Genomic DNA, 57,671 nt, shown 5'->3' on the forward strand with positions numbered 1-57,671 from the left:
AGTTGATACGACTCCAACCGATACCAGTGAACCGACGATCATTCAAGCTAAATTTGTTTCACCGAATACTCCACCGAGTTTGGATGGTGAAGGAGGCAGTCAAGATTTAACTGGATTTCCTAATATAAAACTGCTGGCGAATGCGGAAGACCTAACTCCCCAGCCCCCTTCCCTACGAGGGAATGGGGAGCTGGAAAGTCCCTTTATGCAAGAGGGAGTATTGGAAAGCCTATCTCTACGAGGGAAGGAGGAGACGGAAAGTCCTTTTCTAAAAGGGAAGAGGGAGTCAGAAAGTCCCTCTTCTAAAATAAGAGGGGTTGGGGAGGGGTCACAGTTAATCGATCGCCAAGAGATTCCCATTGTTTATCTTCACAGTAAACAAGCTGAGGAGGTAAATTCTCAAATGAGTTACTCAACAACAAATGCGATCGCAGCTATCCGGTCATCGACAATCTTATCAACAATTTCATCGATAAGTCGATCGCAGCCACTGCCAAAAGTCTTTGCGATTCCAGCAACGCTTAACCCTTCGTCAGAATTGCAAGAACCGCTGGTGTTTACCCAACCACCAGTCACACCGCAATCCGCAGCCAAACCCGCAATACAAACAGATGAATCGAGTCATCCCTCAAATTCTGCTTTTGGAGAGAGCAATAGTCAAATATCTAATTCCCAAGTTCCCAATTCAAATTCAAATTTTCCACCTTCAATGCACCAGGAAACTAACTCGGCTCAGCCAGTTAATATTAATGTGTTAGCCGATAAAATAGAGCGGAAACTGATGCGAAAGCTAATGGTTGAAAATGAGCGAAGAGGACGAAAATCATGGAGTTAGCCAAACTCAAAATTTATGTCGAGCAAAAATATCCTGAATTCGATAAGCCCAATCCTATTGAAGCACTTTTCAATCCGAATCGTATTGAAATTAGTAAAATGGGATGGCAACAAGGGATTGGAGGAAATTTAGTACCGACAAATAGATCGGCAACACTAAGCCTGGAGTTATTTTTTGATACCAGTTTACCCGCACCAAAATCGACGGGGTTTAGTTTGCTGCAACCTTCGCTAAAAGATATCGGCTTATCCTTATTACCAGGTTTACCAAAACTCACAATTCCGAGAGATGTTCGAGACTATACAAAACGCATTTATCAACTCACACAGAAGAGAGGCGACTTAGACCAACGACCGCCAATTTGTCAATTAGTTTGGGGTAAACATACCGTTTTATTTCAAGGTGTTCTCACGCAATTAACGAAAACTTTTACGAAGTTTTTGGCTGATGGAACTCCCGTCAGAGCGACATTACGCTGTTCGTTTGAAGAGTGGGAACCGCCAGCAACCACACAGAAAAAAATTAATCCAATTGATGACCCGGTTCGCGTGGTAAAGCGAGGTGAAACGTTAAGTAGTATTGCTGCTGAAGAATATAACGACCCAAATTTGTGGCGAATTATTGCAGTGATTAACAAAATTGATAAACCCCGACAACTGATTCCAGGACAGCGGTTGACAGTTCCGCCACTTCCATTTAATCGATAGCTGTTATCTATCACTTTCTCGCTTTTCAAGATTGCAATTATAGATCGGATATTTTGGCTTATGGTTGGACTCAGAAATGCTCAGGAACTTGCGCCTAAACTTGATATCATTGTCAATGGCTCTCAATTAGCTTTAGACGAGAAATTTGCCATTCAGAAAGTTGAAATTTCTGAAGAGATCGGCACATTGGGGATGTTCGAGATCGAGATGGTGATCTGGGACTTGGCTAAGAATAAGGTGAGTGGGATCGATAACGATGTATTCGATATGGGGACTCGGGTAGAACTGCAATTGGGATATGGCAATCAATTAGAGACAGTAATAGTTGGAGAAATTACCGGATTAGAGGCTGAATTCGCCCAAAATTCTGTTCCGACAATGGTTGTTAGAGGTCACGATTTGGGACATCGGTTGATGCGGGGAAGCAAAACGCGATCGTTCATGAAAATGAAAGATAGTGCCATTATCGAACAAATTGCGAGGGATGCTGGATTATCGGTTCAAGCTGAAGATACTAAAGTAAAGCTTGACTATGTTTTACAACACAATCAAACCGATCTAGAATTTATTCAAGGTCGAGCAAAACGACTGGGATATGAAATTTTTTTTGATAAAAAAGTCCTGAAATTTAGAGCAACAAAAAATGAGGCAGGAAAAATATTTACCCTTAAATATCCCGACGATGTTGTAGAATTATCTGCGAGGCTCAGTACGCTAGGACAAGCTGGAAAAGTTGAAATTCGGGCTTGGGATATGCAGGATAAAAAGCAAATCCGCGATAATGTGATCGTCGATAACCAACGCAGTGGAATGGGAAAGATAATTGGTTCGATGGCAGTTACACGGGAATTCGGTCGGGTAACGCAAGGCATCGTGACCCAACCCATTCGGAATAAGGAAGAAGCGAAACAAATTGCTGTAGGGCAATTTAATGAAATGGCATTGAGCTATATTACAGGTGAAGGAACCTGTAGGGGTCGAACGGACTTGCGGATGGGAAAAACAATCGAAATTACGAATATCGGTCAGCGATTTAGCGGGCTGTATTACGTAACAGCCACAACTCATACTTATTCGCGTGAAGGAGGGTATCAAACGAAGTTTATAGTTAAGAGAAATGCGAATAATTTGTAATGTAAGAAATGGAGCAAAAACAATGTTAGGAATGAGTTTGCTGTCTAATGCGTTGAGTGAAATGGATCGAGAGGACCGCTTTTATGGCGTGACGATCGCCGAAGTGACAAATAATAAAGATGAAGGAAAATTGGGGCGAGTGAAAGTTAAATTTCCTTGGCTTTCCGATACAGATGAAAGCTTTTGGGCACGGGTTCTAACGCCCATGGCTGGGGGCGATCGCGGAATTTATTTTTTACCCGAAGTTGGCGATGAAGTGCTGGTCGCATTCGAGCATGGGAATATCGAATTTCCCTACATTTTGGGTGCGCTGTGGAATGGCAAAGATAAACCACCTGAGACAAATGAAGATGGCAAGAATAATAAAAGAACGATTAAATCTCGCAGTGGTCATACCATTACGTTAGATGATACAGATGGAGAAGAAAAAATTGAGATTTTTGACAAGTCTAAAAAGAATAGTATTGTCGTGAACACAAAGGAGAATACCATTACTATTTCAGCCGAGGCCGATATCACTATTCAGTCTAGTAACGGAAAACTGATTTTGAGTGGAAAAGAGATTCAGCTTGATTCTAAGGGAGATGTAAAAATTAAGGCGAGTCAAAATATGAATATTGAAGCGGGGCCACAATTAGATATCAAAGGAAAGATGGTGAACATTAATTAATGCAGTAGGGCGAGCCTCTCGCTCGCGTCTAAATCAAATTAGAGCGATAAATTAACCAGGAGAAAGAACAATGGGAAAACCTGTAGCTAGACAAGGAGATATGGTCACAACCTCTTGCCTTCATAAAGTAAAAGGTCAACCTCCAGGCGCACCGCCACCGCCTCAAGTTATGGCACCTTTACCGCATCCATTTAACGCAAATATCGAGCAAAATCTCAGTACAACGGTGAAGATTGGTGGGAAATTTGTAGCGCTGCAGGGCAGTCAAGGAAAAGCGAGCGCACACCCTCCTTTACCCATACCGGGAACAGCGCCATTGGGATATGTCAGTCCGCCCAATAATCAAGCAGAAATTACGCAAGGTAGTACCTCGGTTAAGATTCAAGGAAAACCCGTCGCTCGCATTGGCGATCCCGTTAAAACTTGTAGCGAAGGGCCTCCCCCTCATGGTGTTATTTTACCAGGTCCCGGTTCTCCCGCTCGGGTTTTTATTGGAGGATAGTTTATAGTTAATAGTTGAGAAATCTACAGTGATAAACACTAATTACTGATTACCTATTACTAATTAGAAAATTATGAGCGGTGATTTTTTAGGAGTGGGATGGACATTCCCAGTTACGTTAGATAAAAACAGCCATCACGTCGTCATGGCAAAGTATGATGAATGCGTTCGTCAGTCGATTTGGATGATTCTCGGTACTGCCAAAGGAGAACGGGTAATGCGTCCGGATTTTGGGTGTGGCATTCATGATTTGGTGTTTGCCGATAATAGTGCAGCCGCGATCGGACAAATTGTCAGCGATGTGCGTCAATCTTTATTGGAATGGGAGCCGCGAATTGATGTCTTAGAGGTGGATGTCAATTCCGAGCCTAATCAGCCAAATCAACTGTTAATTCAGATCAATTACCAAGTCCGAACCACAAATAATCGATTTAATTTGGTTTATCCCTTTTATGTTAGCTAAGGATTAGAGAGAGTAAATTATGTCTGTGCCGCCCAAAATTGACAATCGGACGTATAACGATATTGTCGAGCAAACGGTGAAGCTTGCTGCTGAGAAGTGCGCGTGGCAGCAAGGGGATTCTCCACCGGATGCAGGTAAGGCGCTGATTCGGATTTTTGGTCGGATGGCCACCTTGGTGATCGATCGCCTCAATCGTGTTCCCGAGAAAAATTTTCTCGCCTTCCTCGACTTAATCGGTACGCAAATTCAACCGCCACAACCGGCACGAGTACCGCTGACATTTTTTCTGGCCCAGGGGAGCCCGGGCGATACCTTTGTCCCCGCCGGAACGCAGGTAGCAGCAACGACGGCAGAAGGACAGATGGAAGAAGTCGTATTCGAGACGGAACGGGATTTAGTGGTGACGACGGCGCAATTGAAAGTGGCGATCGTCCGACAGCCGAATAAGCTGGATAACAATCAAAATAAACGAGATTACTATAGTGACTATACTTTGCAAGCCACAGGGGGAGTCGCAGGCGAACAAAACCCGGTATTTCCCGCCTTTGAAGCAACAACTGAGATCGAGCATTTCCTCTATCTCGCGTATGACAACCTAACTTCCCTCCCCGGTAAGAAAGCTGTCACCTTAACGTTTAATGCTGCTAATGCTACCGAAACCGCCAAACTGCAAAAACTGTTTTCCCAGTGGAGTTACTGGGATGGGGAAACCTGGCAACTTCTGAACCCGCTACTGTCTGAAACCATCGGTCCAACGACGGTAAAAGCGAAGATTTCCTCATTACCAGCAATCCAACCGCAGACTGTGAATGCGATTGAGGCGCGATGGTTGCGCGTATCGTTGGATGGCAGCCAGCAGGAGATGACTGCGTTACCTAACATCGATCACATCCAAGTCAGCGAAACCCAGCTTGCGCCTGACTCCTGCCTGTTTAACGTTAGCCCGATCGATCTGAGCAAAGACTTTTACCCTTTCGGCGAACAACCCCGCTTTAACGATACCTTCTATATCGCCCACGACGAGGCATTCTCGCAGCCGAAAGCAACGGTAACGCTCTCCGTGAAGCTCAGCGACGGAATCCTCCCCAGAACCGATGGTGGCGTGCAATTGGTGTGGGAAACCTGGGACGGTAGTAGCTGGTATGATCTTCTTGACACCAGCAAGAGCAACTCGGATCCTGCTAGCAGATTCCTTGCTGGCGGCGACGTGAAACTCACCCTCCCCACCACCGTCGCACCCGCTGAAATCAATGGAGAAAGCCATTACTGGCTGCGCGTTCGTATCCTCAACGGCAACTACGGAACCTCAGCAGCGGCGAATCAATCGGCTGTATTTGCCACTCTCAGCGAAGACGCAAAGGCGAATCAAAAGTGCTTAAAAGTCAACAGCGTTCGCGGTTTCATACCTGGAGATTCGATTCAAATTCTCAGTGCGACTCCCATTGATGCTAGCGTCAGCAGCATTGACTCTGCCACCACTCTCATCCTGGAAAAAAGCCTTGAAACCGCGCATCCTGCCGGAACACTAATTTCCGTTACCTCGACCAGTTCGGGAATTCAGCCACCTTCGGTGAAGTCGCTGACCCTTGAGTATACCTACTCCAGTACGCCGCCACTCGCCCATTGCCTGACGTATAACAATTTTAAGTACAACGATTTCACGAAATACACCCTCGATGGAGTTCAGAACGAACCCAAGAGCTTTACCCCATTTGTCCACAATCCAGATCCCCATCCTGCCCTGTATTTAGGCTTCGATCGCCCTTTTGCCAATCGCCCGATCGCCCTTTACTTCCAAGTTGAACCGCCTCAGCCGGAAGAAGTTGGGATTGGAACAAACTCCAGCGATCGCAAACCCGTACAGCTCGTTTGGGAATACGGCAGCAGCAACACCTCAGATTGGGTGCGTCTGGGGGTAGAAGATGAAACCCAAGCCTTTGCCGATCGCGGATTGATTCGATTTATCGCGCCCCCAGATTGGGCAAAACGGGCTGAATTTGGAGTCGAATTTTACTGGCTGCGGGTACGTTGGGAAGCGGGCGAGTTTCGCGCTAAACCCCGCCTGCGCCGAGTGTTGACGAATACCATCTGGGCAAGTCAGACCAACACGATCGCGGGCGAACTCCTCGGTTCGGGCAATGGCAATCCCCAGCAGGTCGTCCGCACCGCGCAAGTTCCCATTCTCCTAGGTCAACGCCTGGAGGTGCGGGAACGGGAAATGCCCTCACTGGAAGAACAGGCGGCGATCGAACGAGAGGAAGGCAAGGATGCACTGACCGTTGTCCGGACGGGGGAAGGAGAAACCCAGGATATAGAAGCGGTCTGGGTGCGCTGGCATGAAGTGACGGATTTCTACGAGTCAAGACCGCGCGATCGCCATTACACGGTAGATCGGCTGACGGGTGCAATCTACTTTGGCAACGGGCAAAACGGCGCAATGCCGCCCCAAGGACGCAACAACATCCGCCTCTCTTACCGCACCGGAGGCGGGCAGCAAGGCAATCTCCCCGCCCAAACAGTCACGCAACTCAAAACCACCGTACCCTATGTCGATGGAGTGACGAACTTAGAAGCGGCAGGCGGTGGAGGCGATCGAGAGTCGATGGCGCAGGTACAAGAACGCGGACCGAAAATTCTGCGCCACGGGGGGAAAGCCGTCACCGTCCAAGATTTCGAGGATTTGGTCTATGAAGCCTCTACCGAAGTGGCGCGGGTGAAGGCGATCGTTCCGGAATTCGACCCTCTCGATCCCAACTTGTGGTTAAACCCGCAGGATAAGAATTTTATTAATTTGAACAAACACCAAGAGGTCAACGTGCGCGATCGCGGGAAAGTCACACTTCTGATCTTGCCGTACAGTACCGCCGCCCAGCCAACCCCCACTCTTGCCCTGATCGATCGCGTCCGGGACTACATTCAGGCGCGGTGTTCCCCCACCGTCGATCTGCTCGTCGCCGCCCCCCAATGGCGAAAAATCTCGGTCACAGCCGAACTTGTCTCCACCTCGCTCGATGTGACGGATGCCGTCCGGATAGCTGCTCAAAGCCACATAGAGCGCTTCCTGCACCCCCTAACCGGAGGCACACAAGGAGGGGGATGGGCGTTCGGTCGAGAACCGCACCTCTCCGATATTTATGCCTTACTCGAATCGATCGCGGGAGTCGATCACATTCGTTCCCTTGCCCTAGTCGAATCGATCCTGGGAGTCGATCGCATTCTTCCTCTACAAATTGGGGACGGAGAATCGGACACACAAAACACACTCTCAAAAGATCGGTTTTTAATCTACTCGGGGAAGCATCAAATCACTGTGAAATAAATGCCCAAAGCCCAATTCCCAAAACCCAATTCCCAAAACCCAATAAAAAAATGCTCCCCTTACCTAATTTAGATGACCGTTCCTATGACGACCTGGTAGAACAGGCGCGATCGCTCATTTCTGTCGAGTGTCCAGAGTGGACTGACCACAATCCCAGCGATACGGGCATTATCCTCATCGAGTTACTGGCTTGGTTGACGGAGATGACGCTGTATCAGGTCGATCAAGTTACGGATAAAAATATCGAAACGTTTCTCGGTTTGCTAAATCCCCTAGAAAACGGCAAACCTTGGACTTTAAAAGAGAGTGCAACGCACGAATCGGCGGCACGAGAAGCGGCACAGAAAATGGCAACTCGCCAAACCATTGTCGAGTTGCGGCAACGCTACCGTGCGGTGACGATCGAGGATTTCGAGCAATTGTTGCTGGAGGACTGGAATCGATCGCATCCCGATCGAATCGTCAAACGGGCGCGATGTTTACCTCAGCGCAACCTGGAAGCTACCAGTCTTAACGATCGATACTCACCCGGACACGTCAGCGTCGTCGTCATCCCCCATACACCCTTAGCAACGCAACCCAAGCTACGAGAGGATTTATGGGCATTTATCGACAAACGGCGCTTACTGACAACGCAACATCACATCGTCGATCCGAAATATATCCCACTGAAAATTAGGGCGCGGCTGTATTTAGAAGATGGGGCGCAACCGAAGAATATTCGCAAAAAAGCGATCGGCGAGGTGGAAGATTTCTTCAATCCGCTATCTTCTGGATCGTACTGGGAGGGTAAGGGTTTGCCATTCGGTCAGAATATTTATATTTCGGATTTGTATCACTTATTCGATCGAATTCCGGGTGTGGATTTTGTCGAAGGAGTGACATTAGTTGTATCGGGTGAGGGTTCCGTTTTGACAGGATTGACTCAGAAAATTGACCCCAAAGGTGCGCTGCGAAATCGTCTTTCGGTGGAAAACACGCAAGGTTTTGCTGTCGGCGCTCCCATTTGGCTTGACCCTAGCAGCTGCGATCGAGAAGAAGCCACAATTCAAGCGACCGATGCAACCGCAAAAACAGTGACTTGCGATCGATCGTTCAATAAATATCACGAAGTTGGAACGTTGGTAGCAAGGTTGAGTCAGCAACATACGGATCGGCAAGAATTGGCTATAGATAATAGTTTAATTGGCCTCAATCTGGATGACCATGAGTTAGTAGCGATCGAAGTTGACGAAACAAGTTTTACAATCATGGAGCGTTTGGGCAATGACGAATGGCGATTGATCGACTTGAGGAGCGAATCATGAACAGTAGTTATCAACAGTATCTTCCCGCAATCCTGCAAAGGGATGACTTTTTGGGTGAGTTTCTGCTGGCATTCGAGCGAATTCTCAGCGGCTTACCGAACGATCAAGATGCTGGATTGCCACGAGTTATCAATCAGGACGATCCGCACCCCCCCGGATTAGAAGAAATCATCGAGCAAGTTTACAGCTACTTTGACCCGCAGCAAACCCCAGAAGAATTTTTGCCGTGGCTGGCCAGTTGGGTTGCTCTCAGTTTGCGAGCCGATTGGACGACCGACACAAAGCGGCAACTGATTCAAGAAATCGTCCCGCTGTATCGCCAGCGCGGCACGAAACAAGCCTTAGAAACTATCCTGAAAATTTATCTCAAAAGTTCCGGTTTGTTTCCAGAGCCCGATCGAAAAGTAAAGATTTACGATAACTTCCCTCAAGTACCTAACTATTTTCAAGTCGAACTGACATTACCGAATAAAGATCAAGACTTGTATTGGCGGCAAGTTCGGATTGCCAAAGCCATTATCGACCTAGAAAAACCCGCTCATACCTACTATGCACTAAATATTCTCACCCCAACCATGCGGTTGACGGGGACTTCCATTCCGTTCGCTTGGGAGTTGCCCGTTCTTACAGATGTGAATGGAGTGATTGAAGTTCGAGTCAATAACCCACAAAATAGCCGCTTGAGAGTGAGCCTGAAAACTATTTCATCCCGGACAGAACCGCTAACTGTGATCGTCGGAACGAATCCTGAGTTAAGTATTGTGTACGAAGTGGGATCGGAGCAACTAAACTCAAACAAAAACTGGTATATTTTAGTTGAAAACTTGAGCAATAACCCAATTGCGGTCAGCGGTCGTGTTACCTGCAAATATCAAGCCCGTCAATTAGAAAACCCACCCGAAATACCCTTTAATATTACGGCGCTAGAACCAGGCTTGAGAATTGGGAGAGGCGACAACGGAACGCGCTTGGGAACAGTCAGAAGTGGCAGTGCATAGTTGATAGTGGATCGTGAATAGTTGAAAGTTTATAAAGGTCGATCATAGGATAATTATCATGACAATTAAAGAACTGAAAAATATTAATCAACGCCCCCGATACTTCGCTGGTCAATACCTCTTAGAAGACGACTTTGAGTTGGAGCAAGATTATTCTCGCGATCGCCTGCAACGCTACACCAGATCGCTCCATGTTTCCGGAATAGCCGACGGGTTGATTGTCACTAAACCGAATGAGAGTTCCTTAAAATTAATAGTGGATGTCTCTGCTGGAACGGCAATCGATCCTCAAGGACGGCAGGTTGTTTTGCACGAGTCTCGGCAAGTCAATCTGAGCGAAAATCTAGTTGAAACAGTCACGCTAAATAATGGTGACTACATCCTATATATCGGTTACGATGAACAAGAAGCCGAGCCTCAAGATAAGAATCCCAGCACCAATCGGCGCATATTAGAAAACCCCATATTCAAGTTAATAAAGTTCAGTACATCGCCTCCGAGTGAAGACTCGATTGCGATCGCCAAACTCACAATTAAAGATGGAATTGTTGCGATTTCTAGTGATAGCAGCGTGCGGAAGTATACAGGTTTGCGCCTTCCCGCACTAGAAAATGCACCGACTTTGCGATCGAAAGGCGGTAATTTAGCCGTATTCAGCGGCTCCCTAGAGATTGCGGGAACTCAAATAGTCGGTTCTACTACGTTGGAAAACCATCTCTATTTATCCGGTGGGACGGGACCGTTTGCTCAATTTTACCGAGATGCGATCGACGGAAAAGATTACTTGGGCATAGAAGCATTCAAACAGGATGATTTTACGATAAAAACAGGGATCGTACTTCAAGAATTTGGTGGCAATGTTGGTATTGGGGGTGCTCCAGCCTCCGGCGCGAACGGAGAGAAGTTAAAGGTGGCTGGAAACACTACGATCGCAGGCACTCTCTCCATCACTGGTGCCAACAATAGTCTTACTGTTGAGGGTACCAGCACGTTAACAAACAATGTTGGGATTGGAGGTGCTCCAAGCACAGGTACAGAGAAGCTGAAAGTCACTGGGAATACCACGATCGCAGGCAACCTCTCCGTCACAGGCACGGATAAGAAGCTTACTGTTGAAGGAAACCTCAGGCTAGGTACTAATGCGGGTGGCTCAAAGCTATTGTTGACTCACGCAGACTACACACACTACATTCAAGCAAACAATTATTGGACTGAGTTTGTTTCTCACCCAAATGAAGGTTGGAGATTTATTGCTCGTAATGACGAGAAGGACGCTACGTCAGTAGAAAGGTTAACAGTAACAGGTTCTGGGAAAGTTGCGATCGCAGGCACTCTCTCTGTTACAAGTACCAGCACGTTAACAGGCAAGGTTGGTATTGGAGGTGATCCAAGCGCAGGTTCAGAGAAACTGAAGGTTACTGGAAACACTACGATCGCAGGCAATCTTACTGTTTCGGGTAAGTATGTAGTTCAAAACCAGCAGAATGGGGGGAATACTCAAGGAATCTTTATGTGGAGTGCCGAGGATTCTAACTGGGGCATTTACATGGGAGAATCAGGAGCTTCAAAATCTCTTTCAGCAGGAATAGCAGTTGCAGGAAAGGATTTTACTAATCATGCAATACGACTGCGAACATATTCAGCGGCGGGAAATGGTTTGATCTATGAGAACTCTAATGAACAGCTAAACTTTAGTGTGCGAGCTAGTGATGGGCGTACATATATAAGAGGTAATGCTGGCGTTGGTACTGACGCAACTGAAGCACAGATGCTAACGGTAGGAGGAAATACCGCGATCGCAGGCAATCTCTCCGTCACGGGTGCTAACAATAATCTGGCTGTTGATGGCACCAGCACCTTAACAGGTAAAGTTGGTATTGGGGGTGCTCCAGCCACAGGTACAGAGAAGCTGGCGGTAACTGGGAATGCTGCGATCGCAGGCAACCTCTCCGTCACAGGCACGGATAAGAAGCTTACTGTTGAAGGAAACCTCAGGCTAGGTACTAATGCGGGTGGCTCAAAGCTATTGTTGACTCACGCAGACTACACACACTACATTCAAGCAAACAATTATTGGACTGAGTTTGTTTCTCACCCAAATGAAGGTTGGAGATTTATTGCTCGTAATGACGAGAAGGACGCTACGTCAGTAGAAAGGTTAACAGTAACAGGTTCTGGGAAAGTTGCGATCGCAGGCACTCTCTCTGTTACAAGTACCAGCACGTTAACAGGCAAGGTTGGTATTGGAGGTGATCCAAGCGCAGGTTCAGAGAAACTGAAGGTTACTGGAAACACTACGATCGCAGGCAATCTTACTGTTTCGGGTAAGTATGTAGTTCAAAACCAGCAGAATGGGGGGAATACTCAAGGAATCTTTATGTGGAGTGCCGAGGATTCTAACTGGGGCATTTACATGGGAGAATCAGGAGCTTCAAAATCTCTTTCAGCAGGAATAGCAGTTGCAGGAAAGGATTTTACTAATCATGCAATACGACTGCGAACATATTCAGCGGCGGGAAATGGTTTGATCTATGAGAACTCTAATGAAGAGCTAAATTTTAGTGTGCGAGCTAGTGATGGGCGTACATATATAAGAGGTAATGTTGGCATTGGTACTACTGAGGCCCCATCAAAGGCTAAACTGGTAGTAGAAGGAAGTGGCGGTAATTATAGTATTCCGAGTCATAGGAGTTACACTAGCGACGGGCCCAGTGAGCGGAGTCCTTCACCAATCAATATTAGTAACGTGTCCATTTATGCGAGCGATCGGATCGTTTGTTCTGTTATTAGTGCGTTTTCGGACAAGCGGATCAAAAATATTCAAGGCCGCTCAGAAAGCGCCTCAGATCTCCATACATTGCTCGGGATCGAAATAACCGACTTCCGTTACAAAGATATAAGCGGCAAAGGCAACGCCCTGCATAAGAAAGTCATTGGCCAGCAGGTCGAGAAAGTCTTTCCTCAATCCGTCAGCAAGCATATTGACGTAGTACCTGATATCTATCAACTTGCACCGATCACGGATGGCTGGGTGGCGTTGGCGACAGACTTGAAACCAGGCGATCGTGTGAAGTTGATTGCAGAGGAGGGAGAAGAAGGTATCTACGAGGTAATGGAAGTAGCCGAAGAGAAGTTCCGTACCGCTTTTAAGCCAAAGGGGGAGAAAGTCTTCGTTTTTGGTCGCGAGGTGAACGACTTTCGTATCGTGGACTATGATGCCATTGCCATGCTCAATGTTTCGGCAACGCAGGAACTATACAAACGGCTTGACAGACTACAACTGGAGGTAGAGCAGCTCCAAGCCAGTCTCTATCAAGTTAAGCCCGAAACGCTGGCTGATCAGGCAAGCAATGGTCAACATACCACCGCAATTCTTTCTGATCTTCCCTAGCATTCGGGCGAGAATACTAAATGCTATAACAACTACCTCATTAAGCTCGTCAACCATGCAAGAAAAACTGCAACAGCGCCTCCAATCCCTTAAAACCGAGTACGAGGCAGGTCAAAAGATGCTAGCGGATTTGGAAGCGAAGCAAGCCAACCTGCGAGACACGCTCCTCCGCATCAGCGGGGCGATTCAGGTTTTAGAAGAAGCCCTCAGCGACACAAACGAATCAGATTTGGCTGAAAATGAAGCGGTTCCAGTACAGGCTGTCAATGCAAAAGCAGAAGTAGTCTAGCCAGCTTGGTAAGCTTGATGCGTGATGCCCTTTGTTCGGTTTTTCAAAGGAACGAGCAAACATGAAATACTCTCCTACCAAATTTTTCGGGGCATGGCTCACTAACCTGCAACATCACATTTTTCGAGACTGGTCTGCCGCTAAAACCGAACGTAACCGGCGTGCGCTTAATCAAGGCATTACCAGAGCCGAAAATGAGCGTTGTCAGGCACGTATGCGAGTCATATCATGTCCGGTCGATTGACCGCGATACGGTGGACAGTTATAGCAACCGCCAAGGCGGTTATGGCATAAAGTGTAAGTAGTTCCAATGGCCGTGCGCTCGCAAAACCCATGTCCAAACCCTACAGCTATGACCTCCGTCAGAAGGTAATCCAAGCCATCAAGCTTGATGGCTTGAAGATTAGTGAAGCAAGTGTTCTATTCAGTATTAGTCGCAACACTATTAGCTTATGGTTGAAGCGGCAAGCCGAAACAGGGGACTTTCAAGCCTTACCGAACGAGCCTCCCGGTAATGGTCATAAAATCACCGACTGGGAAAAATTTCGCGAGTTCGCCAAAACTCATGGGGATAAAACCCAAGTGGAGATGGCCTCACTTTGGGAGGGGGAAATTAGCGACCGCACAATTTCACGGGCTTTAAAGAAAATTGGCTTTACTCGAAAAAAAAGACTTATGGCTACCGTGAACGGGATGAGGTCAAACGCAAGGCGTTTATAGCTCATTTGTCCAATGTAGCAACAGATCTGATTGTTTACCTAGATGAGTCTGGGATGGATAGCCGAGATCAGTACGATTATGGTTGGAATGAAAGAGGACAGCGTTTCCATGCACTCAAATCGGGGCGGCGTGAGGGTAGAGTAAATATGATTGCAGCGCTTTGTAACCAAAACTTGATAGCTCCCTTTACCGTGGAAGGAGCCTGCAATCGAACGGTATTTGAGACATGGCTGGAAAATTGTTTGCTTCCCACTCTCCAAGCTGGACAGGTTTTAGTCATGGATAATGCCACGTTCCATAAAGGAGGACGTATCTCTCAACTGATTGAGGATGCAGGCTGTCAATTACTGTACTTACCCCCCTATTCCCCAGACCTTAACAAAATAGAGCAATGCTGGTCTTGGTTAAAAAGTCGCATCCGCAAACAACTAGATCAGTTTGATTGTTTACGAGATGCGATCGAGAATGTCTTACGCTTTGCCTCCTAACCGCCTTGGCGGTTGCTATAATTAACATCAATGCTCGAATCAGAGGGCTGATTGTCACGCTCCTGCTCCTGCCTTGACTCGCTAGCGATCGATCGATAGTCGTGGGTCAAAACAATCGAGTAGGCGATCGTGGTCTTACATTCAGGTAAGCCCATGATTCCCTCCCGCTATAGCAAGTCCCAGATTTACAGTGTACAACTTTATTTTCTCAACTTTGACTCATTCACTACACTAATTCTCCGCTAGTGTACAACTTTAATTTCTAAAAGTCCGTACTAACTTACGCCATAGCAGTCATTTGCTCGATTTTCAGTGTACAACTTTATTTCTCATTTACATCAGTAGTCAGTAGTCAGTAGTCAGTAGTCATTAGTCATTAGTGGGTTGTTGGTTGTTGGTTGTTCGTTCTAATAACCAATAACCAATAACCGATGCCCGATGCTCGATGCCCGATGCCTTATTCCCGATCGCCTATTCCCTCTGGCTGACTCCGCAAATTGCGGCTAACAGCAACCAGCTTGTAGTATTGACTCGGAAATCAAACAGCGTCACATCTACAGTGTTAAAAAGCGTACAGGCGGCGAAGGCTAATAAATAACTGAAAAAAATTAGGCGATCGGTTGCTCTTACATCTTGACAAACTATCTGATTTTGGCTAATAATTATAGACTGTTGATTAATCACTAAAGCAGTTTCCACTTGTTCCTGTGTTGCTATTTGCTCGTGTTTGATATCCCCAGAAAAAAGTGGCCAATTCGCCAGCAGCACAACACCTCTAGCCAAAACCCAACCAACTAAACCAAACAAAAAAAGCGTTGCGGGTATTCCCGTTTCCGCAGTCAACATCAGTATCAAACTGTGAGGATGACCGAGCCATTCTTGCATCTGAGTTTGATAGAGAGGCGTAAAATTTCGCAATCCCCAACCAGTCCAAGGACGCTGCTGAGTCATCGACCAAGCAAATTCCCACTGAGTTTTTCTTAAAGTAGCTGTCGGTCGATTTGGGAACATCTCGTCGGTGAGTCTCGCCCAGAAAAAAGCCGGGATAATTCTTCGCAAATACTGCCGTAAAGGTTCCGGGCCAAAGGCAGACAAAAAAACTGTACTAGCCACACTCAAAACCGCAGCTAATAATTTTTTATAACCCGCATAAATTGCAAAAGCCAAAACTGCCAAAACTGCCAGTCCCCAAGCATTGCGAGAATTAGTATAAATCAAAGCAACAGCATTTCCGATCACTGCAAAACTTAAAAATAGGAATTGGGAATTGGGAATTGGGCATTGCGCATTGGGCATTGGTAAGTGGTGACGACTGACAACTGACAACTGAGAACTGACTTCTGCCATCCACAGTCCCAGTGCTAAAATAAAAGCAATTGTCAGATAGCAAGCTAAAATATTAGCGTACATAAATACAGAAGCCATACGGCCGGGGGGATTGCCTTGGGATGCGAGTACCCAGCCAAAAACAGGCTGCAATTGATCGATGCCGCTCCAGCCTAAAAATTGCTGTCCCAGACCTAAAATTATCACTGGAATTGAACTAATTACAATCATCCAAGACAATTGCCATAATTGAGCCGAAGTTTGAATTAAACTGCTGAAAGCGGCAAACAATATAAAGAACGGCAAGAAATTGTACAACCCTATAAAAGCCTCGATGCGGTTGTGGGCAAAAACGGCTGTGATGACTAGCAGCACGCTCAGAATTGCGAATCCTCGATTCAACGGGCGGCGACTAATTTGACGGAACTTTTGTTTACAAGGGCCGGCCAATCCCAGGAATAAACCTAAAGCTCCCAAAATCGGAATTAAGGGAAAAATCAGCATCCCCACTTGGGCGAAATTCCAAGGGATTTGCAGGCGGGGATCTGGATGTTTTTGGAGACGAGACTTGAGATTTTCGGCTGTCTGTTTGGCAGCCAATTTCAAGCGATTTTTGATATTCACCCACACTCCCAATCTCAAATCTAAAATCTACAATTTACCATCGTTAAGCTAGTTCCCAAACGCATTCCGATCGCGTTAATCGAATTTGAGCTAAGGCAAAAATGGTCGGGATAATGCGGCCGTAGTTCGTGGAAATCGATCGCCAACCCAAATCCGCTAAAAACCAAGTCCACATCACCGGGCCTATCAACGAAAATACGCTCCGCGTCGCACCGTAACGAGCTGCACTCACCGCCATACCACGCCGCGCCGTCTGAAGTGCGACATAATTTTGAAACTGGGTTGCTGCAGTTGCAGTGCCTGCAAGCACTCCTTGTTTTGCCATTTGATAGGTGGCAAAATGCAGCGCAAATTGATTAGCCATTAGTTTGAGCAGCATTGGTTTTAAGATGGAACTAACAGCTAAAGCGCTGCCGCCTTTGAACAGTAAACCCAGCGGGTCTTTTTCAGCAGAAATTGGCAGGGGTTCTGAGAGTTTAGAATCAACGATCGCTCGCTGTACGCGCAGTGTCAGCGCTTGCTGTTCGTCTGCAGGTAAACGCTTCCACGCGCGACCCATTAAGTGCAGAAATACTTCTGCCTCTAAGTCGGTGGTTGACAACTGTCTGGGATAAGGGATTTTGAGATAGCGACAAACTTGAATTAGTGCTTGTCTGTAAGTTACTTGTTGGCTTCGCCCTCGGAGTACCGTCAACCCGTCCGCTGCAAGGTAGCGAAACCGCTGTTCTACGGCGTCGAGCCATGCTTCGCGATCGCGACTTTGTACATCTATCGGTGCGGGGGTTTGCACATAATCTAAAGGGTTAAACTTGCGGCTGAACAGAAGTTCTGTTAGTTGCTGCAATTCTTCTTCTGTTGTCAATTCGAGTGCTGCTCTGAGTTCGTCCAAAATTTTGCCCTCCCGTATTCGATTTTAGATTTTAGATTTTAGATTGCTGCTGATTGACAACCAGCGGGATTTAGTATTTACCTACAGTGGCTTTTTTTATTTTGTCTTAATCATGGATTCGTGCTGTCCCTTATTCTACTACCTGGCGCAGGACGATCGGCAGGATTGGCACAGAAGATCCGACTGCTAGAAGCTATAACCTCAGCAGCTACATTGATCGGCGGACGCGCATCTAAATTTTACAGTCAATTTTGGTGTCCCGCCGATCCTAAAAATACAATTTAGAGGCCCAACAGCAAACCCGGAAGCCCTCGGTACGTCTGCAACCCCGCAGCTTGAGGAGTCAAACCGTCGCCCTGAACCCCCACTATTTTATTCGCTATAAACAAAGGAAAAATAATTTAGTGTACTTCTGTTCAAAAATGTCAGTTAATCCTATAATGAGTTTGGTTTTTTTAGAACAAAGTAAATGATGTATTCTTCTGTCGCACCGTCTTTTTTGCAGGGATATTGGCAAGATACTTTCAATCTCAAGCAGCATCTACAGGATTTTTTAAACTTAGATTTAGAAACAATTGAACAAGAGCTGGCACTCGGTCAACAATCCCTAAAAGAAATAGGGCATCGGGATTTTGATTGGGAAAAAGCTAGCGAGTTTTATCGCGATCGAGTCGGACAAGCTTACCTATTTGACCTCGGAGCTTGGCATATGTCCAATCAGGATTACATAGGAGGCACTTTAACCTTAATATCAGATATGGCTGTCGGTCGAGTTTTAGATTTTGGCGGCGGTATTGGCACTCATGCTATTGCAGCAGCTCTTTGTCCTCACGTAGAACAAGTAGTCTATTGTGATCTTAACCCCATAAATTGCAATTTTGTTCAAAGCCGAGCTGCTAAGTTAGGATTGAGTGAGAAGATTTTGTGTAGTCTAGAAGTATCTCCTACAGAGGCTTTTGATACGATTATTTGTTTAGATGTGATGGAACATTTACTCAATCCCAGTCAGCAACTGATGGATTTTCACAAAATGCTAGCTCCGTCAGGGAAGATTATCCTTAACTGGTATTTCTTTAAAGGTTTTAATCAAGAATTTCCTTTTCATTTAGAAGATAAGCAAGAGATGAACACATTTTTTACTAAACTTCAGTCTAATTTTATGGAGGTTTTTCACCCTCATTTAATCACCGCTCGTTGCTATCGCAAATTAACTGCAAGTTAAGAAATCAGCTTAAGGCTTATTTCCTAGAAAAAGTCCGGTAAGTAATGTATCTGAAAGTCCAATTATGTTCGATGTTGCGGTGATTGGTGCGGGTATGGCGGGGCTCAGTTGCGCTCAACGGTTGCGTCAAGCTGGTTATTCTGTGGCGGTTGTTGAGAAATCTCGCGGCGCGGGGGGACGTGTTGCTACCCGCCGCGTACAGGGTACGAGGGCCGATCACGGGGCGCGGTATCTGGAACCGCAGGGGGATGCGGTGCAGGGGTTAATTGAGGTTTTGGTCGATCGCCACATCCTCAAACTCTGGACTGATAGTGTCTGGGAATTCAGACAGGGGAAACTTTCTGCTATTCCTAATTCTTGTTATGTCGCAGCTGCGGGTATGAATGCTGTGGGTAAGTATCTAGCGGAGGGTTTAGAAATTTGGTTTGGGCGCCGCGTACAAGCTATTTCTACTACAGATAACCAAATGTGGCATCTTTCCCTTGAAGTCACTGATGACAATTTACAGAGGCCTCAAGAATTGATTGCTAAGGCTGTGGTTGTGGCAATTCCTGCACCTCAAGCTTTAATTTTTTTGGATGAAAAAATCGGTTTGTCGCCTGATTTTACGGACAAATTGCGTTCGGTCGAGTACGACCCTTGCATTAGCGTTATGGCTGGCTATCCTCCGTCAAAACAGCACGATTTGAGCAATCTAAATCCGCAGTGGAAATCTGTTTCTTTTTCCGATAATTCTGATTTAGCTTGGGTTGGTTTGGACAGCAGCAAGCGGCTCGATCCGCAGCAACCAGTGTTTGTGGTTCACAGCAGCGCAAATTTTGCAGAACGCCATCTAGAATCAATTGATTTGCCAACAGTCGGTCAAGAATTGCTCGATCGCACTTCTGGATATTTAATCCCTTGGCTGAAAGATCCGGAATGGTTGCAGGTTCACCGCTGGCGCTATGCTTTTTGTCGAAATCCTTTGCCTGTTTCTTGTTTGGCTGCGGAGGAGACTTTGCCGCTGGTTTGTGCAGGAGATTTGTGCGGGGAAGGTCAAATAGAGGGGGCTTTGCGATCGGGTTTGGCGGCGGCTATTTGGGTGAATTCTCAGTTGCAAAATTTGCAGTTAGATTCAAGCCTAAATTGGTAATATGGCTAAAATGAATGTATCGATTTGGCCTCTAATGCTATGATTGCCATCCCGTCTGGGTTTAGCCCGGAAGATTACCTTGCCCTAGAACGTGATAATACCGTCCGGCATGAATATCGGCGCGGTTTGGTGTACGCGATGGCGGGAGGTAGCGATGACCACAGCCGTCTCTGTATTAATTTTATAACTGCGATTAACCTTCACCTGCGCGATAGAGTTATAAAAAATCCATCTAACGACTTACGAAAAAATGGAAAAATGGTGTAAATTCCCACTTTTCCAAATTGTTACTTTTGTGCTGTTTCCTGTTGTTGTAAGTCTTGTTCTTGCATCTGCAATAATTCGGGAACTGTTACGAAACTGTACCCTTCATTTCTCAATCGAGCAATAATATCAGGCAAAGCTTTTACAGTTCTTGCTCGATTGCCGCCGCCGTCGTGCATCAGCACAATGCCACCGGAATTTGCCTGCCTCATCACGTTGTCTATCAAAGATTCCGTAAGGGTGCGCCAATCAAAAGAATCAGCAGACCACATCACAACTGCATAATTTTTCTTTTGAGCATAAGCTGTCAATCCATTGTTTAAAATGCCTCCTGGCGGGCGGAACATCGATGTTTGGATGCCGGTCAAGTCCTCAATTAAGGATGAAGTGCGATCGATCTCGCGAGCGGCACCGTCTTCGTTATACTGAAGGTATTGATGGTTCCAAGTGTGATTGCCGATCGCGTGACCGGCTTCTGCGACCTGTTTGCCAATTTCGGGAGAATTTTGCAGGTATTTTCCTACCCAGAAGAATGTAGCCTTAATATTATTTTCCTTGAGAATATCTAGGATTTGTGTAGTTGTTTTTGGCCAGGGGCCGTCGTCAAATGTCAGGGCGATCGCCTTGTGCTGGGAGTCGAGTTTCGCGTGACGAATGGTTGTACCTTGAAACTGCGACGGTACGGCTGATTGAAATCGGATTGCCTGCAATTGGGTTAGAGCATTTTGGGAAAAGTCAACTCGATGGGCGATCGCCTCGGAGAACTTATTAATATTGGACATCGGCGGTTGTTCTTGCGACTGGGATACGGCCAAGACTTGCGCCTGAATCGGTTGCAATGGCTGACTGGCCCGCAAGTTAATCGGCCATGTCACACCCAGCAAAAAACTTCCTGTTGCTGCCATAAAAGCAACGATTAAAGTTTTTCGCCGCCTCCACAGCAGTTTCAATTTTGTCACGTCATTCTCTCCTTCACACCTTGCACAGTTAATTTGAGATTTTATGTTGATATCAAGTTAATCCACTTAAGAGGATAATCTTAAATTGGACAGTCCGTAAAAATGCTACTGGAAATAACCGATCGCGGGGAAGTCCGCCCGGATAAAAAAATTTAAGATTTGTGTGCCACAAATCCCCTAACCCATAAAAACGTGGGATGGGTGAACTTTTTCCCTAGCCAGGGGACGGCCCTCAAGTCGGATTCATGGCACGATATTCTTAGGGACTCAGCCCGCATCAGCCCGCGTCCCTACCGGACACTGCAAGTTGATTTAACCTGAGATGTTGCACCATTCTCAATAAGCTTTTTATGAACAGGCTTTTCGGCCTGTTCCACAAGAAAATTTACTCTTTGTGGAACAGCCATCTTGCCTGTTCTTGAGAATGGTGCAAGATGTGAGGTTAACCAGATTTGATATGAGGGCGATCTCGCGCCCCCAGCGTCGTAAAATTAACTTTTAGGGCCGATTCTCTCTTTGTACAAGCCGACAATCCGATCGATAACTTCAGCAACAGTCAGATTGTCTGTTTGAATTTCCACAGCATCGGCCGCTTTACGCAAAGGTGCAACCTCGCGGGTGCTGTCTTTTTCGTCCCGCAGGGCGATGTCTTGTTCCAATTGGGCCAAGCTAGTATTAGCCCGATCGGTATCTTTAAGTTCTAACAGCCGCCTGCGCGATCGCTCTTGTACCGAAGCCGTCAAAAAAATCTTTAGTTCCGCATCGGGAAAGACGTTAGTGCCGATATCGCGGCCTTCTGCTATAATTCCGCCTTTTGTGCCGCAGCGCCGCTGTTCCTCCACCAGAAACTGCCGCACGGCGGGAAGCGCCGCCATTTCCGACACGCGGGATGTCACTTCCAAACTGCGAATTGCCTCGGTTACGTCTTCGCCGTTAATCTTCAACATCTTTGATGCGGGATCGAGGTTGTATTCCAAATAACTGGCACTGATTAATTCGGCGATCGCACATTCGTCGGAAATTGGCGTGTCTGTTTTCAATGCCAGCCAAGTCAGCGCCCGATACATCGCACCGGTATCCAGATAAAATAAGTTCAAAGCAGTTGCGGCAAGGCGAGTTACGGTAGATTTGCCAGCTCCCGCCGGGCCGTCGATCGCCACAATGGGCCGGCGATTCCTGAGAATTATATTGTCAATCAAACGAGTAGAGCCAACTCTGGCGGCCACGGCTAAAAGTCCCGCTGTTTCCACAACCTGCAACGGCGTCAAAGTGTCGGGATGGACGAGTTCGGCGTATTCGAGCTTGACTGCGGGTTCTCCTGCGACTGCTGCGTGGGCGGCCGCGAGTGCGGCTGCTCCGGTGCGGTCGCCTGAAGAAAAAGTTTTCGAGGCTTGTTGCAGCGCGCGGTAGAGTACGGAGGCTTGCTGTTTTTGCTCTGCTGTTAAATACTGATTGCGAGAACTCATTGCCAGTCCCGACTCTTCGCGGACGATCGGACAAGCGACAATCTCTACAGGCAAGTTAAAATCCAAGACCAGCTTCCGAATAATTGCTAGCTGCTGGGCGTCTTTTTGACCGAAATAAGCTTTTGTCGGCTGCACCAAACTCAAAAGTTTAGTAACAATTGCCGCGACGCCCTGAAAATGACCGGGCCTTGCTTTGCCGCACAAAACCGATGTCATCGCCGATGGCGGCACTACTTGAGTTAAGGATGAAAGGTGAATCTCTATCTGTTTTTGGGCGGTTTGCTCTGTTTCTGTACGCGCGGCGAAGCTATCCCGTAGGGAATCGAGCGCTTGGTTGCCGAACATTTCCGTTGCTGAGGGAGCAAATATGGCATCAACCCCAACTTGTTCGCACAACAGCCGGTCTTGCTCGATATTCCGAGGATAATCTTGAAAATCTTCTGTCGGCCCAAATTGCAGCGGGTTGACAAAAATGCTGACCAGGGCGATCGCATTTTCTTGCCTTGCCCGCTGGATCAAGCTGAGATGCCCTGCGTGCAAAGCTCCCATCGTCGGCACCAAACCGACTGTCAAATGAGGTGCAGTAGATTTTTGTGAATTTAAGTAGCAGCGAAGTGCTGCAATGGTAGTAAACAGGGGCACCGGTAGAATCTCCTGAAGGCATTCTGCAGAAGGCAGAATTTGTTTGTCGGAATTTGTTCGACTTGACATCTTGCATCATCCTCAAGAACAGGTAAGATGCCTCTTCTACAAATAATGGTGCAAGATGTCAGTTTTATTCTACTTTCTGCCTTCTACACTTCGGATAACTTTTGTATTCGGCCTTAGACTACCGTTCAGCGTCCAACAGTTGTTTGCTGCGGCGGTTCGATCACTTCGATTTCCACTCTGGCTACGCCACTGCTGATCATTCCTAGCACGTTGGCGGCGCCGGCGGACAAGTCAATGAGCCGATCGCCCACATAGGGGCCGCGGTCATTAATACGGACGACTACGGTGCGGCCGTTGTCGAGATTTCTCACCATGACTCTAGTTCCAAAAGGCAAATTTGGGTGGGCTGCGGTCAAATCATTTTGGTTGAAACGCTCGCCGCTGGCGCTGAGGTTGCCGTCAAATCCCGGGCCGTACCAGGAAGCCCAGCCGCTGAGGCGCACTTGAATTGGGCCCAGAGACAGCACAGCGGGTTCTGGTTGGGGTTTGCCTGCGACTTCTTCCAGGGGTGGGGCGTTGCCCAGAAGCCGGCGGAGGCGATTGGTTGCTTGCAGGGCGTCTCGGCTAAAGTTGCTGGTGGTGTCGGGGAGGATTGTTTCGGCGTTGATGTTTACCAAGTCCTCGCCGTTTGCCTGGATAATGTAGCGATCGCCTTTTTCCCACTTAACGGTAATGCTGTTGGGATCGATGTTGTTGCGGGCTAGCTGATTGAGTCTTGCTGCTAAGCTTGATGCCCGCCAAACTGAATCAGGTTCTTGGTTGCTGTCGTTGCTGGCAATGTTTCCGACTTTGGGATTTTCTCTCGCGCCCGCTACTTTTGACGGACTGCTAGCACTGGGTTGGCTGTTGCCAGTTTCTCCCAAAGGCGTGTTTGTTTCCGGATTCGCGTTCAGAAAGGTGATGACTGGAATGTTTCGCACGTAGACTGTCGCTGCTTGTCGCCCGCCTAAGTCGTGGGGCTGAATTTTGGCGATCGAGTCTCGGGCAATTTCAGCTCTTGCTTGATACTGATACTGTCCGACTTTTTGCGCTTCGACCCGAGTAGCGTTTAACTGTCGGGACGGTTGGGTGGCAATTACTTGCTCGGAAACCTGAGAGTTTTGGTTGTCGGCACCTGTTGCTTGTGCGTGACAAGAGGATGCCGTTCCTACCATAGGAACTAACAGGACAGCTAGTAGACCACCAACAAATTTTTCCTTCATACGTCCATTTTTGTGAATAGCCATTGCCAACCGAGATTGGAGGATTGGCCATTTGGCGGCGGGCGTCAAGGATTTCTCTCTTGCCCGTCGCCATTCCCCCGTGAGTCAAAGCAAAGTATCCGGGTGCGTTTTTGCTTTAATGCTTCTACCCCAAAAAAAATTGGCGGAAACTTCCCTGACACTTGACAACTCATACTCGATTCGCAATTTGTGTTTTGTTCACGAACTGCAACAGACTACCACAAACTTTTGTGCTTGGGGATCGCTGGGATCGCGATTTTCACCCAATCTTCATCAAATTTTCTCAAAACCCTCTATCATAAAATCCTTTAGTGCCAGGGGTTACAGCCGTTTCAGCCATTACGGAAAACTTTACAAAACTTTACAAAACTTTAGTGTATTTTGTGAGCTACGGAATGGCTAGTCTTAAAAAAGCTGTTTGTCAACTGTTATGGGAATAAACTAAAAATTAGAAGAAATCGATTTGGCGGACTTATGGATTATCGAGAAGCAGGTGTGGATGTTGAGGCGGGCAGAGCTTTTGTCTCGCGCATCGGGAGTATGGTTAAGAGCACGCACCGATCGGGAGTTTTGGGCGGATTCGGCGGGTTTAGCGGTTTTTTCAGCGTCCCGGAGGGTTTAAAAGAGCCGATTATGGTTTCGGGTACTGACGGTGTTGGGACTAAGTTGAAATTGGCCCACAATCTCGATCGGCACGACACGGTAGGTATCGACTTGGTGGCGATGTGCGTCAACGACGTGCTGACATCCGGGGCCGAACCCCTCTTTTTTCTCGATTATTTAGCCACGGGAAAGTTAAATCCCGAACAATTAGCTGCGGTGGTGGCCGGGATTGCTGACGGTTGCAAGCAAGCGGGCTGTGCTTTACTCGGAGGGGAAACGGCAGAAATGCCCGGTTTTTACCAAGCGGGTGAGTACGATTTGGCGGGGTTTTGTGTGGGAATTGTCGAAAAGAGCAAATTGTTGGACGGTTCCCAGGTGCGGGTGGGAGATGTGGCTGTGGGGCTGGCGAGTTCGGGCGTGCACAGCAACGGTTTTAGTTTGGTGAGAAAAATTGCGGGCGATTGCGGTTTTGACTGGCATTCCCAACCCGAAAAGTTAGGTGGCAAAACTTTAGGAGAAGTGCTGCTAACTCCGACTACAATTTATGTTAAACCAGTCCTCGAAGCAATTAAGAGCGGTCTAGAAATTCACGGCATGGCTCACATTACGGGCGGCGGTTTGCCGGAAAATTTGCCCCGCTGTTTGGGGGTTAATCAATCTGTGAAAATTGACAGCAATAGCTGGCCAAATTTGCCAATTTTCCAGTGGATTGCTGAAGCCGGCCAAGTTGCCACAGGAGATATGTTCAATACTTTTAATATGGGGATTGGCTTTGTGCTGTTGCTCGATTCCAGGGAAGTAGAACAGGCTGTTAAATGGTTTGAATCTCAGGGAATTGGTGCTTGGGCGATCGGGGAAGTGATTGAGGGGAAAGGAGAATTGATCATGGATAACGGTTAATGGGTAATTAATAAGAAGCAATCGCATGGGGTGAAGATTGCTTTGCTTTGTTTTATGCGTTAACAGACAATCTCAATCTGCATTCATCTGTGTATATCTGCGGTTAAATTTATACTTTTCAAAGTAACCGCAGAGGACGCAGAGGAGACAGAGGAAGAAAGAGAAAAAGGAATTCACAACAGATGACTCGTTGCTTTAATTTTAAAGGAAATTGAAATCAGCTATTGTGCCTTTAAGTACGGTATAATTCCAGATTATTTCCGTCAATGAGTGCAAAACTAGCCTTTCAAAAGTCTCGGAATCCCAAACAAATATAGCAACTGCAATAAGCATTAAAATAAAAAAAAGGATATAATAGAGTAAAAATTATGATTTTGTTATTGCTAAATAACCGAAATAATCAAAAATTGGTGATTTTTTTGGTTATATCGTAAATAATGTGTTTCATTGGTGTATTCAGGGATATCCATAGAATCTAGACACTTACTACTATTTTCTGTCCGAAGAGAACCTAGTGAAGCAATCTCAAACCCTTGATTACGTAAGTCCTGAATATATTGCTAATGGACTGTTTAAAGTAATTGAAGAGCTAGAATATTTATTACATCGCCTTTCAGCGAACACGCTGATTATTGCGCTCGCACTTCTTCTCCTCTCTTGTTTGCAGCATTCTGTGAATTATAATTATAGCGATCGAGTTTTTGAAATCCTATTTCATTCAATCCAGGAACATCCTCATACTAAACAGAGATTGGACAGTGAAAATTCATACTAGCCAACTATACACATTCCCCCTCGCCGCAGCAAGAAAAAACCCAACGTTCGGTCACATCCCGACGGTAGCAATCCACATTTATCATTGGGTGACTGATGAATACATATTTTTGTATAGTTGAGAGCGATCGATAATCCGCAAATTTATCTCCTCTGTCAAACGCCTCAGTAGTCGGAGATAAGACTTCCACTTTATATGATGTTATTTTAATTACCAATAAAACAGGTTTGGAGTAAGGACTTTAGCCATCATTGAGTAATAGTTTCGCTATTCAGGACAGAATTACTCACTACCAAATTGATTGTTTTACGGGCATAAGTGAGCGCTACAAACTTGATGATTTTGAGGACAGAAGTCCTGACTTATTAATAGGCGATCGCCAATCATTAGACTTTTTGCAAAAATAGATGATATCTGCGTTTATTTGCGTTTATCTGCGGTTAAAAACAGAAAATCCAGAACTCTTGCAAAAAGTCTAACCACTAATCTTACTTAGTCTTGTCCAAACTCCGCGCTTCCAACCAAATAGGAATTGCAATCCAAGCAATTGCTAACAGCAAAGCAAATACCGCAAATTGAGCAGCCCAAGCTACCAATTTCTCTAAAGACACAACTTGTCCCAAGAAGTAGGATAAACTCACCATTACAGATGCCCAACTGGCAGCACCCAGAACATTGAACAGCGAAAATTTCCAAAAAGGCATTTCTGCAATACCTGCTAGGGGGCTAGCAAAAATTCGCAGCAATGCGATGAAACGGCCCAAAAATACGGCTTTAGCTGCATTTTTGCTAAACTGTTCTTTTAAGTCAAACAGTTGTTCTTCTCGAAAGCGGAAAAATTGTCCCAGCTTCAGCAGCAGCGGCCAGCCGCCGTACCTGCCGATCGCATAACCAAAATTTCCCCCCAATGTAGCACCGGCGATCGCACTGCCGAGCACAAACCAGTAATTCAGTTCCCCGCTGCCAGCTAAAAACCCGCCAGCAATCGTAATTGTCTCCCCTGGAAGAGGAACTCCCAGATTTTCCAGCAAAATTCCCAGAAATACTGCCCAGTAGCCGTAATCACGCGCAAACTGCTGAATAGTCTCTAACGATAAAAACTCAAAAGACATTCGATACTGCCTTCGTAAACTTTTGCAAAGCTCAATACATTTATATATTGGCTCGATTCAGCCAATAGTGCAATCTTTCGCTGTGATGAAGAACACACTGTTGTCGCGATCGCTGGCCCAACTAAAAATTAAGCTTTCAGGCATACTAGATGATATAGAGAATTGTTGCGGTTGCGTTCCGCGCGATCGCTAGCCAGTTTTCCTACTAAAATTTATCACAACGGCTCTCCCCACCAATTCCCACAAGGGCGATCGCCAATCCTAAAACATACGCTGAAATTCCCTGAGTCTCTCAACAGAGTCAGCAACTAAACTAACTTATTTATACTTTACGCTCGTAGGATAACTGCTATGGAATTTCCCAACTTCAACCAACCCATCGTCCTTCAACCTCACAACTGCCTCGACTCCCAAGCCGGCAGCCTCCTCCAGCAACAGCTAGCCGAGATTGTTCCCGATCGCCACAAACTCTGGGTAATAGACATGGCCGCCGTAGATTTCATCGACAGTTCCGGGATCTGCGCCTTAGTCGGCGGACTCAACGCCGCCCGCCACCGGGGATGCCGCCTCGTCATCTGCAACCTCTCAGCCACAGTCAAGCTAATTTTTGAAATTACTCAACTCGACCAACTCTTTGAAATCTTCGACAGTTTCGACCAAATAGTCTCCCCTGAAACTCCCGCTTTAGTTGCTTGATTAAAATGAGATCCCCAGTTTAAATCTCAAGTTTGCAAGAGACTTCAAGCAACCCCAGAGTTAATTTGTATATCATAAATAGGTTTATTTGTCAAGCAATACCAATGACAAACAAATAAATCCGGCACTTGAACGCCGACAGAAGCGATCGCAGGTGCAGCCGGAAAAGGCCAAAGTCGATCGAAACAAATCCTTTCCCCCACAAACCCGAACTGCATCAAATAAGTCGCCGGCGGCGCATTTAAAAGATTCAGCAAGCGGTAAGCCAACTCATACAACTGCTGTCGCCAAACATCCGACAAATGCACCGGTTGAGAGTAACTCAACTCGCCAGACTGCTTATCAGGTTCGCCACCGATCACCTCAGCATACAGTGGGCCCTTTGCAGTCAACACCACAGGCAGCCAAAAATTGCCACCCCCGACGGGACAAAGCAACTCCTGAGCCACTCGATCGCGCGCCCCCGAAACATTGGCACAAAATCGAAACACATCTTGAGCCGGAAAAACCAGATTTTCTGGTACATCCAGCGTCAAAGGACAAACGATCGCCCCACCCGGAGCGATCACGCCCGAATCGAGTTCAGAAACCCCACAAATATTGACTTCAGTTAAAGGATGAGATTGAGCGATCGCCGCCTTGAGACTTGCCGCCGGACTTTGCTCACCACCCGCCACAATCAAAACCTTAGACATTGCCAAAGCTCGGCATTTGAATTCCCCGATCGTCCGTTTCATCGACGCTCGGCAGATCCAAGCCCTTAGCCTTGCGGCTCCGCACAGCGAGACGGTAAGTGACGCTTTGCAACTCAGTGTGCAACTGGCGGTTTTCTTTTTGCAGTTGATCCAATTTTTCCTTAATTGGCTCGATCCGCTCGGCAAACTTCTGGCGGTAAACCCCCGGCAATTCCTGAACCACCTGTTCCAGCATCCGAGAGCGATCTGTCAATTCTTGCACCGATTGCCGCAGTTGGTAAACCTCAGCATCCCGCTCGGCGATTTGTTCCTGATAAAAACCCACCTGTTCTTCAACAGCTTGGAGTTGTTCCCGCATTGCCTGCATTTGAGCTTGGTGGCGATCGGAAACTTCCGGCGCCGGCACAAAACTAGAATTGCCCTTCACCAGCCTGAAAAGTTCTTGAGACAACTGCTGCACCAATTGGTCACGCATTTGCAGCTCTTCGGTGAGACGAGATACCTCTGATTGCAATTCTTTTGAGCTTACAAGTTTAGTTTGATTCACGATGACTCTCAGCTTTTGTTATATAATCTGTTTCTATTTAAAAATATCTTTCCCTTACCGCAGAGGCAAGAGGTACTTCAAAAGTTTTGAACCCATTAGGCTAAATCGAGCCAGCGGCCCGAGGTCAAGGGTAAAACTCAGTCTAACTCAAATCAGGCATCCACGTCATCACCTTAGTTTCTTGTCACTGAGATGTTGCACCATTTTCTCTTAACAGGCTTTCCGGCCTGTTCCACAAAGAATTAATTTGTTGTGGGGAGTAGGGGTTGAGCAGGAGAACCCGCCCAAAAAAGGATTAAGGACTATTGATATTGGTGCAACATCTCAGTTCCCATAGACACAGGTAAAATCCTAGGTTTTTTGTCAATAAACCAAGTTTATTAGCTTTTTTTGAGAATAGTTCAATATCTCATGTGTAACCAATTACAGCAGAAAGCACTTTGCCAGCTTCGTCCACTGTGCTGCCAAAACAGATAATCCCGTCCTCGTGACCGGCCATGGCCAGAATTTTGCGCTCGGCCAACTTCTCCTCCTCAAAAAGTCTAAACATTTCTAAGGCCATCTGGGGAGTGCCGTAAGGTATTTCTTTTCTAGTAGTAGGAATCTTAAACAGCAGTTGCTGCCATAGTTTAGGATTGTGGACATGAATTATCGCGCCCACATCCTGTCTCTGAAAGTACAGGGCCCCGTGAGTCAGGGACTCCGACGAAGCTTGTACGGGGCCCCGGCAGCCGAGGTAATTTTTTTCTAAGTTAAATTCGGTAACAGTACAGTAGAATTCTGGTCCCAGAGTCTTCAAGTGTGCAGTCTGGGTTCCCGAAATCACGAATTGGCCGGAATTGCCGAGTCTGACGCTGGCGTTGCCAAACCCTATGCCATTTTCGTAGACGCCAATTAATCCCCAAGAGTGGAGCCGATCGCGCCAGTCCATCAAATCTGCTATGTTCCGGGCAGCTACAGGGTCTGCTTTTTCCCAGTCACAGCGGTACTTAACGACTCCTTCATCCATTTTTTTGTTTGATCAGACACGACTCTGACACGACAGACCTTGCCGAAGCTGAGACTTAATCGAAGTTGTCAAGAAGTTGTCAAACAACTTTTTTTGCCTGCTGCCTTCTGTCTCCGTGCATCAGTGCCTTAACTAATCTACATTCCAGTGTCGCCGTAATTAGCGACCGACATTAGCAAAAAGTAAGCTAGGAAAGAAGAACCAATTATTCCAAAAATCATGATTTAGCCTCTAGGTGATTACAAAAGTTCAATATGAATATGTACGCTTTCCGTCGGGGAGTTTGATTTCAGGCTATTGCCCGATCGAGTTTCTGATGTGAAACTACATAACATCCCTGAATCTGTTATTGTTCTATACTACAGCATTTCTACTGAGGTGAGCTCTACCTTAATAAATATTTAAGGATAAAGTACCCTTAATTCGGTAACTCCGGCAAAAAGCAACCGTACATTTACTGATTTTTTATCATTATACATATAATGAAGCAAAAAGCAAGCGGAACAAAAAAAATATTTTTTAGCCAGTCTGGGAGGAAGTGGCACAATCTTCGGGTGATCTACGTTAGTCCACACCTGTGTCGATCGAGCAATTTTTAGCTCCGGGGCATCCTACAAGCTAAGAAAGCGGGTTGAGGGTAATATCATGTCGGGTAAAATCACCGCAACGCGAGCTGGCGTCGGTGGGTTCACCAAAATCTGTAGTAGTAGTATAAGTTACAGATCCCGTCAACCCGCGCCTACCTAGAGGAGGATAGTCGATCGACCGAACCTGATATAAATCCTATTAAGAAACAAACAAGCCGATCGAGCAGTGATAACTCGATCGGCTAAAGTCTTCTGTGGAGTGCGATCGCCCCCAGCCCTTTAAATGTGGAAGTGATACAAGATGCTGCCGTCGTCTTTAATTTCGCAATTGGCATTAAAGACTTCAGCTTGTTGGTTCAAAAAACGCTGAGCCACATCCGGCGACAGCCGCGTTTCCATCGCAAACCGCACCAGAGTTATTTCGCCGCGGCCTTCTTTGATCAGTCGGTACAAAGCACTTTGGAGCCTTTCGCTCTCTTCTCGCTGAAAAGCTGCTTTGTACTTCCAATCGGCCACCGAAGGAATCAAACCCCGGCTGACCAAAATCGCCAACAGCAAGCCAATTCCCAAAATCAGAGGTACTGTCGGATCGCTCGTGGGCGTCGCCACAATTTGCGGCACTGTAGCGGCGGCCAAACTGCTAACCATTTCTTTTTCCGAAGCTTGCGTATCCGCCATTGCAAGCTGAGTTTTGTTGTAAAAGTCTTGCTGAAGCTTCATTTGCTGCAACAGGCGAGCGCGTTCTCTTTCGTATTGGTCGAGTTTTTGCTGAGCTTGTTTCAGGTCTTGAGTGACTTGTGCCAAGCGTTGGTTGAGCGACTGATTGACTGATTGCCACCGATATCTGTTAATCAGGCGGCTTTTTTCAACCATGCCCTTCATCAACATATCCGCCGTTTGGATTGCTTGCTCCTGATCGAGCGAGCGATACCCAACCACAATTTCTAGGGGTTGTTCCGGCTTAGAAATTTTGACACTCGCATTTTGTCGAACTTGCTGGGGCGACAGCTTAACTGCATCTGCCACTGCTTTGACAACATTATCTGCTAGGAGAACCTCCGGGGTGAGTTGCTCTCCCTGCTTGAGAATTGTCGTGCCCGTGGTCGAAAATTTGACTGGCGGATTATTAGAAGTGAGAGTGCCTTGAGCCATGAATCCGGGGGGCGGGGCGAGGCGGTAGGCCAGGGCGCCTGAAATACCCATAATTACAGCAAAACTGCCTAACGCAATCCATCTGTATTGATGTGCTGAAGATCTAAAACGTAAATTTCCCATTTTGATAGTCAAGTCATAACATTCGCTTGCCGCAGCTACTGCCAAACCCAAGAGCGATCGTTTCTTTCTGGTTAGTCAAATTGACTGCTGAAAATTTTCTCAGTTTGTACCTAAAAGCTCTTAGCTTTTGAGAGTTGTCAATATTCATGAACCCAAAAAACCGATCGCGCTTTTATTTGATCCGAGCTATAACTTCAGTTTTTGTCCTTAATAATTAATCTGTAACAAGGCTTCTGGAAGTCTACTCGCATCAGACTAGCACTCAGGCGTGCGAGATCCTCGCCTCCCCGTGTTTGTTGACATTCAAAAGAGTCACCTTTTCACCCTTGGCAATCCTCCAATTATCTTACGTCTTGGCGTCTTGCGGACGCGGTTGAAGAATAAAAAAAACCTTAAATAATCTGCCTAAAAACTTAACAAGCAAGAATTATACCATGCAGTTAAGAGTTTGCTGCGTATTAAAAAAAATTGTGGATCGGGGCGCGAGACCAGATCCACATATTCACATAACAATTATGGTTCGATCAGTTGATGGTTCGATCGAGCTCGCCTAGGCGAATGTTCACAAGCCGATCGGCAAAATAAGACCCTCGCGGGCCATGACAGCCTTCGGAAAAGCGATTTGCACATCTTCGGCGATGCGATCGAGAAAATCGTCCGTATGAGCCGGATCATGGTGAAAAATCACCACTCGTTTCACCCGCGCCTCCTTAGCCATTCTCACCGCTTCCTGCCAAGTCGAGTGTCCCCAACCCACCTTCGGAGACTTGGGGTTGTGATATTCCTCGTCTGTGTACATCGCATCGTAAATCAGCACATCAGCGTCGAGGGCTAAATTGTAGACATTCTCATCTAGGCGATCGGGAAAATGTTCAGTATCGGAACAATAAACAACAGATCGTCCCTGCCAAGTCACCCGATATCCCATAGCAGTATTCGGGTGATTCAGAGAACCCGTCCTAATCTCAATATCGTCCAGCATCATCGTCTGGTTGTGATTGAGTTCGTAGAAATTCAAATCTGCCTGCAAACCCATCAGCGGCACCGGCGAATTCGAGTGGAGCACCCGTTCAACAAAGTGCCTTTTCATGCAATCTCCATCCGGCGGAGTCGCCCCATAAATATCAAAGCTATTGCCGCGGATGAAAGCTGGGGCGAACAGCGGGAAACCTTGAATGTGATCCCAGTGATAGTGAGTAAAAAACATATAAGCTTGCACAGGCATTTCTTGCACCAACTGGTCTCCCAGCATCCGCAAGCCTGTTCCGCCGTCAAAAATCAAGCGTTTGCCAGCGACTCGCATTTCCAAACAAGAAGTATTGCCGCCGTAGCGAACAGTTTCCTGTCCGGGTGTCGGAACACTGCCCCGCACGCCCCAGAACTGTACTACAAAATCATCTATGCCTTTTATTGATTCGGAGGGTTGAGGGCAATCAACGGGAGTTGCCGCTACAGAGGACAAGCTGATTTCCATTTTAAAATTCAGGCTTTAAGGTTCCACATTGTCCGTGATGGCGCAGCAGATGATCGCACAACACTAAAGCTACCATCGCTTCCACCATTGGCACAGCTCTTGGCAAAACGCAAGGGTCGTGCCGTCCTTTGGCAGCCAGCAGGGTTTCTTCGCCCTCTCGGGTAACTGTACGCTGCTGCTGGCGAATTGTCGCAGTCGGCTTGAATGCCGCCCGCAAAATTATATTTTCGCCGTTAGCAATCCCACCCTGAATTCCGCCAGAGCGATTCGTCACTGTACGAATTACACCCTTATCATCAGTATAGTATTCATCATTATGTTCGCTGCCCTTGAGCAGAGTCCCGGCAAACCCGGAACCAATTTCAAAGCCTTTGCTGGCGGGCAAGGACATGATGGCTTTGGCCAAGTCGGCTTCGAGTTTGTCGAATACGGGCATTCCCAGACCTTTGGGTACATTGCGGGCGACGCATTCGACTACACCGCCGATCGAATCTCCGCTGTCACGAACTTTTTCGATCAGTTCAATCATTCTTTCGGCACATTCGGCATCTGGACAGCGGACGATGTTGCTTTCTACTTGTTCTAAGGTAACAGTGTCCGGGTCGGCGACACATTCTAAGTCTTTGATGCGTTTGACGTAGCCGACTATTTCGACTCCTGCTGCTTGTTTGAGAATTTTTTTAGCGATCGCCCCTGCTGCTACTCTACCAATGGTCTCTCTCGCCGAACTGCGACCTCCGCCTTGCCAGTTACGAATTCCGTACTTAGCATCGTAGGTAGCATCAGCGTGGGAAGGGCGGTAAGTTGTCGCCATTTCGCCGTAATCTTGGGGGCGAGTGTCTTGATTGCGGACTAAAATTGCGATCGGCGTTCCCAAAGTTTTGCCTTCAAACACCCCGGACAGAATTTCGCAGGTATCTGCTTCTTTGCGGGGCGTAGTAATTTTGCTTTGGCCGGGGCGACGGCGATCGAGTTCGGCTTGAATTTCCGATGCGTCGATCGACACCAGGGGCGGGCAACCGTCAATTACTACTCCGACACCGCCGCCGTGAGATTCCCCAAATGTCGATATCCGAAATAAATGCCCAAATGTGTTCCCCATGATGCTTTAGCCTGACACCTAATAATTTTTAGCTTAAATGGAATAGAGATTTACTGTATTTATGAAAAATATACCATTGACGAGTAGGCGACAGGCGATCGCCTCACAGCATCACTCCCTTCCCACCCCTAGAAGAATATCTACCAGGGAGAGAGGGAGAGACAGAGAATAGGAGATATCTGGAAACACACTTAAATTCATCCGTATATCCGTGTCCGAATCCGTGTTGTGCCTTCCTTCTTCTTTAGTCTTCGTGTTCTTCAAAAGGATCTCTCAATTCCTTAGCGGGAGGGCCGAAAGCCGTGTAGATCGAGAAACCGGTGATGGCCACCAGACACACACCGAGAGAAATGCCGAGAACTGCTGCGGGTTCCATATTTGTGATCGATTATGAGTGCTCCACTCTATAATATTACAAAAAATAACAATCCGTCTGAAAGTCTCGTGATTTTAGGCGCTGTACGGTATGGCAGCCAACCGCCACTCCCCGTTTTCCGAGTACCCCGGCAGCATTTCTGAGAAATTGCGATCGCAATTAGCGGTAGAAATATGTCAAACTTTTCTGTAGAGATTCATTGCAGGTGACTTATGGCACAACGGACTTGGTTAGGAGATATACTCAAACCCCTTAACTCGGAATACGGCAAGGTAGCCCCCGGCTGGGGAACCACGCTGTTGATGAGCGTGTTCATTGGACTGTTTTTCGTGTTCTTGTTGATTATTTTGCAAATCTACAACTCTTCTCTGATTCTGGAGAGTGTGGATATGGATTGGTCGAGTCTCGACCGCTAAAAATTGATCGCAAAACAGTAAGGCTAAAAGTAAAAGCTGAGGGTTGAGGAGAAAGGGTAAAAGCTAAGTTTTCCCGTTTTTCCTTACCCTTTCCGATTACTTTTGCCATAAATAAACAAAAAGTAACTAAACAAATTGCAGGAGAAAAACCATGAATATTTTTGGCATTGGTTTGCCCGAAATGGCAGTTATTTTTACGATCGCCCTCTTGGTATTTGGTCCGAAAAAATTACCTGAAATCGGTCGGAGTATGGGGAAAGCAATTCGGGGCTTTCAAGACGCTTCGCGGGATTTTGAGTCGGAGTTCACGCGGGAAGCTAAACAGTTAGAAGAAGCAGTAGCAACTAGCAGCAAACAGGAAACTGAAAAACTCGCAGCGGCTACTCCTAAGAAGGAAGATAGCACAGACAGTTAAATGAACAACCCTCAGAAGTCGGAAACACCAGCGGAGTTAGTGATTCCCCAGCTAATAGTTGGGTTAGGCAATCCCGAACCTAAATACGATCGCACCCGACACAACATCGGCTTTAATGCTATCGATGCCTTGGCTAAATCTTGGCAGATTTCGCTGTCGGAAAATCGCAAATTTCAAGGCATATTTGGCGAGGGAAACCGGCCGCGGGGACAGAAAATCCGCTTGCTGAAACCGCTTACTTACATGAATCTGTCGGGTCAAGCGATTCGGGCGGCGGCGGATTGGTACAAAATACCTGCGGAGTCGGTATTAATAGTATACGATGATATGGATTTGCCGATCGGGAAATTGAGAATGCGGCTTGCCGGTTCAGCCGGCGGACACAACGGCATGAAATCCACAATTTCTCATTTGGGTACAGACAAGTTTCCCCGCTTGCGGATTGGCATCGGCAAACCTCAAAACGATGCTGCTAAAAATGAGAAAGATACGATTTCCTTCGTGTTAGGAAAGTTTTCCTCAGAGGAAAGTCAGTTAGTAGAAAAAGTGCTTAAACTGGTTGTAGAAGCTGTGGAACTAAGTCTACATCAAGGAGTAGAAAAAGCCATGAGCCTTTACAATAGTCGCACAATTGCAGAAACAAACGCGGAAACAAAAAGGTGAGTTCGAGACGTTTGCCTGAAACAACTGCATATGTCCGAGTTACTGGTCAATCTTGGCAAAAAGGCACGATTGAGGGTGAAGTGACTGCCGGCAATTTTGAGTGGCAGTTTCAGTGGCGTTTCACGTCAGAAAAAACACTGATACTTGAGCCTTCTCAGGGTAGGGCATTGATTCAGGAACCGCTGCACCGCTTTCTGGAAAAATGGGATTATCAATTAGAACCCGGTGGCGATTATTCGTTTACGGTTCGGGCTGAATTTTAAAATCTTGGTAATGGGAAATTGGGAAAAGGTAATCGGGAATAAAAACTTCCTTTAGTAGGATATCCCGATTCCAGTAATTCTTTAATTAATTATGGGGAATGGCTGTAATGGGAAATTGGGAAAGGGCGATCGGGAAGGCAAACTTTCTCTAGTAGGAGGTCTCGATTCCAGTGATTCTTTAATTAAAGCAGGGTTCATCCCTTCTCGGTAAGCCCCGCAATAATACATTGTCAAAACAGCTTTGTAAGCCCAGTGATTGGAAGGTACATCGCTAAAAGGATTTGGCAGGGTTTCAGCCTGATTCTGCACGCAAGCAGTGAGAATTTGTTCTCGCAATTGCTGCACTTGAACTAAAGAATTATTTGGCTTGAATTGTGCGGTATTTTGTGCCTTTGCAGGAGCTAAAAAGCCTGTATAAATTAACAGTGTAGCAGTGGCAAAGAGGCTGAGTTTCATAAGTTTATAAATTTCTGAATAAGTTGATTGGTAGTGAGGACTTTAGTCCTCAAAGCTGTGGCAAATAAGGTCTCTTCGTCCTTACTACAAACCTTTGGAATGTTCGGACATTTTTTGCATTCGCAAAGCCAATACACTCAAAAACAACAGCCCCACTGCGCCAGCTAGCGGATTGCCGTTAACTCCTGTCACCCAGTCGGGTACAGATCCCGAATATCGCACTAACTGCCCGATGTTAATCATGTAATATCCCCAGACTAAACCTGCATGAAGCCCGATCGACAAACCGAGGCGATTTTGGCGCGATCTTTTTCCCCAAACCAGAATCAAACCCAGCAACAACAACCCCGGAAACTGCGGCCAACTCCCCAGCATTGCCGCGACAGGTTTGATAAAATGAGATAGGGCAAACACCAGGCTATTCGCCCACAGAGATATTTTATAATTGTAATCCCGCTGCAACTCGTCCAGCAACCAACCACGGAATACCAACTCCTCCGCAAAACCGACTCCAAGGGCGCTTAAAAGCCCTTCTGCGATGATTCTAGGCAAATTATCAGAATTTTGCCACGCGACTAAGCCGAACAGCCCTTGCACCGCAAATAAGCTGAAAGTGAGCAAAAGCCCGATCGCCAATCCAATTAAAAGCTCAAAACCGTTTTTTCGCGTATTGGCTAAACCGTAACTTTTGAGTAATTGGGTTTGTCCGTAAACCTGTTTTCCCCAGCGCGGCACTAGGAACAGAAACTCAGTAAACAACAATCCCATTGTCAGAATAGTTGCTAGGTTACTATCTTTAACTAACAGATAAATTGGTGCTGCTAGCGGCAGCCAAATTGCTAGCAAAATTAATAGGAAAATTATCACACGTAAAGGAAATGGATAAGTGGCTATTATTTGGCAGCGGTTAATCATTGGTTACAATTTACTTGCTGAGAGATTTTAATTTTTAGTAAAAATAAACATAACACGGGTCGGACGCATGAGTGAAATAGTCAACAACACTGTCGCTTAAATGAGTGACACTCAAATGGTGTAGCACAAATAAGTGTCACTCCAAAAAGCGACTGTAAACTCCCCAATACTGCCACTTATATATGGAGTATCACAATATGAAAGGATAAATAAAAATGTCTCAGCAAGATCCTACAAGTATCGATTTAACCAGTAGTGATTTTTCGTTTGGAGAAATGTCAGTCGATGACATAGCTGCGATCGCAGCAATAGAGGCTGGAATTAGCGATCCAACACATCCAATCGAGGGCGAAACTGCACCAATACCTAGCATCCCACCGCTACCGATCGCACCGACCGCAATTCCGATCGCCAAACGGCCCGTCAGTGGGCGCTACCGCGGTACATTAGGCAGCTTTCAACTCGAACTCCGGGTTGACGTTGATCGCACTCGACCAATGAAGCGGTTAAGCGGCGACTTCTTCCAAGTCAGCGGCGGTACGACTACCTATTTTGGCTCCTTTATCGTCGATGCGCCGACGATAAAGGTAACAGCTTCTCAAGTCGTCATCAAGGGCCTCGGAAGCTTTACCTTTGCCGCCGGATCTCCCGTAATACAGGTGACAATCCAGCGCAAGTTCATCTTCCAGCCGCAGGCGCCAGCAACGGTGGAATTTTTCACAAAGGGCGGAGTCGCCGGAGCAACTTACACTTGTGTCTTCGAGTCTGTCTATTTCCGCAGTCTGCGACTAGAAACAGACCAGGTTTCCGATGTTGTCACTCCCATATTCAGCAGCTACAACACGGGTTCCCTGCCGTCGGGGGGGCCAGCGCGCAACCTCAGCGTCGTCAGTTCCTATGCAGAAGCTGGGATCGAGATGATCGCAACAGCAGGAAACAACGTCATCAATATCGATGAAGCTGGTGCGGGCGCTAAATGGAGCAACTCAGAACTGCACGCTTCGATGCAGAAACACTTCACCTTGTGGCAGGATTTGCCGCAGTGGGCTGTTTGGCAGGTAGTTGCTCAACTTCACGACCTGGGCCCTGGGCTCTACGGCATCATGTTTGACCAGCAAGGGAAGCAGCGGCAAGGCTGCGCCGTTTTTCATCAAGGTATAGGCGGCGAAACTGCCGAAAAGCTGCGATTGCAGCTCTACACTTATGTTCACGAGCTGGGGCATAGTTTTAACTTGCTGCACTCGTGGCAAAAGTCCTTGGCGACGCCCCCTGGTACGAATCGCCCGCTGGCGCTGTCTTGGATGAACTATCCCTTTAATTATCCAGGACCGGGTGGCGAGGCTACCTACTGGAGCCAGTTTGCGTTTCAGTTTGACAATGAGGAGGTCATCCATCTCCGCCATGCGTTCCGCAACAATATTATTGTGGGTGGAAACGACTTTGCGATCGGCTCTGGTCTGGGCCAGGAAGTGATGGCCGATCCGATTCGCGATGAGTCGGGACTGACTTTCAGTATCTCTACCAACCAAAAGAGCTTCGCGCTAGGTGAGCCTGTGGTACTGCAATTAATGCTGGGAACGACGGCTGCGGGTGGGCGCCGGGTGCATACTTGGCTGCATCCGAATTGCGGCTTGGTCAAAATCGTGATTCGCAAGCCTAGCGGCGCAGTTGTGGTTTATGAACCGCTAATCGATCATTTAGTTGGTCAGCGAGAAAGCACGATCGCGCGCGATGATGTAATTCCAGAAAGCGCATATATCGGCTATGGCAAAGACGGATTTTATTTCGATCAACCCGGAAATTACCGGGTACGGGCGGTCTATGGGGCTTTGGACGGTTCAGAGGTATTCTCGGATATCATCACTATTCGCGTTCGCTATCCTGTGACGCCAATTGAGGAAGAATTGGCCGCTCTGTTTATCGGCGACGAACAGGGTTCTTTGCTCTATTTGCTGGGTTCGGATGATGAGTCTTTGCGAAGCGGTAACGATGCTTTTGAGGAAGTTCTAGCAAAATATCCGAAACACGCGATGGCAAACTATGTTCGGATGGTGAAGGGTATCAACGCTAGCCGTGACTTTAAAACGATTACCGACGATCGTGAAACCCGGGTGATTGTACGCCCTGCGGAGTTGGATGAAAGCGCCAAGTTGCTGACAGCAGTCGCCGATTCCAATATTCTCGACCCTGTTTCGGCACAGATGTCCCTTTCCTGTTTAGCTGAGGTTCAGGCTAAAACCGGCGATGAGGATGCTGTTAGCAAAACCTTTAGCAAAATCTCAGCAATGGAAGTCAAGACATTGCGATCGGCAGCCAAGAAGTAAAAAGTGAATTGGTGAATTACCCAGAAGATTGCTTTACTTTATTTTAAACTAAATAAGTAAAGCAATTTTTGTTAGTTTGTACAAAACACTGCTAGCAACAACTTCACAGCATTAATGATAAGTCTGTTGTTGGTTCGACACCTGATAATTCTGTTGGCACTTTTGGCGATCGGGTCTAGCTGCGTACCCGATCGCCCCCAAGCCGATTTTTTTACCCCTTACCATTACCAAGCGAGTACCACTATGCGTTTATCGATCAAACTTCGCGACGGTTTCAGCAATAGTACGGTCATTATAGAAGTCAACGGACAGCAAGTCTATCGCAAGTCAGGCGTGACTACAGATTTGACGATTTCCTTCGCGGATGCGGTGGAAGTTCCTGTTGAAGAATCCACAGTTAAATTGAAGGTGGCGGTGGAGGGTGGCGAGACGCAAACCAAGGAAATCCGAGTGCAAGATACTCCTTTTGTTGATGTCTGGATTCTTAACGGAAAAATGGAGTTGCGAGCATCCAAGGAAGAGATGCCGATGCTTTAGCAACTAGCCGATTCCACGGGAAATTAAACATTGACATCTTGCGGTTATTTCATAATGGTGCAAAGCCGATTTTTGGGCGCTGCGAACTGGTGCGGGCTGTACGCAGCAGACAGAAACAGGTACAATAGCATTGTATCTGTTGCAACTTTAGGTAAAATAAGTTAAAAAGCCAGGTGACAATGACTGAAGCCTCCGATTTTTCCAATGTCGATCGAGAATTAGATGACACAATTTTAAGCTTCGCAGACATTCAGGCAGAACTCAACCTGCGCCACGCTAAAGATGCTCTGCGAGATATAGTAGAAAATCTCGACTTGACAGTTCAAGAGCGAACTGGACTGGAACCGGAAATTGGCGGGTTAGAGAAAATGCTCGACAAGCTAGAGCGCGCTTGCGTGCAAATAGCTGTGTTTGGGATGGTGGGAAGGGGAAAATCTTCGGTTTTGAACGCGCTGCTAGGTCAAAATGTGTTTGAAACTGGCCCGACTCACGGGGTGACTCGCACGACGACTATCGGCCAGTGGGATGTCGGAGAGGGAATTGATGAGAATTTGCCCGATGGCTTACGCCCTGCTACGCTACGACTTTCGCCAGTTATTTACCGTTTGTCGCAAGTTGAATTAGTCGATACTCCGGGAATAGATGAAGTTGACGGCGAAACTCGCGAACTTTTAGCCCGCCGCGTTGCTCAACAAGCAGATTTGATTTTGTTTGTGGTTGCTGGCGACATTACGAAGGTGGAATACGCAGCACTTTCGCAGTTGCGGGAAGCCGGAAAACCGATGTTATTAGTGTTTAATAAAATTGACCAGTATCCTGATGCAGACAGGCTGGCAATTTATCATAAAATTCGAGACGATCGCGTCAGAGAATTATTGTCTCCCGATGAAATTGTGATGGCGGCGGCTTCGCCTTTGACAGCGAGGGCGGTGCGCCGTCCCGACGGCAGTATGGGTGTGCAAATGACTCGCAGTTTGCCACAAGTGCAAGATTTAAAATTAAAGATTTTGGAGATTTTAGACCGAGAAGGCAAGTCTTTGGTGGCGCTGAATACGATGCTGTGTGCGGGGGATATTAACGAGCAGTTGGTGCAGCGAAAAATGGAGATTCGAGATGACGCGGCTAATCGAATTATCTGGAACGGGGTAATGACGAAAGCGGTAGCGATCGCACTTAATCCAATTACTGTAGTTGATCTTCTTAGCGGTGCGGTAATTGATGTGGTGATGATCTTAACTTTATCTAAAGTTTACGGCATTGCGATGACGGAAGCGGGCGCGGTGGAATTGCTGCAAAAGATTGCGATTAGTATGGGGGGAATTACTGCGGGGGAATTGTTGGCTAATTTTGGTTTGAGTTCTTTGAAAGGATTGTTGGGTTTGGCGACGCCGGCGACGGGGGGTTTGGCTTTAGGGCCTTATTTGTCTGTGGCGGTGACGCAAGCTGCGATCGCGGGGGTTTCTTCCTATGGTATCGGTCAAGTTACTAAGGCTTATTTGGCTAATGGTGCTTCTTGGGGAGATGATGGGCCAAAGGCTGTGGTGAGCAAGATTTTGTCTTCTTTGGATGAGGATTCTATTTTAAATCGGATTAAGGAGGAGTTGCGGGCTAAGTTGGATTTGGGAAGTGTGGAAAAACAGAAATCTTAGCGATCGGCTGTTTTACGTTGACCCAGCAATTATGGCGCAGCCCTGGCGCAATCCGGCAGGGGTTTAAACCCCTGCCTCAAAGCTAAATTTGTGTGAAGACAATTTAACAAATTATTAGGATAACAACCTGTTACCAATTAGCAATTATTACTATATCTTACTAACTCAAAACTTATGCAACTGGCACAGGTGGGGCGATTACGGCAAATAAGGTGTGCTGTGCACACCCTACTCTAATTCCGCGAAGGCGAACTTTGTTTGTGTAGCCGCCAATTCGATTCGGCGGGTTAAGATCGAATTTTTAATCCTAATCCGAGTCAGCGGCTTAACATCGGGTTTTCAACCCTAATTCGCTCCTATTTATAACCCCTATTTTTCTCCGACCAAATGCGGGTTGGTAGTCCCCAAACGTAGACAAATCCTTCGGCAGCTTTGTGATCGAATTCGTCCTCTGCGCCGTAGGTTGCTAAGTCGAAACTGTACAGTGAATTGTCAGATTTGCGGCCGACAATCGTCGCATTTCCTTTGAATAGTTTGAGCCGCACGGTTCCAGTGACTCGCTTTTGCGTGTCCTGAATAAATGCGTCTAAAGCGGTTTTCAAAGGATTGTACCAAAGACCGTTGTAAATCATTTGGCTGTAAGTTTCTTCGATGCCGCGCTTGTATCGCGTGACATCTGCTGTCAGGGTCAAACTTTCTAAGTCTTGGTGCGCGTGCATCAAAACTAAAATCGCTGGTGTTTCGTAAATTTCCCGCGATTTAATCCCGACTAAGCGGTTTTCAATCATGTCGATGCGCCCTACTCCGTGATTTCCAACTATTTCGTTGAGTTGGGAAATTAAGGCAACTGGTGATAAATCTTTGCCGTTTAAAGTGACAGGATTCCCGCAATCAAAACCGATTTCTAGGTATTCGGGTGTGTCGGGAGTTTGCTCGATCGCCTTTGTCATCAAATACACCTCTTCCGGCGGTTCCGCCCAAGGATCTTCGAGGATTCCGGCTTCAATTGCCATTCCCAATAAGTTGCGATCGATACTGTAAGGCGAAGACTTTTTCACTGGCGACGGAATGCCACATCTTTCGCCGTAGGCGATCGTTTCCTCGCGGCTCATTTTCCACTCCCGCGCCGGTGCTAAGATTTTAATCTTGGGGTTGAGCGCGCCGATCGACACATCGAACCGCACCTGATCGTTTCCTTTACCTGTGCAACCGTGGGCGATCGCATCTGCACCGTATTTTTCCGCAGCTTCTACTAACAATTTAGCAATCAGCGGGCGAGCCAGGGCAGTCGAAAGGGGATAACGGTTTTCGTAAAGTGCGTTAGCTTGAATTGCTGGAAACGCATAGTCTTTGACAAATTCTTCGGTAGCATCAATAACTAAAGATTCCGAAGCACCGGATGCTAAAGCTTTTTTGCGGATCGGTTCTAATTCGTCTCCCTGTCCCAAATCCGCAGCCAGAGTAATTACTTCTTCAACACCCCACTCGTTTTTGAGGTAAGGAATGCAGACGGAGGTATCGACTCCGCCGGAATATGCTAGGACAACTTTTTTAGCGCGACTCATGAAAATACTCGGTAAGTGGGAAACTCAGCGGCTTTGGCCCTGAGAGGGAAACGACACGAGCGGTTTTAACCGCCTACCCCTTTCGGGGCTAGACAAGTAGAGGAATGGTACTTGTCTAATCCCTGTATTGCCGGGAGCGCCTTGCCATTCCAGTAAAGTGAGCTTCGCCAATGTTTAAAGAGCTTTTTAGACTTGCAACACTGTTCCAGTGACCTTAGAACTGTTTAATTGCAAATGACAGAGCAGGAAACTAGCTACGCATTTCCGGGTGTCGTGACTCAACAAACATAGTCAGTTAAGACTTAGGCTGGTCAGTACGGCTTGCAGGAATTGCTCTTACAAGCCCAGTATCTTTTAGACCTGGGTTACTGACTGCTATTTACATCCTGAATTTAGATGTGATATTTAACCAACTTTGTATTATGCACCTAATTGAGATCGATTCTTGTCATAAATAGTACAGATTTATATATTCTTTTTTTGCTAAACTTGGCTATTTACCGGGGGAGTTGCTGCGAAAAATCTGCTACCGTGGGATACGGTAACTGTGGCGATGGGGAAAAAGCGTGTTTTTTAGTGTTGTGATTCCGACGTATAATCGTAAACCGATTTTGGCAAAATGTCTACTGGCTTTGGAAAATCAGCAGTTCGGTGAGATTGTCAGAGAGTATGAAGTAATTGTCGTGGACGACGGATCGACGGACGGGACGCTGGAGTGGTTGGTGGCAAATGCTGACTTGTTGCCCCATGTGCGATCGATCTGTCAATCTCATCAGGGCCCGGCGGCGGCGCGGAATTTGGGCGTTGAAGATGCTAAGGGCGATACGATTATTTTTATTGACAGCGATTTGGTGGTAACAGAGCATTTTTTGCAAGCACACGCCGATGCTTTACTACAGGGTTACAAAGATACTGATGCTGTTTTTACTTACGGCAGCGTGATTAATACTTGCAATTTCGACAATCCTACCTCAGAACCTTACAAAATAACCGATTTTTCAGCCGCTTATTTTGCTACGGGAAATGTGGCGATCGCCCGCCACTGGCTGCTGGCTGCTGGACTGTTTGACAATCGCTTTCAACTGTACGGATGGGAAGATCTAGAGTTGGGAGTTAGGTTAAAAAAATTAGGTTTGAAACTCATTAAATGTCCGGCTGCTGTCGGCTATCACTGGCATCCACCTTTTAGTTTAGAGCAAATTCCGGGCATGATTGACCGAGAAATTCAGCGCGGTAGAATGGGAGTTTTGTTTTATCAAAAACACCCAATTTGGGAAGTACGGATGATGATTCAAATGACTTTTTTGCACCAAATCCTATGGGGAGTTTTATCATTAGGTGGGATGCTGAACGAGCGAACTATGACTCCTTTTTTGCAGTGGTTGATTGACCAAGGCAAGCCGCAGTTAGCTCTAGAAATTGCTCGGATTTTTCTGAATTGGTATAACGTGAAAGCCGTGTACGCCGCTTGCGGGGAATTGCAGACCGAGACAAAGATACCATAAATCAGCCCGACAGCGCAAATAAAATATAAGATATTGTAGGAGTATTTCAGGGCCCATTGGTGTCAACTTAAGCTCAAATATAGTAAAGGCTTACTGTTTGACAATTATGCCTACACTGCCCTAGCGCTGCTAAAAATGGGGATTTAGGGAACTCAAGACTTGGATACAAACCAGAAAAACAAATAATTTTAGTCTTAAGTTGACACCCATGTTCCGGCCGATTTGAATTAACCTTTCCCGTGAGGATATCTACTGAAAAAGACACAAAAAAAGCCACCAGATAAAGGCAAGCAAAATCGGTTTATAGAAAGTGTACAAGCTTTACCTTTAATCAAAATTGCTTGCTTACCTGTGATTTGAGCAAGATAGGCTGTTTTCTCACTCGGCTCCGATAATTTTATCTACCAACATTTTCCAACGAGCATTAGTTTTGATATAATGACAGATAATTTAGGAGTGTGCTAGAGAGTCAATAGTTGTGCTGGTTTATCTGAGAGTGTTAGCTACAAGCGGTTAATGACTTTAAAAATATTCCCACATATACAACTTGAATAGTTTGAGGGTCTGCTGTGAATACAACTGACAATAAAAATCCAAGACTAGAAACACTTAGACTTCAAAACACTGTCTTACAAGAAAATATTTTAATGGTGGACGACCATCCAGAAAGCTTGCGGCTTTTATCCCAGCTTTTGTCTAAGCGGGGATATAAAGTGCGGCCGACACGAGATGGCAAATTGGCTCTTAACTTTGCTCTGTCGAGTCCACCAGACTTGATTTTGCTGGACATCATGATGCCCGGTATGGATGGCTATCAAGTCTGCGAACAGCTAAAAGCTTGTCCGCAAACCAAAGATATTCCTGTGATTTTTATTAGCTGTTTCGATGAAGTTTTTGATAAAGTCAAAGCTTTTTCACTGGGGGCGGCAGACTACATTACTAAACCCTTTCAAACAGAAGAAGTGGTGAGTCGCGTCGAAAATCAACTGCTTCTGAGCCGTCTTTATAAACAAACTTTAGCACAAAATGCGCGGCTGCAAGCAGAAATAGAAGAACGCAAGCGGATCGAAGCAGAACTCCGAGACAGCCAACGCTGGCTGTCGGCAATAATTCAAACACATCCTAATCTTTTGTACGTTTCCGATTTGATTGAACAGCGAACTCTGTATATCAACCGCGAAATCTATAGCGATATTGGCTACACCCTAGAAGAAATCCAGCAGATGGCAGGAGGATTTCTTCCTAAGTTAATACACCCTGAAGATTTGCCAGGATTCTCAGAACATCTGAGGAGGATTGAGGCAGCAAAAGACGGTGAAAGCTTTGAGTTTGAGTACCGAATTCAGCACAAAAATGGTGAATATCGCTGGTTTGTTAGCGTGGATACCGTGTTTGCCAGAACAGCCGACGACAAACCTTGGAAAATTTTGGGGACGGCTACTGAAATTAGCGATCGCAAACAAGCAGAACTCGAACTTAAAACAGCTTTAGCTGCTTTGGAACGGCAAATTAAGCAAAGATTTCTGCTAGAAACAATTACTCTGGAAATTCGCTACAGCTTAAAGCAGGAGCAAGTTTTTCAAACAGCGACGGCCCAAATTGGTCGTATTTTTAATGCGGATTGCTGCTTGTTTCACACCTACACAGAACACCCTATTCCCAGAATTGTTAATGTCGCTGAGTACAGAAAGTCCGCATCCAAATCCCTTTTAGATTTAGAAATACCCATAGATGGCAATCCTCACGTTCAGTTTTTATTATCCCAAGATCAAGCTGTAGTTTCTGACGATGTTTTTTCCGAACCGCTGCTAGAAAACGTCCGAGATTTGTGCGGTCAAATAGGTTTGAAGTCGATGATATCCATCCGCACTTCCTACCAGGGAAAAGCCAACGGAATGATATGCTTGCACCAGTACGATCGCCCGCGCCACTGGACACCAGATGAGATCGGATTATTGAAAACTGTGGCGGCACAAATGGGAATTGCGATCGCTCAAGCCAATCTTCTCGAACAAGATAAACAACAGCGACTTAAACTTCAACAAAGCGAAGCTAGTCTAGCAGCAGCCCAGAAAATTGCCCATATCGGCAGTTGGGAATTTGATTTGGTCACAAATAAAATCACTTGGTCAGAAGAAGTATTCCGCATTTTTGGTCTTGACTCAAGTGCAACTGAACCGACATCTGCCAAACTTTTAAAGATGTGTCATCCCGACGACAGAGAATTATTTCAACAAACAGTTAGCCTGACTATCTCACAAGGAATTTCCTACAAAAGAGAGTTCCGCTTTTTGCATCCTAGCGGTCAAATTATATACGTGGAAGGAAGGGGAGAAGCGGTTTTTAGCGAGACTGGGGAAGTAATCAAACTGTTGGGAACAGTGATGGATATTAGCGATCGCAAACAAGCCGAAGCAGCTTTGCAAATTAGCGAAGAACGTTTTTATCTGGCATTTGAAGGCAGTGCGATGGGATTGTGGGACTGGAATCTGGCCACGGGAGAAGTCTATTTTAATCCGCGGTGGAAAATGATGCTGGGATATGAAGTAGAGGAAATAGCAAATAGTTTTGCATCCTGGGAGAAACTGGTACATCCAGAGGATTTGTCTCCGGCTAAAGCAGCGCTAAATGCTCACCTCGAAGGCCAAAATCCTACTTACGAAGTGGAATTTAGGATGCTGACAAAATCCGGCGAGTGGAAGTGGATTTTAGCTCAAGCGAAGGTGATGGAACGCGACGCTTCGGGAAATCCTTTGCGGATGACGGGCACGCATATTGATATTAGCGATCGCAAACAAGCCGAAGTAGATTTGCAATTTAGTGAACAGCGAGAACGAGAAAAAGCGCAACAGTTAGAAAAAACTTTGGCTGACTTGAAAAAAGCTCAATCTCAGCTTATTCAATCAGAAAAAATGTCAAGTATTGGGCAAATGGTAGCGGGAGTAGCCCACGAAATTAATAACCCCATCAGCTTCATCTATGGCAATATTATTCCCGCCGCACAGTACGCTCGCGATTTGGTAAAATTGATCCATCTCTACCAGCAATACTATCCCGAACAAGTTCCAGAAATAGCCCAAGAATTGGCAGAAGTCGAGGTAGATTTCATTGCTGATGATTTCCCAAAAATCATGTCTTCAATGCAAGAAGGTGCTAACCGAATTAAGCAGATAGTGCTGTCTTTGAGAAACTTTTCGAGACTAGACGAAACAGAGCGCAAAGTAATAGACATTCATGAAGGGATAGAGAGCACTTTGGTGATTTTGCAGCACCGATTCCAGTCACAGCCAAAACGTCGGGAGATTCAAGTTATTAAAAATTACGGGAACCTGCCCAAAGTCGAGTGTTATCCGGCTCAATTAAACCAAGTATTTATGAATTTGCTGGTGAATGCGATCGACGCTGTGGAAGAGTCATCAGCAAACTGTACTTGCAAAGTTAACCAGATTCGCATTGTTACTGAAGTCAGCAGCGAAAATCAAGTGCGTGTGCGGATTTCTGACACCGGGCCCGGTATCCCTCCCGAAATTCAGTCAAGGATGTTTGACCCATTTTTTACTACCAAACCGATCGGCACCGGCACTGGTTTGGGGTTGTCGATTAGTTACCAAATTGTGAAAGACACCCACGGCGGTAAGTTGGAGTGTCATTCAGAAGTTGGCCGGGGAACAGAATTTGCGATCGAACTGCCAATTTCGCAAAAGTTAAAAGTTAAAAGTTAGGATAAGCTGTTAAATCAGGGGCGGTAAATTAACCATAATTTTTGTAGGGGCCAGTTCACCAACCATCTATAATATCAGCCAGAGATGAGCCTAAACCCACCCCGACCGTCAGATGGGGGGGAATTCAACGGATATTATATGAATCGTCTATCAGAACCTATTTTAGAGTGCGTCATAACCTGAGATTTTCTCCCGTATTTGCTGCGAACGGTCTGTCATTTAGTTTAATCTTATCTTAAACATGATATAATAAAAAGTTAGCCTTTTGAGGCTCCAGACGTGGAGCTGCTAAAATTAGTAGTGAATATTACAGTTGCTATTATACAAACTCTGTCAACATACGTCTGCTGTAGCGTCTACCACATTTTAACTGAATTATGACTGACTCAATTCGCTTCCTCATGTGTGCTCCCGACCACTACGATGTGGATTACGTGATTAATCCGTGGATGGAGGGAAATGTCCACAAATCATCGCGCGATCGCGCCGTCGAACAGTGGGAAAAACTTTACCACGTCCTCAAAGAAAACGCCGTGGTAGACCTCGTACCGCCCGCAAAAGGCTGGCCGGATATGGTTTTCACCGCCAACGCAGGCTTACTTTTAGGCAATACCTTCGTCCTCAGCCGTTTCTATCACAAAGAACGCCAAGGCGAAGAACCCTATTTCAAAGCATGGTTTGAAAGCAAAGGTTTCACCGTGCACGAACTCCCGAAAGACTTGCCGTTTGAGGGTGCGGGCGATGCTTTACTCGATCGCGAAGGACGCTGGTTGTGGGCCGGATACGGCTTCCGTTCCGAACTCGACTCGCACCCGTTACTAGCAAAATGGCTCAACATAGAAGTGCTTTCGCTGCGTTTAGTTGACGAACGTTTCTATCACCTAGACACCTGTTTTTGTCCTCTGACAGGCGGATATTTGCTCTACTATCCAGCAGCATTTGACTCGTATTCCAACCGCTTAATCGAAATGCGAGTTGCGCCGGAAAAACGCATTGCTATTGAAGAAGCAGATGCCGCAAATTTTGCCTGCAATGCGGTCAATATTGACAAAGTTGTGGTAATGAACAAGGTTAGCGAAGCCTTGAAAACGCGCATTACTCAGGCCGGTTTTCAAGTAATTGAAACGCCGATGAGCGAATTTCTGAAAGCGGGCGGCGCCTGTAAGTGTTTGACGCTGCGGGTAACGGAACCGGTGCAAGAAGATCGATCGGCAAACGTGATGGTAGAAAGCCGCACAATTCGCATGGAAGGTCACTTGCTGGATGCTGGTTTAATTAGTCGTGCTTTGGACTTAATTGTCGATCTCGGTGGCAGTTTCCAAGTGCTCAATTTCAATCTGGGAGAGCAGCGGCAAAGTACATCATCTGCCGACGTTAAAGTTTCGGCTCCTTCCCACGATGTGATGGAAGAAATGATGGGAATGCTGATTGACTTGGGTGCAGTGCCGCCACCACAAGAGATTTGCGACGCTATTTTAGAACCGGTAGTCCAAGATGGTGTCGGCCCAGACGACTTTTATGTAAGTACAATTTATCCCACGGAAGTGCGGGTAAATGGTCAGTGGGTGAAAGCGCAAAATCAGCGGATGGATGGAGCAGTTGCTATTACTGAAACCGCTGATGGCCCAGTGGCTAAATGCAAATTACTGCGAGATTTAAAAGTAGGAGAAAAAGTCGTTGTTGATGTGGTCGGCATCCGCACCATCCGCAAAACAGAATCGCGGGAACAGCGCAATTCGCAAGAATTTAGCTTTATGTCGGGCAGCGTTTCTAGCGAGCGGCGCGTAGAATTGGTCGTGGAACAAGTAGCGTGGGAATTGCGCCAAATTCGCGATCGGGGTGGCAAAGTTGTAGTTACTGCGGGGCCTGTTGTTATCCATACTGGCGGTGGCGAACATTTAGCGCATTTGATTCGCGAAGGTTACGTGCAAGCGCTGTTAGGTGGAAATGCGATCGCAGTTCACGACATGGAACAATCGAATATGGGAACCTCTTTAGGGGTTGACATGAAACGCGGTATTGCTGTGCGTGGCGGACACCGACATCACTTGAAAATAATTAACAGTGTGCGGCGCTACGGGAGTATTGCTAAAGCTGTTGAAGCAGGCCTGGTTACTAACGGTGTGATGTACGAATGCGTGAAGAACAATATACCGTTTTCGCTGGCTGGTTCGATCCGCGATGATGGCCCACTTCCCGACACGCAAATGGATTTAGTTAAGGCTCAAGAAGAATATACTGAGCTGTTACGTGGTGCGGATATGGTGTTAATGCTGTCGTCTATGCTGCACTCAATTGGTGTGGGAAATATGACGCCTGCGGGTGTGAAGATGGTCTGTGTGGACATTAATCCGGCGGTGGTGACGAAATTGAGCGATCGGGGGTCGATCGAGTCTATTGGAGTTGTTACCGATGTGGGATTGTTCCTAAGTTTGTTGGTTAATCAATTGGATAAATTGACCAGCCGCCATCATGTAGCTCAATCTGTTTAGATTTAGCGAGTAGGGTGTGTTTTGAAACCCGGAGATCCCCCCTAGCCCCCCTTAATAAGGGGGGGACTGGAAGCACTCTTTCGTCCCCCTTTTTAAGGGGGATTTAGGGGGATTGAGACTAGGCTACAACCCTGAGTTAGAGTACGAAATTCCTATAAATGTTGAGGCAAACAGCAATGGTACAGGAATTAATAGACCTCAGAAATTGTATTTTAGAAGGCAGGAAGGAAGATGCTCTAGCAATTGTCGATGAATTAGAGGGCATGAGCAAACAAGCAACTCTGCGGAATATCGGGTCTTTTTTATTGATTCTGCTAATCCACCTCATTAAAAATCAAGTAGAACAGCGTTTAACAAATTCTTGGGCCGCTTCTATTGCAAATTCTGTCCGAGGTATTAAAAAGCTCAATCTCAAAGATAATAAAACATCCTACTATATCAATTCCTCGGAGTGGTGGTCTTTTATAGAAGATGAACTAGAAGCGGCTATTCGTGAGGCTAGCCGGGAAGTGTTGGAAGGAAAGTTAAGCCGTGCTCAACTCAATCAAAGAGTGGACAGAGAGCAAATTATGGCGATCGCAACTGGGCTACTGTCTCTGACATACACTTATTCTAGAGGTGAATTCGAGGATGCGATCGATGAGCATTTAGCTGACTTGCCTGGTGGTGAAGACTGGAATTAAGAGATTTAACCGCAGAGGGCGCAGAGAACGCAGAGGGAGATCCCAGAGAGATGAATAATTCCGATGAAGCGCGGATTTGATATTGATATTCCAATAAAAAACCTCAGACCCGCAAGTCTGAGGACCGGAGTTCCTGAAAATCGTCACTTCTTACTATTGTCGCTAACAAACACCCGAACATACAAGAGGGGTGCAACCCAGCAGGACAGCTTGTGGCAGATAGAGATTGCTTCGTGACTCGGAAGGCGAAAGCAATTTTTAACTCAACACTTCACAAAAGCAAAACAATTCTTCTCGCCATTTTCAGATCTGAGTTGATAATTATTGCTTTAGGATGGCAGTCTGTCCTCGATCGCAATATAAGGCTCACCGTGAGTGCCCGTATATATTTGAGTCGGGCGGTAAATGCGGTTTGCCTCTAGCTGTTCCTTCCAGTGGGCCAACCAGCCAGCAACGCGGGCGATCGCAAAAACTGGTGTAAATAAGTCGATCGGAATTCCCATTTTTCGGTAAACCAGACCCGAATAGAAATCTACATTTGCATAAATTCCTTTGTGACCCAATTTCTCCTCAACCACTTCTTCCAACTCGACAGCAATGTCGTAATAATCGTCGTGACCGAAGTTCTCAAATAACTGTTCTGCTAACCCTTGGAGAATAGTTGCTCTCGGATCTTTCACCTTGTAAACTCGGTGACCGAAACCCATGATTTTGTCCTTGTTTGCAACGCACTTCTCGACAAAAGGCCGCACATTTTCTACCGAACCAATTTGCTCCAACATATCAATCACTTCTTCATTAGCTCCCCCGTGCAGCGGCCCCGCCAAAGTGCCAACTGCTGAAGCAATTACCCCGTAAGGGTCTGTCAGCGTCGAAGCTGTTACCATTGCCGAAAATGTAGAGGCATTAATTGTATGTTCAGCGTGGAGAGTCAGACAAGTGTCAAAAATGCTAGCTAACAGTGGATCGGGTTCTTGCTCGTTGAGCATATAAAGAAAGTTAGCCGAGTAGTCCAAGTCATCCCTCGGCCGCACCGGGTCATTTCCCCGTCGCATTTGCTGGAACGCTGCTACCATTGTGGGAATCTTAGCTAGCAGTCGCACTACAGCTTCTCGAATGTATGCTGGGTTAGCCAGGGCTCTGCGAGAGTAGAACAAGCCCAAGGCGGCCGCTGAAGCTTGCAGGGCGTCCATGGGATGTCCTCTTTCTGGAAAGCATTTCATCATGTCCCGGATGCGATATTTGATCCGGCGGTGATAGCGAATTTCATGCTCGAAAGCTTCTAGTTCTTCCTTTGTCGGAAGTACCCCCCAGATTAATAAATATGAAGTTTCGAGAAAGGAGCTTTTGAGTGCCAGTTCCTCGATGCTAATCCCGCGATATTCCAGCAACCCTTTTTGTCCATCGACGTAGCTAATGCTGGACAAGGTGGCGGGAACACCTTCTAAACCTGGTTTGAATTCGCCGACGACCATTGCGATACCGTTTTATGTGAGTTCAATCTACTAAAAGTACATTACCAGAAACGAAGATAGTGTCACAGTCTTGACAAATAATCATTTAATTGGGGTTCAGAAACCGGGTTTTTCAACAGATAGCCCGATCGCCCCGCTGCGTATTGTCGCCCCTCAAACCCGGTTTCGCCGTGCCAGAATGCGGTTTTAAGAGGGCTGGCGCGTCCTGTTAATGTCGGGGCGGTTCGCTGTTTCTAGGGGAGCAAAAACTTGGGCGCAGTTAGCCAAAACATTTGGCTGCGGCCCACTGGGGAGCCTGTTTCGGGGAGGATTAAGCCGATGATACCTGCTTTTTTGAGAATCAGGGCATCTTGCGATCGAGCCCAAAGCAAAGTTTCTGCCCAGTTGCCCAAATCGGGTTGGTGGCCCACCAGGGCCAAGCTGCGGCTACCTATTTCCTGCCACTGTTTGTACCACTCCAGCCAGTTCCCGATGTCTCCTGAAGGTGCGAGGGTGGCGGATTCTTCTATTTGGGAACTCAAACCGACTGTTTGCAGGATTTGGGCGGTTTGCTGGGCCCGCAGTAGGGGACTGGTGAGAATCAGGTCAAACTGAATTTCGAGTTCGTACAGCCGTTGGGCAATTTTCCTGGTTTTACGATCGCCCTCTTTAGTCAGGGGGCGTTCTGAGTCTGTATCATATTCTTCGGGTGCGGCGGCGATACCGTGCCGGATCAGATAAATAACCATATATCAATACTTCCAGGCATTGGGTCCCGTTTTTCTAGGAGCTGTCTAGGATATACCTACCTTTTGCCTATTCTACAACTGTATTGAAATCTGGCGCTGTCATCTGGTTGGCGCTTGTGTAGCGATCGCGCCCTTGTCGTTTCGCATCATATAATGCTCGATCGGCGAGGGCAATGAGTTCATCCGGTGATGTTTCCGCAGTGGGAATCACAGTTGCAATTCCCATGCTAACAGTCACGATCGAGCTCACCTCAGATTGCTCGTGAGGGATTCCCAAATCTCGGATTGCCTCTCGGATCGACTCAGCAACCGCAATCGCGCCATCTGCATCCGTATTCGGTAGGATAGCAGCGAATTCTTCGCCCCCGTAACGTGCAAACAGATCCGATGAACGTTTAACCGCTTGTGCAGCCGATGAAGCCACTTTTACTAAACAAATATCCCCAGCTTGATGTCCGTAGCAATCGTTATATCGCTTGAAATAATCTACATCCAACATAATCAACGAAAGCTGTTGTTTCCCCTGCATCAGCCGGTGCCATTCCGACTGCAATTGCTCATCGAAACAGCGACGGTTTGCTACTTGTGTTAACCCATCTGTCGTAGCAATTAATCTTTCTTGTTCCGCCCGGTGTCTGAGCATCTCCTCGGCCCGCTTGCGTTCTGTAATATCAGCAAAAGTTGTTACTACCCCATAGGGTTGAGACTGATTCATCTGGAACAGCGGTTGCGAATTAATCGAAATCCAAGTCAGCGTTTTATCCGATTTCTGAATGCCCATCACCACATTTGATACGGGTTTTCCCGTCCGTAGGGTAATCATTGCCGGATGCTGTTGGCAAGGGAAAGGAGAGCCATCTTCGTGAACGGTTCGCCAGTCTAAATCTATGGATGTACGCCCCATCAGTTGTTCGGGGGTCAGTCCGAGAATCCTTCCGGCACTAGCATTACAGGTAGTAATTTGTCCGTCTGCTAGCTGAAGTACGACGCCTTCAGTCATGCTTGTAATCACAGAACGATACCGTTCCTCGCTCTCCTGTAATTGACTCAGGAGAATGTTTTTAGCCTCAAACTCTGAAGCCAGATGCAGGCTACCCGCCAAAAACCCGGCCATCAGTTGTAAGGTATGAATATCTGACTCTGTAAAGGCACAGGGTCTAGCGGAAACAACTTTTAAGACGCCAACCCGATCGTCCTGATAGAACAAGGGAACAACCACCAGTGACCGGATACCAATGCGCTGACAGACAGACTGCTCCACCCGTGCATCGGTTTGTGAATCATCACAAAGCATAATTTGGCCGGTCGCAATACATTGTCCCGATAAACTTGTCCCTACTTTCATCCGTAATCCAACATAGGTGCTGGCGATACCGCTGGCTGCCCGATACACCAACTCATCCCCTTCCAAGATTTCAATCACGGCCCCATCGGCACCGATCAATTTTTGAGTTCGATCGTTAATCACCGCCATCACTGCATCCAGGTTAGGATTGCGGATGGCGATTTCCTGTTGGGTGGCAATCACCACAGCCAGACGCCCGAACTCTTGCTGTAATGCTGCTTCTGCTTGCTTGCGATCGGTGATATCCTTCATAAAGCAGTGATGCCCGATCGATCGCTCCTGCGAGTCGTAGGCTGCCAACATCACCACCTGCTTGTAAAAAATCGAACCATCTTTCCTGATACCCCGGGCCTCAACTTCCACTCGGCCCTCGGCTAGCATTTTTTGATAAGCCGTCATCATCCTGTGGCAGTCGTCGGGATGAACTGTTTTCTGCCAATTCATACCAACCATTTCTTCAGGCTGATAACCCGCTATATTGGCGTAGGCTTGATTAACGGTGAGGTAGCGTCCGAAAACATCCAGTCGCGAGATGCCTTCCACAGCATTAGCAAGAGCTGTACTCATTTCTCTGAGTTCTGTTTCCGCCTGGACAATATCCGTAATGTCTTGAGATGTACCAAACAACCGAATGACTTTTCCCTCTGCATTGAGTTGAACCTGTCCTCTGGCTTCGGTATGGCGGATAGAACCATTCGGGCCCACGATTCTAAGGCGCAATAGATAAG

49 protein-coding genes (1 of these 49 running past the window's edge) are annotated in these 57,671 nt (G+C 46.7%); 28 read left to right on the plus strand and 21 right to left on the minus strand.

Annotation, left to right across the window (positions count from 1 at the left end):
* The 12 genes from QUA34_RS08445 to QUA34_RS08500 form a co-directional block, all read left to right on the plus strand.
* A partial coding sequence (locus tag QUA34_RS08445) for a hypothetical protein (RefSeq protein WP_333385643.1) occupies nt 1–835 on the plus strand: 835 nt, incomplete at its 5' end.
* Complete coding sequence (locus tag QUA34_RS08450; protein WP_333385646.1) at nt 826–1,542, plus strand: CIS tube protein; 717 nt, start codon at nt 826–828, stop codon at nt 1,540–1,542. The genes QUA34_RS08445 and QUA34_RS08450, both read left to right, overlap by 10 nt.
* Before the next feature lie 60 nt (nt 1,543–1,602).
* Nucleotides 1,603–2,676: a contractile injection system protein, VgrG/Pvc8 family gene (locus QUA34_RS08455; RefSeq protein WP_333385649.1), complete on the plus strand. Its 1,074-nt coding sequence runs from the start codon at nt 1,603–1,605 to the stop codon at nt 2,674–2,676.
* A gap of 31 nt (nt 2,677–2,707) precedes the next feature.
* A complete protein-coding gene (locus tag QUA34_RS08460; protein ID WP_333385651.1) occupies nt 2,708–3,346 on the plus strand; it encodes a phage baseplate assembly protein V in 639 nt (212 codons plus the stop codon).
* A 70-nt stretch (nt 3,347–3,416) separates the two neighbouring features.
* Nucleotides 3,417–3,848, plus strand: a complete 432-nt coding sequence (locus tag QUA34_RS08465) for a PAAR domain-containing protein (RefSeq protein ID WP_333385654.1) — start codon at nt 3,417–3,419, stop codon at nt 3,846–3,848.
* A gap of 73 nt (nt 3,849–3,921) precedes the next feature.
* Nucleotides 3,922–4,311: a GPW/gp25 family protein gene (locus tag QUA34_RS08470; RefSeq protein ID WP_333385656.1), complete on the plus strand. Its 390-nt coding sequence runs from the start codon at nt 3,922–3,924 to the stop codon at nt 4,309–4,311.
* A gap of 19 nt (nt 4,312–4,330) precedes the next feature.
* The gene (locus tag QUA34_RS08475) at nt 4,331–7,630 is read left to right on the plus strand and encodes a putative baseplate assembly protein (RefSeq protein WP_333385659.1); all 3,300 of its coding nucleotides are present in this window, start codon (nt 4,331–4,333) and stop codon (nt 7,628–7,630) included.
* A 50-nt stretch (nt 7,631–7,680) separates the two neighbouring features.
* On the plus strand, nt 7,681–8,937 hold the full coding sequence (locus QUA34_RS08480) for a hypothetical protein (RefSeq protein ID WP_333385662.1): 1,257 nt from the start codon (nt 7,681–7,683) through the stop codon (nt 8,935–8,937).
* Complete coding sequence (locus QUA34_RS08485) at nt 8,934–9,935, plus strand: phage tail protein (protein ID WP_333385664.1); 1,002 nt, start codon at nt 8,934–8,936, stop codon at nt 9,933–9,935. The genes QUA34_RS08480 and QUA34_RS08485 overlap by 4 nt, the downstream gene beginning before the upstream one ends.
* A gap of 58 nt (nt 9,936–9,993) precedes the next feature.
* Nucleotides 9,994–13,326: a tail fiber domain-containing protein gene (locus QUA34_RS08490; protein WP_333385668.1), complete on the plus strand. Its 3,333-nt coding sequence runs from the start codon at nt 9,994–9,996 to the stop codon at nt 13,324–13,326.
* Nucleotides 13,327–13,381: 55 nt separating this feature from the next.
* Nucleotides 13,382–13,615 (plus strand): hypothetical protein, encoded by a 234-nt coding sequence (locus QUA34_RS08495; protein WP_333385670.1) that lies wholly within the window; start codon nt 13,382–13,384, stop codon nt 13,613–13,615.
* Nucleotides 13,616–13,948: 333 nt separating this feature from the next.
* Nucleotides 13,949–14,823, plus strand: a protein-coding gene (locus QUA34_RS08500) for an IS630 family transposase (protein ID WP_333385672.1) whose coding sequence is annotated in 2 segments (ribosomal slippage) — nt 13,949–14,278 and nt 14,281–14,823 — 873 coding nt in all. Because the reading frame shifts where the segments join, the coding sequence is not laid out codon by codon here.
* On the opposite strand, the gene QUA34_RS08505 is transcribed toward QUA34_RS08500, so the two are convergent.
* From QUA34_RS08505 to QUA34_RS08515, 3 genes are all read right to left on the minus strand, one after another.
* The gene (locus QUA34_RS08505; RefSeq protein ID WP_333385675.1) at nt 14,820–14,978 is read right to left on the minus strand and encodes a hypothetical protein; all 159 of its coding nucleotides are present in this window, start codon (nt 14,976–14,978) and stop codon (nt 14,820–14,822) included. The two genes, QUA34_RS08500 and QUA34_RS08505, sit on opposite strands and share 4 nt — an antisense overlap.
* A gap of 316 nt (nt 14,979–15,294) precedes the next feature.
* Nucleotides 15,295–16,773, minus strand: a complete 1,479-nt coding sequence (locus tag QUA34_RS08510) for an O-antigen ligase family protein (protein WP_333385678.1) — start codon at nt 16,771–16,773, stop codon at nt 15,295–15,297.
* Nucleotides 16,774–16,816: 43 nt separating this feature from the next.
* Nucleotides 16,817–17,662 carry a YaaW family protein gene (locus QUA34_RS08515; protein ID WP_333082627.1) on the minus strand — a complete coding sequence of 282 codons (846 nt, stop codon included), beginning with the start codon at nt 17,660–17,662 and terminating at the stop codon, nt 16,817–16,819.
* Nucleotides 17,663–18,131: 469 nt separating this feature from the next.
* Between QUA34_RS08515 and QUA34_RS08520 the strand changes: the two genes are divergently transcribed.
* From QUA34_RS08520 to QUA34_RS08530, 3 genes are all read left to right on the plus strand, one after another.
* Nucleotides 18,132–18,884, plus strand: coding sequence for a class I SAM-dependent methyltransferase (locus QUA34_RS08520; protein ID WP_333329533.1), 753 nt, complete (start codon nt 18,132–18,134; stop codon nt 18,882–18,884).
* Between the two features lie 64 nt (nt 18,885–18,948).
* A complete protein-coding gene (locus QUA34_RS08525; protein ID WP_333385681.1) occupies nt 18,949–20,016 on the plus strand; it encodes an FAD-dependent oxidoreductase in 1,068 nt (355 codons plus the stop codon).
* A 39-nt stretch (nt 20,017–20,055) separates the two neighbouring features.
* On the plus strand, nt 20,056–20,283 hold the full coding sequence (locus QUA34_RS08530) for a Uma2 family endonuclease (RefSeq protein ID WP_333329527.1): 228 nt from the start codon (nt 20,056–20,058) through the stop codon (nt 20,281–20,283).
* Nucleotides 20,284–20,303: 20 nt separating this feature from the next.
* On the opposite strand, the gene QUA34_RS08535 is transcribed toward QUA34_RS08530, so the two are convergent.
* From QUA34_RS08535 to QUA34_RS08545, 3 genes are all read right to left on the minus strand, one after another.
* Nucleotides 20,304–21,239, minus strand: coding sequence for a polysaccharide deacetylase family protein (locus tag QUA34_RS08535; protein ID WP_333329524.1), 936 nt, complete (start codon nt 21,237–21,239; stop codon nt 20,304–20,306).
* Nucleotides 21,240–21,730: 491 nt separating this feature from the next.
* Nucleotides 21,731–23,347 carry a bifunctional pantoate--beta-alanine ligase/(d)CMP kinase gene (locus QUA34_RS08540; protein WP_333329553.1) on the minus strand — a complete coding sequence of 539 codons (1,617 nt, stop codon included), beginning with the start codon at nt 23,345–23,347 and terminating at the stop codon, nt 21,731–21,733.
* 194 nt (nt 23,348–23,541) lie between these two features.
* Nucleotides 23,542–24,618: a septal ring lytic transglycosylase RlpA family protein gene (locus tag QUA34_RS08545; protein ID WP_333385685.1), complete on the minus strand. Its 1,077-nt coding sequence runs from the start codon at nt 24,616–24,618 to the stop codon at nt 23,542–23,544.
* A gap of 495 nt (nt 24,619–25,113) precedes the next feature.
* On the opposite strand from QUA34_RS08545, the gene purM reads away from it, so the two are divergent.
* Nucleotides 25,114–26,142: a phosphoribosylformylglycinamidine cyclo-ligase gene (purM, locus tag QUA34_RS08550; protein WP_333385688.1), complete on the plus strand. Its 1,029-nt coding sequence runs from the start codon at nt 25,114–25,116 to the stop codon at nt 26,140–26,142.
* Nucleotides 26,143–26,921: 779 nt separating this feature from the next.
* Here purM and QUA34_RS08555 read toward each other — a convergent pair.
* Both QUA34_RS08555 and QUA34_RS08560 read right to left on the minus strand, forming a co-directional pair.
* Entirely contained in the window at nt 26,922–27,107 is a 186-nt protein-coding gene (locus tag QUA34_RS08555) for a Uma2 family endonuclease (RefSeq protein WP_333329515.1), read from the minus strand.
* A gap of 298 nt (nt 27,108–27,405) precedes the next feature.
* Nucleotides 27,406–28,029, minus strand: a complete 624-nt coding sequence (locus QUA34_RS08560) for a DedA family protein (protein WP_333329512.1) — start codon at nt 28,027–28,029, stop codon at nt 27,406–27,408.
* Between the two features lie 351 nt (nt 28,030–28,380).
* On the opposite strand from QUA34_RS08560, the gene QUA34_RS08565 reads away from it, so the two are divergent.
* Nucleotides 28,381–28,725, plus strand: coding sequence for an STAS domain-containing protein (locus QUA34_RS08565; protein ID WP_333082637.1), 345 nt, complete (start codon nt 28,381–28,383; stop codon nt 28,723–28,725).
* Nucleotides 28,726–28,769: 44 nt separating this feature from the next.
* On the opposite strand, the gene QUA34_RS08570 is transcribed toward QUA34_RS08565, so the two are convergent.
* The 7 genes from QUA34_RS08570 to psbN all read right to left on the minus strand — a co-directional run bounded on the left by QUA34_RS08570 (nt 28,770) and on the right by psbN (nt 35,790).
* A complete protein-coding gene (locus QUA34_RS08570; RefSeq protein ID WP_333329509.1) occupies nt 28,770–29,420 on the minus strand; it encodes a hypothetical protein in 651 nt (216 codons plus the stop codon).
* Complete coding sequence (locus tag QUA34_RS08575; RefSeq protein ID WP_333032327.1) at nt 29,413–29,967, minus strand: Npun_F5560 family protein; 555 nt, start codon at nt 29,965–29,967, stop codon at nt 29,413–29,415. The genes QUA34_RS08570 and QUA34_RS08575 overlap by 8 nt, the downstream gene beginning before the upstream one ends.
* A 409-nt stretch (nt 29,968–30,376) precedes the next feature.
* On the minus strand, nt 30,377–30,976 hold the full coding sequence (locus tag QUA34_RS08580) for a class II aldolase/adducin family protein (RefSeq protein ID WP_333385692.1): 600 nt from the start codon (nt 30,974–30,976) through the stop codon (nt 30,377–30,379).
* Nucleotides 30,977–31,842: 866 nt separating this feature from the next.
* Nucleotides 31,843–32,766, minus strand: coding sequence for a hypothetical protein (locus QUA34_RS08585; RefSeq protein WP_333329504.1), 924 nt, complete (start codon nt 32,764–32,766; stop codon nt 31,843–31,845).
* A 634-nt stretch (nt 32,767–33,400) separates the two neighbouring features.
* A complete protein-coding gene (locus tag QUA34_RS08590) occupies nt 33,401–34,312 on the minus strand; it encodes an MBL fold metallo-hydrolase (protein WP_333213683.1) in 912 nt (303 codons plus the stop codon).
* A 1-nt stretch (nt 34,313) separates the two neighbouring features.
* The gene (aroC, locus tag QUA34_RS08595) at nt 34,314–35,414 is read right to left on the minus strand and encodes a chorismate synthase (RefSeq protein ID WP_190659307.1); all 1,101 of its coding nucleotides are present in this window, start codon (nt 35,412–35,414) and stop codon (nt 34,314–34,316) included.
* Nucleotides 35,415–35,658: 244 nt separating this feature from the next.
* Complete coding sequence (gene psbN, locus QUA34_RS08600) at nt 35,659–35,790, minus strand: photosystem II reaction center protein PsbN (RefSeq protein WP_190742515.1); 132 nt, start codon at nt 35,788–35,790, stop codon at nt 35,659–35,661.
* 212 nt (nt 35,791–36,002) lie between these two features.
* Between psbN and psbH the strand changes: the two genes are divergently transcribed.
* The 4 genes from psbH to QUA34_RS08620 all read left to right on the plus strand — a co-directional run bounded on the left by psbH (nt 36,003) and on the right by QUA34_RS08620 (nt 37,547).
* On the plus strand, nt 36,003–36,206 hold the full coding sequence (gene psbH, locus QUA34_RS08605) for a photosystem II reaction center phosphoprotein PsbH (RefSeq protein ID WP_333082642.1): 204 nt from the start codon (nt 36,003–36,005) through the stop codon (nt 36,204–36,206).
* A 151-nt stretch (nt 36,207–36,357) separates the two neighbouring features.
* Nucleotides 36,358–36,621, plus strand: a complete 264-nt coding sequence (locus tag QUA34_RS08610; RefSeq protein ID WP_333213679.1) for a TatA/E family twin arginine-targeting protein translocase — start codon at nt 36,358–36,360, stop codon at nt 36,619–36,621.
* On the plus strand, nt 36,622–37,284 hold the full coding sequence (gene pth / locus QUA34_RS08615) for an aminoacyl-tRNA hydrolase (protein ID WP_333329500.1): 663 nt from the start codon (nt 36,622–36,624) through the stop codon (nt 37,282–37,284).
* Nucleotides 37,281–37,547, plus strand: coding sequence for a DUF3146 family protein (locus QUA34_RS08620; RefSeq protein WP_332958583.1), 267 nt, complete (start codon nt 37,281–37,283; stop codon nt 37,545–37,547). Before pth ends, QUA34_RS08620 begins: the two co-directional genes overlap by 4 nt.
* A gap of 81 nt (nt 37,548–37,628) precedes the next feature.
* Here QUA34_RS08620 and QUA34_RS08625 read toward each other — a convergent pair whose 3' ends face one another.
* A complete protein-coding gene (locus QUA34_RS08625) occupies nt 37,629–38,003 on the minus strand; it encodes an S-layer protein (protein ID WP_333329497.1) in 375 nt (124 codons plus the stop codon).
* 84 nt (nt 38,004–38,087) lie between these two features.
* On the minus strand, nt 38,088–38,918 hold the full coding sequence (locus tag QUA34_RS08630) for a CPBP family intramembrane glutamic endopeptidase (protein ID WP_333329495.1): 831 nt from the start codon (nt 38,916–38,918) through the stop codon (nt 38,088–38,090).
* A 215-nt stretch (nt 38,919–39,133) separates the two neighbouring features.
* On the opposite strand from QUA34_RS08630, the gene QUA34_RS08635 reads away from it, so the two are divergent.
* From QUA34_RS08635 to QUA34_RS08645, 3 genes are all read left to right on the plus strand, one after another.
* Complete coding sequence (locus QUA34_RS08635) at nt 39,134–41,242, plus strand: hypothetical protein (protein ID WP_333329493.1); 2,109 nt, start codon at nt 39,134–39,136, stop codon at nt 41,240–41,242.
* Between the two features lie 114 nt (nt 41,243–41,356).
* Nucleotides 41,357–41,779 (plus strand): hypothetical protein, encoded by a 423-nt coding sequence (locus QUA34_RS08640; RefSeq protein WP_333329490.1) that lies wholly within the window; start codon nt 41,357–41,359, stop codon nt 41,777–41,779.
* A 179-nt stretch (nt 41,780–41,958) separates the two neighbouring features.
* Nucleotides 41,959–43,428: a GTP-binding protein gene (locus tag QUA34_RS08645; protein ID WP_333329487.1), complete on the plus strand. Its 1,470-nt coding sequence runs from the start codon at nt 41,959–41,961 to the stop codon at nt 43,426–43,428.
* Between the two features lie 356 nt (nt 43,429–43,784).
* Here the strand turns inward: QUA34_RS08645 and QUA34_RS08650 are convergent, their stop codons facing one another.
* Entirely contained in the window at nt 43,785–44,993 is a 1,209-nt protein-coding gene (locus tag QUA34_RS08650; RefSeq protein WP_333329484.1) for an argininosuccinate synthase, read from the minus strand.
* Nucleotides 44,994–45,559: 566 nt separating this feature from the next.
* On the opposite strand from QUA34_RS08650, the gene QUA34_RS08655 reads away from it, so the two are divergent.
* From QUA34_RS08655 to QUA34_RS08670, 4 genes are all read left to right on the plus strand, one after another.
* The gene (locus QUA34_RS08655) at nt 45,560–46,498 is read left to right on the plus strand and encodes a glycosyltransferase (protein WP_333329481.1); all 939 of its coding nucleotides are present in this window, start codon (nt 45,560–45,562) and stop codon (nt 46,496–46,498) included.
* Between the two features lie 569 nt (nt 46,499–47,067).
* Nucleotides 47,068–50,220, plus strand: coding sequence for a PAS domain-containing protein (locus QUA34_RS08660; protein ID WP_333329478.1), 3,153 nt, complete (start codon nt 47,068–47,070; stop codon nt 50,218–50,220).
* A gap of 377 nt (nt 50,221–50,597) precedes the next feature.
* On the plus strand, nt 50,598–52,712 hold the full coding sequence (gene argZ, locus QUA34_RS08665) for a bifunctional arginine dihydrolase/ornithine cyclodeaminase (protein WP_333329475.1): 2,115 nt from the start codon (nt 50,598–50,600) through the stop codon (nt 52,710–52,712).
* A 176-nt stretch (nt 52,713–52,888) separates the two neighbouring features.
* Complete coding sequence (locus QUA34_RS08670) at nt 52,889–53,395, plus strand: DUF29 family protein (protein ID WP_333329472.1); 507 nt, start codon at nt 52,889–52,891, stop codon at nt 53,393–53,395.
* A 329-nt stretch (nt 53,396–53,724) separates the two neighbouring features.
* Here the strand turns inward: QUA34_RS08670 and QUA34_RS08675 are convergent, their stop codons facing one another.
* The 3 genes from QUA34_RS08675 to QUA34_RS08685 form a co-directional block, all read right to left on the minus strand.
* Entirely contained in the window at nt 53,725–54,870 is a 1,146-nt protein-coding gene (locus QUA34_RS08675; protein ID WP_333082657.1) for a citrate synthase, read from the minus strand.
* Between the two features lie 233 nt (nt 54,871–55,103).
* On the minus strand, nt 55,104–55,598 hold the full coding sequence (gene sixA / locus QUA34_RS08680; RefSeq protein ID WP_333224681.1) for a phosphohistidine phosphatase SixA: 495 nt from the start codon (nt 55,596–55,598) through the stop codon (nt 55,104–55,106).
* A 67-nt stretch (nt 55,599–55,665) separates the two neighbouring features.
* Nucleotides 55,666–57,671, minus strand: the 3' portion of a protein-coding gene (locus tag QUA34_RS08685) for a diguanylate cyclase domain-containing protein (RefSeq protein WP_333385700.1). It continues 1,636 nt past the right edge of the window; only the last 2,006 of its 3,642 coding nucleotides appear in the window; its start codon lies off the right edge, out of view — the gene reads right to left on this strand; it ends in the stop codon at nt 55,666–55,668.

The sequence above is a fragment of the Microcoleus sp. POL10_C6 genome (assembly GCF_036701585.1).
Taxonomy (GTDB): Bacteria; Cyanobacteriota; Cyanobacteriia; order Cyanobacteriales; family Microcoleaceae; genus Microcoleus.

Bases quoted from the DNA above. Each gene is read 5' to 3' on its own strand.
- QUA34_RS08450 (WP_333385646.1), top strand. From the start codon at position 826: ATGGAGTTAGCCAAACTCAAAATTTATGTCGAGCAAAAATATCCTGAA.
- QUA34_RS08455 (WP_333385649.1), top strand. From the start codon at position 1,603: ATGGTTGGACTCAGAAATGCTCAGGAACTTGCGCCTAAACTTGATATC.
- QUA34_RS08460 (WP_333385651.1), top strand. From the start codon at position 2,708: ATGAGTTTGCTGTCTAATGCGTTGAGTGAAATGGATCGAGAGGACCGC.
- QUA34_RS08465 (WP_333385654.1), top strand. From the start codon at position 3,417: ATGGGAAAACCTGTAGCTAGACAAGGAGATATGGTCACAACCTCTTGC.
- QUA34_RS08470 (WP_333385656.1), top strand. From the start codon at position 3,922: ATGAGCGGTGATTTTTTAGGAGTGGGATGGACATTCCCAGTTACGTTA.
- QUA34_RS08475 (WP_333385659.1), top strand. From the start codon at position 4,331: ATGTCTGTGCCGCCCAAAATTGACAATCGGACGTATAACGATATTGTC.
- QUA34_RS08480 (WP_333385662.1), top strand. From the start codon at position 7,681: ATGCTCCCCTTACCTAATTTAGATGACCGTTCCTATGACGACCTGGTA.
- QUA34_RS08485 (WP_333385664.1), top strand. From the start codon at position 8,934: ATGAACAGTAGTTATCAACAGTATCTTCCCGCAATCCTGCAAAGGGAT.
- QUA34_RS08490 (WP_333385668.1), top strand. From the start codon at position 9,994: ATGACAATTAAAGAACTGAAAAATATTAATCAACGCCCCCGATACTTC.
- QUA34_RS08495 (WP_333385670.1), top strand. From the start codon at position 13,382: ATGCAAGAAAAACTGCAACAGCGCCTCCAATCCCTTAAAACCGAGTAC.
- QUA34_RS08505 (WP_333385675.1), bottom strand. From the start codon at position 14,978: ATGGGCTTACCTGAATGTAAGACCACGATCGCCTACTCGATTGTTTTG.
- QUA34_RS08520 (WP_333329533.1), top strand. From the start codon at position 18,132: ATGATGTATTCTTCTGTCGCACCGTCTTTTTTGCAGGGATATTGGCAA.
- QUA34_RS08525 (WP_333385681.1), top strand. From the start codon at position 18,949: ATGTTCGATGTTGCGGTGATTGGTGCGGGTATGGCGGGGCTCAGTTGC.
- QUA34_RS08530 (WP_333329527.1), top strand. From the start codon at position 20,056: ATGATTGCCATCCCGTCTGGGTTTAGCCCGGAAGATTACCTTGCCCTA.
- QUA34_RS08545 (WP_333385685.1), bottom strand. From the start codon at position 24,618: ATGAAGGAAAAATTTGTTGGTGGTCTACTAGCTGTCCTGTTAGTTCCT.
- purM (WP_333385688.1), top strand. From the start codon at position 25,114: ATGGATTATCGAGAAGCAGGTGTGGATGTTGAGGCGGGCAGAGCTTTT.
- QUA34_RS08560 (WP_333329512.1), bottom strand. From the start codon at position 28,029: ATGTCTTTTGAGTTTTTATCGTTAGAGACTATTCAGCAGTTTGCGCGT.
- QUA34_RS08565 (WP_333082637.1), top strand. From the start codon at position 28,381: ATGGAATTTCCCAACTTCAACCAACCCATCGTCCTTCAACCTCACAAC.
- QUA34_RS08570 (WP_333329509.1), bottom strand. From the start codon at position 29,420: ATGTCTAAGGTTTTGATTGTGGCGGGTGGTGAGCAAAGTCCGGCGGCA.
- QUA34_RS08580 (WP_333385692.1), bottom strand. From the start codon at position 30,976: ATGGATGAAGGAGTCGTTAAGTACCGCTGTGACTGGGAAAAAGCAGAC.
- QUA34_RS08585 (WP_333329504.1), bottom strand. From the start codon at position 32,766: ATGGGTATTTCAGGCGCCCTGGCCTACCGCCTCGCCCCGCCCCCCGGA.
- QUA34_RS08590 (WP_333213683.1), bottom strand. From the start codon at position 34,312: ATGGAAATCAGCTTGTCCTCTGTAGCGGCAACTCCCGTTGATTGCCCT.
- aroC (WP_190659307.1), bottom strand. From the start codon at position 35,414: ATGGGGAACACATTTGGGCATTTATTTCGGATATCGACATTTGGGGAA.
- psbN (WP_190742515.1), bottom strand. From the start codon at position 35,790: ATGGAACCCGCAGCAGTTCTCGGCATTTCTCTCGGTGTGTGTCTGGTG.
- psbH (WP_333082642.1), top strand. From the start codon at position 36,003: ATGGCACAACGGACTTGGTTAGGAGATATACTCAAACCCCTTAACTCG.
- QUA34_RS08610 (WP_333213679.1), top strand. From the start codon at position 36,358: ATGAATATTTTTGGCATTGGTTTGCCCGAAATGGCAGTTATTTTTACG.
- pth (WP_333329500.1), top strand. From the start codon at position 36,622: ATGAACAACCCTCAGAAGTCGGAAACACCAGCGGAGTTAGTGATTCCC.
- QUA34_RS08625 (WP_333329497.1), bottom strand. From the start codon at position 38,003: ATGAAACTCAGCCTCTTTGCCACTGCTACACTGTTAATTTATACAGGC.
- QUA34_RS08630 (WP_333329495.1), bottom strand. From the start codon at position 38,918: ATGATTAACCGCTGCCAAATAATAGCCACTTATCCATTTCCTTTACGT.
- QUA34_RS08635 (WP_333329493.1), top strand. From the start codon at position 39,134: ATGTCTCAGCAAGATCCTACAAGTATCGATTTAACCAGTAGTGATTTT.
- QUA34_RS08640 (WP_333329490.1), top strand. From the start codon at position 41,357: ATGATAAGTCTGTTGTTGGTTCGACACCTGATAATTCTGTTGGCACTT.
- QUA34_RS08645 (WP_333329487.1), top strand. From the start codon at position 41,959: ATGACTGAAGCCTCCGATTTTTCCAATGTCGATCGAGAATTAGATGAC.
- QUA34_RS08650 (WP_333329484.1), bottom strand. From the start codon at position 44,993: ATGAGTCGCGCTAAAAAAGTTGTCCTAGCATATTCCGGCGGAGTCGAT.
- argZ (WP_333329475.1), top strand. From the start codon at position 50,598: ATGACTGACTCAATTCGCTTCCTCATGTGTGCTCCCGACCACTACGAT.
- QUA34_RS08670 (WP_333329472.1), top strand. From the start codon at position 52,889: ATGGTACAGGAATTAATAGACCTCAGAAATTGTATTTTAGAAGGCAGG.
- QUA34_RS08675 (WP_333082657.1), bottom strand. From the start codon at position 54,870: ATGGTCGTCGGCGAATTCAAACCAGGTTTAGAAGGTGTTCCCGCCACC.
- sixA (WP_333224681.1), bottom strand. From the start codon at position 55,598: ATGGTTATTTATCTGATCCGGCACGGTATCGCCGCCGCACCCGAAGAA.